Source organism: Burkholderia sp. BCC0097 (assembly GCF_902832985.1).
Classification (GTDB): Bacteria; Pseudomonadota; Gammaproteobacteria; order Burkholderiales; family Burkholderiaceae; genus Burkholderia; species Burkholderia orbicola.
On sequence record NZ_CADFDM010000001.1, the window covers coordinates 672,252 to 727,450 of the forward strand.

Genomic DNA, 55,199 nt, shown 5'->3' on the forward strand with positions numbered 1-55,199 from the left:
GCAGCAGCAGTTCGTCGAGATCGGCAAGGCGCTGTCGCTCGACGCGCGCATCCTGATCCTCGACGAACCGACCGCGACGCTCACGCCGGCCGAGGCGGAGCACCTGTTTGCGATCATGCGCGAATTGAAGCGGCAGGGCGTCGCGATGATCTTCATCTCGCATCACCTCGACGAGATCTTCACGGTGTGCGACCGCATCACGGTGCTGCGCGACGGCCAGTACGTCGCGACCACCGAGGTCGCACGCACCGACGTCGAGCAACTGGTGCGCATGATGGTCGGCCGCCGCATCGAAAGCAGCTTTCCGCCGAAGCCGGTATTGCCGGCCGACGCGCCGGCCGTGCTCGAGGTCGATGCGCTGCAGATCGAGCGCGACGGCCCGGTGAACCGCTTCGCGCTGCATGAAGGCGAGATCCTGGGTTTCGCGGGACTGGTCGGCTCGGGCCGCACCGAAACCGCGCTCGCGGTGATCGGCGCGACGCGCGCGCATCGCAAGGAACTGCGCGTGCGCGGCGCGGCGGCGAAGCTCGCCGATCCGGCCGATGCGCTGCGCGCGGGCATCGGCATCCTGCCGGAAAGCCGCAAGACGGAAGGGCTCGTCACGTCGTTCTCGATTCGCGACAACATCTCGCTGAACAACCTCGGCAAGTACCGGTCGATGCGCTGGCTGATCGACCGGCGCGGCGAGGCGCGCACCACGCACGACGTGATGCGGCGCGTCGGCGTGAAGGCGCCGTCGATCCACACCGAGGTCGCGACGCTGTCCGGCGGCAACCAGCAGAAGGTCGTGATCGCGCGCTGGTTGAACCATCACACGTCGGTGCTGATCTTCGACGAGCCGACGCGCGGCATCGACGTCGGCGCGAAAGCCGAAATCTACGGGCTGATGCGCGAACTCACCGCGCGCGGCTACGCCATCATCATGATCTCGTCCGAATTGCCGGAAATCGTCGGCATGTGCGATCGCGTCGCCGTGTTCCGGCAGGGCCGCATCGAGGCGACGCTCGAAGGCGACGAGATCGATCCCGACACGGTCATGACCTATGCCACGGCCGGCACGCGAGGAGCGACCCATGAACCTGCCTGATTCTTCTTCCACGCGTTCGACGACGCTCGCGGCCGCGGCCGGAAACGGCGACGCGCCGCCGCCCCGCGCGATGTGGGCGCAGTTGCGCCGTTCGACGCTGTTCTATCCGCTCGTCGGCCTGATCGTCGTGTGCATCGCGATGATGATCGCGAGCCCGAGCTTCCTGTCCGCTGCGAACCTGGAAAACGTGCTGCGCCAGGTCTCGATCAACGCGATCATCGCGGTCGGCATGACCTGCGTGATCCTGACCGGCGGGATCGACCTGTCGGTCGGCTCGGTGATGGCGCTGTCGGGCACGCTCGCGGCGGGGCTGATGGTCGCGGGCGTCAACGCGGTCGCCGCGCTGGCGATCGGCATCGCGGTCGGCCTCGGTTTCGGCTTCCTGAACGGCGTGTTTGTCGCGTTCGCCGGGATGCCGCCGATCATCGTCACGCTCGCGACGATGGGCATCGCGCGCGGCCTCGCGCTGATCTACACGGGCGGCTATCCGATCGACGGGCTGCCCGACTGGGTTGCGTTCTTCGGCAGCGGCAAGGTGCTCGGTATCCAGGCGCCGGTGCTGATCATGCTGGTGGTCTATGCGATCGCATGGCTGCTGCTCGACCGGATGCCGTTCGGCCGCTACGTGTATGCGATCGGCGGCAACGAGCAGGCGACGCGGCTCACCGGCGTGCGGGTCGCGCGCGTGAAGCTGATCGTCTACACGCTGGCCGGGCTCACGTCGGCGCTCGCCGCGATCGTGCTGACCGGGCGCCTGATGAGCGGGCAGCCGAACGCGGGCGTGGGCTTCGAACTCGACGCGATCGCGGCCGTCGTGATGGGCGGCACGTCGATCTCCGGCGGGCGCGGGGCGATCCTCGGCACGCTGGTCGGCGCGCTGCTGCTCGGCGTGCTCAACAACGGGCTCAACATGATCGGCGTGAACCCGTATGTGCAGAACGTGATCAAGGGCGGAATCATCTTGCTCGCGATCTACATCAGCCGCGAGCGATCGCGGTAACGACCGATCAATCAGCCATCCGAATCACTCAGGAAAGAGACAACTCATGACGACACCCGAAGCCCAGCCGCGCATGACCGCGGTCGTCTGCCACGGCCCCGAGGACTATCGCGTCGAACAGGTCGCGAAGCCGAATCCCGGCGCGAACGAACTCGTGATCCGCATCGCCGCGTGCGGAATCTGCGCGAGCGACTGCAAGTGCTACACCGGCGCCAAGATGTTCTGGGGCGGCCCCAGCCCGTGGGTGAAGGCGCCGGTCATTCCCGGCCACGAATTCTTCGGCTACGTCGAGGCGCTCGGCGACGGCGCGGCCGAACATTTCGGTGTCGCGCTGGGCGACCGCGTGATCGCCGAGCAGATCGTGCCGTGCGGCAAGTGCCGCTACTGCAAGTCGGGCCAGTACTGGATGTGCGAGGTGCACAACATCTTCGGTTTCCAGCGCGAGGTCGCCGACGGCGGGATGGCCGAGTACATGCGCATTCCACCGACCGCGATCGTTCACAGGATTCCACTCGGCGTATCGCTCGAGGATGCGGCGATCATCGAGCCGCTGTCGTGCGCGATCCATACGGTGAACCGTGGCGACGTTCAGCTCGACGACGTCGTCGTGATTGCGGGCGCGGGCCCGCTCGGGCTGATGATGACGCAGGTCGCGCACCTGAAGACGCCGAAGAAACTCGTCGTGATCGACCTGCTCGACGAACGGCTCGAACTCGCGCGCCAGTACGGTGCCGACGTGACGATCAACCCGCAGCGTGACGACGCGCGCGAGATCGTCCGCGCGCTCACCGACGGCTACGGTTGCGACGTGTACATCGAGACGACCGGCGCGCCGGTCGGCGTGAATCAGGGGCTCGACCTGATCCGCAAGCTCGGTCGCTTCGTCGAGTTCAGCGTGTTCGGCGAGGATGCGACCGTCGACTGGTCGATCATCGGCGACCGCAAGGAGCTCGACGTACGTGGTGCGCACCTCGGGCCATACTGCTATCCGGTCGCGATCGACCTGCTCGCGCGCGGGCTCGTCACGTCGAAGGGCATCGTCACGCACGGTTTCGCGCTGGAAGACTGGGACGATGCGATCCGCGTCGCGAAATCGCCCGAATCGATCAAGGTGCTGCTGAAGCCGGCCCGCTGACGGCCGGCGTGCGCCTCACCGGAGACATCATGGAATACGTCATAGGCGTCGACATCGGTACGCAGAGCACCAAGGCGCTGCTCGTCGACCGGCACGGCACGATCGTCGCGCGGCGCTCGGCCGGCTACCAGCCCGATACGCCGCGCCCGCTGTGGGCCGAGCAGTGGCCGCAGGTATGGTTCGACGCGGTGCGCGACTGCATCGCGGGCTGCGTGAGCGACGCGCGCGCGCAGGGCGTGCCGGCCGACGAGATCCGTGCGGTGTGCGTGAGCAGCCTGTACGGCGGCTCGGGCATCCCGGTCGACATCGACATGCGGCCGCTGCATCCGTGCCTGATCTGGATGGACCGGCGCGCGACCGCCGAAGTCGACTGGGTCAACGAACACGTGAACGTCGAGCGGCTGCGCGTGATCACCGGCAACGGCGTCGACAGCTACTACGGCTTCACCAAGATGCTGTGGCTGCGCGACCAGCGGCCCGACGTGTGGGCGAACGTGCGCTATTTCCTGCCGCCGAACGCGTACGTGATCTACCTGCTGACCGGCGAGGTCGCGGTCGACCACAGTTCGGCCGGCAATATCGGCGGCGTGTACGACGTCGCGCGCCGCGAGTGGTCCGACGACGCGCTCGACATGCTCGGCATTCCGGCGACGATGATGCCCGAGCGGCTGGTCGATTCGACGGACGTCGTCGGCGGCCTGCTGTCGCAATGGACCGCGCAACTCGGGCTGCCGGCCGGCACGCCGGTCGTCGCGGGCGGCGTCGATGCCGCGGTGGCGACCTTCGCGGCCGGCGCGACGCGCACCGGGCAGCACGTCGCGATGATCGGCACCAGCATGTGCTGGGGTTACGTGAACCGGCATGTCGATGCGCGCCATGGCCTCGTCAGCATGCCGCACGTGTTCGACGGGCAGCGCGACCTGTACGTGTTCGGCGGCGCGATCACGGCCGGCGCGTCGGTCGCGTGGTTTCGCGACCAGTTCTGTCACGCGGAAATCGATGCGGCGCGCCTGCTGCCGCACGGCGATCCGCACGTGCTGCTCGAGGAGGCGGCCGAGCGCGTGCCGGCCGGCGCCGACGGCGTGCTGTTCCTGCCGTACCTGATGGGCGAGCGCAGCCCGGTATGGGATGCGAAGGCGAGCGGCGCGTTCGTTGGATTGAGTCTCGCGCATACCCGTGCGCATCTTTATCGCGCGGTGCTCGAAGGCGTCGCGTTCGCGTTGCGCCACAACATCGAGGCCGGCCGCCGCGGCGCGGTGGCGCTGGACGACAGATTGATCGTCGTCGGCGGCGCCGCGCATTCGGCACTGTGGATGCAGATCGTCGCGGACGTGACGGGCTTTCCGGTGTGGACGATCGAGCAGGACGTCGAAGCCGCGATGGGCGCCGCGCTGCTCGCGGGCGTCGGCGCAGGGCTCGTGTCGCGCGATGACGCGCAGGGCGGCTGGGTCACGCTCGTCGAGCGCGCACGGCCCGATGCCGGTCGCGCGAAAACGTACGACGCGCGTTTTGCGCTCTACACGGCGCTCTATCCGGCACTCAAGCCGATCATGCACAAGCTGGGCACCTCATCATGAACACACGATTCGATTTCGGCGGGTCAACGGTGCTCGTCACGGGCGCGTCGAGCGGCATCGGCCGCGCATGCTCGGTGGCGCTGGCGCAAGCCGGCGCGCGCGTCGTCGCGGCGGCGCGAGACATGGCCGCGCTCGACACGCTCGCCGGCGAGATTGCGTGCGATACGTTGCGCCTGGACGTCGGCGGTGACGAGCAAGCGATCGATGCCGCGCTCGCCGCGTACGATGCGTTCGACGGCCTCGTCAATTGCGCGGGGATCGCGTCGCTCGAGCCGGCGCTCGAGGTCGGCGCCGCGCAGTTCGATCGCGTGATGGCCGTCAATGCGCGCGGCGCGGCGCTCGTCGCGCGGGCCGTGGCGCGCAAGATGATCGAACGCGCCGGACGCGGCGCGGCGCAAGCACGGGGCAGCATCGTCAACGTGTCGAGTCAGGCGGCGCTCGTCGGCCTGCCCGCGCATCTGAGCTATTGCGCGTCGAAGGCGGCGATGGACGCGATCACGCGCGTGCTGTGCATCGAACTCGGGCCGCACGGCATTCGTGTGAACAGTGTGAACCCGACCGTCACGCTCACGCCGATGGCGCAGTTCGCATGGAGCGCACCGGAGAAGCGCGCGCCGATGCTCGCTGCGATTCCGCTCGGCCGGTTCGCGGAGCCGGACGAAGTCGTCGAACCGATCCTGTTTTTGCTGAGCGATGCGGCGTCGATGATCAGCGGCGTGTCGCTGCCGATCGACGGCGGATATACCGCGCGCTAGACCGCGTCACGGCAGTAGCGCGCTGCATTCTCGGAGCGGGGCAGTGTGCGGCTAGACCGGATCCTTGCTCGGCGGTCCGTCCGGCTGCTGCGGGTTGTCGTGATGACCGGGCGGCGACGAGAACGGATCGTCTTCCGGATCGCGGTTCGGGTCGGCCGGTGGTTCGGGCGTCGGGGTCGTGTGATCGCTCATGGAGAACTCGTGCAGTGCGTGACGGCGGTGGCGCGGCGGATGCGCCTCGTCTCCGTTATAGGCAATCGGGCGCGCGTTTGCAGCGGGATTGTTGCGGTGGGTGATCGATCGTCGGAGAAATCCGCTTATTGGCGGTGTTCGTGCGGAATCTTGTGGGCCCGTGCAATCGAAGTCAGCGCAAATCCGCCGGGGTATCGACGTCGCGCAGGATGCCGGGATCGTCGACGTCGAGCAGGGTCACCGGCGCGCTGGCGAACAGTGCGCGGGCACCCGTGTCGCCGTCGAGGGCGGCGAGCGCATCGAAGTGGTGCGCGGCGAAACCGACCGGATGGCCGCGCACGCCGCGATGCGCGGGTGCGACGATCGACGCGTCGTCGGCTTCGAGTGCACGTGCGACCGTTTCGTAGGTGGACGCCGCGATCCACGGCATGTCGCCGAGTGCGACCAGCCAGCCGTTCGCATCGGGCGTGGTACGGACGCCGGCCGCGAGGCTCGCGCCCATGCCGCGCAACGCGTCGGGCGCGTACACGACCTGACAGCCGGCTTCGTTCAGCAGAATCGCAAGCTTTTCGGCGCCGGGACGCACGACGGCGATCACATCGGCGGTGGCGGCCGCGAGACGGCGGGCGGCGGCGACTGCGACCGGCGTCCCGTCGGGAAGCCGAGCGAGCAGCTTGCTGTGCAGGCCGCTCGGGTCGAAGCGTTGACCAAGGCCGCCGGCGAGCAGGACGCCGGTGGCGAGTGACGCATAGGACATCGGCGCGGGGGGAGTGAGGCAGGTGCTGCAATTGTGCGGGAGCACACGGGGATCGGCAAGTGAGGATGTTACCGAGTCACGTATGCCGGATCGGGAAAACCGTCATCGCGATGCTTCGTCGAGCATGCTCTCCTCGACAGGACCGTAAATTGCGTGCGATTCGTTCTGCATGACGGCCCAATAGCGGTCGCCGAACGACCAATGCCACCATTCGGACGGGTAATTCGTGAAGCCGGCGCGGGTCAGCGCGTCGATCAGGATCTGGCGGTTTCGCGCGGCCGGGCGGCTGATGAACGCGTTGTTCGTGTAGCACGCGCCGGACGATTCCTGGTCGGTGGCGTTCATGATGGTGCCCATGTCGATCTCGATGCCTTCCGCCGAGATCAGCGTGAGGTCGATGGCGGCGCCCGTCGGATGGGCGGCGACTTCCGGCGGCGCGACGTAGTGGCTGGTCAGGGCGACCAGGGTGTCTTCGTCCGGCCGCGGATTCAGCGTCCGGCGCAGATGCGCGAGATGCTCGGCGAAGTACCGGCGCTGCAGGGCCAGCGGACGGTAGCCTTCCTTGACGTACAGGCGCAGCCCGGCGGGCAACGCATGCGCGGCGGCGATCAGCCGTTCCGCCACGCCGCGACGCACTTTCAGGAAATGAGGGCTCCTGCTTTCGATATCGCGGCGGTCGAGATCGACGGCGATGCGGTCATGGAAGCCTGCGAGATCGACGAACCCTTCGTGTGACTCTCGCAGGGCGATCGAGCGGACGGCGGGATCGGAGAGCGGTATCACGGTAGCGGGCAAGGGGCGCGAGGACGGTTGCGGGCCGCTGGCCGATGTCGAGTGGGGCGGCCGCGGTCGTTTTGGTCAGACGAATCGCCAATATGCCAGAGTCTGGTGTGACCTGCGCGGCAGTTTGCCTCGCGGCGTCAAGACGCTTACCAAAGCGTCTTGACGTGTGCGTACGCGCGGATTTTTTCGTCGCGGGTGACGAGCGGCGCGCCGAGCCGCCGCGCTGTCGCGACGATCATGCGATCGGCCGGATCCTTGTGGAACGTGCCGGGCAGGTCGGTGGATTTCGCGGCGATGTCGGCATCGACGGGCACGAAGCGCATGCCATCGATCTGCGCGACGGTGGCGAGCCACGCGTCGACGTCCATCGTCAGGGCGAGGCGGTCATTGCGCACCAGCATCGCGATTTCCCACGCGGAGATGGCGGATGCGGCGAGTGCGCCTTCGCTCCGCGCGCGATCGATTGCGCTTCTTGCCTTCTTGCTGAGCGCAGGATCGCCCGCCACCCACCACACCAATGCATGCGTATCCAGCACGATCACCGCGACGCCTCCCAATCATCTTCCGCAATCGGATCGAGAGGATTGTCGTAGCGCATGACCGAACCGCGCAATATGTCCAACGGCTGAGCTTCGCGGGAGCGATACGGCCGGATCTCGAGCGTTGGCTTGCCGTGGTCGGTGACGATCAGGCTTTCGCCCGACGCCTCGACGAGCCGGAAGTATTCGAGTGCGCGAGCCTTGAATTCGGATTTCGATACGGGAGCGTGCGGCATCATGATATGTACATGGTCATAAGACTATAGTCATTTTAGACCCGTATTCCGACGAGACGCAAGCACCGGGGCGTGACCGGCTCGCGCTAGGCATCCGCCCACTTCCTCAACAGGTTGTGATAAATCCCCGTCAGTGAAATGACCACCGGATCCTTCGCCCCTTTTTCGGCGGAAAGCGCCTGAATCTGCGTATCGAGCTGAAACAGCAGCGTGCGATCACCGTCGTCGCGCACCATGCTCTGAATCCAGAAGAACGACGCGACGCGCTCGCCGCGCGTCACAGGCGTCACGTGATGCAGGCTCGACGCCGGATACAACACGAGATCACCGGCCGGCAGCTTCGCGCGATGGACACCATACGTATCCTCGACGCACAGCTCGCCGCCGTCGTATGCATCGGGTTCCTCAAGAAAAAGCGTCGCCGACAGGTCGCTGCGCACGCGGAAATCCGTGCCGCGCAGCAGCCGGATCGCGTTGTCGACGTGCGTGCCGAACGTCTCGCCGCCTTCATAACGATTGAATAGCGGTGGAAATACCTTGAGCGGCAGCGCCGCCGAAAAGAACAGCGGATGACGGGCAAGTGCATCCTGGATCGCATCGCCCACCGCACGCGCGGCCGGCGAGCCTTCCGGCAGTTGCCGGTTGCGTTTCGCGAGCGCCGACTGCGCGCCGGACGTCGCGTTGCCGTCGACCCATTCGGCGGCATCGAGCAGGTCGCGGCACTGCGCGACTTGCGCTCGGGTCAGTACACCGGGGATATGAAGCATCATGATGCGGATTCCATGGCGTGCGGCGTCAGCTGCATGGCCGCCGAACGAAAGGCGTCGAGCGGCGACGACACGAGATACGCGCGCATCTTCGCGATGAATGCGGGTGTCGCGGTGGCCGGCACCCGCGCGAGCCACGCGAGCGCTTCGTCGACGCGCCCGCGCTCGGCGAGCAGCCGTGCATAGTTGAACTGGCCGCGGAAGTCGCCGGCAACGGCGGCGCGGCGATAGTGGTCGAACGCGGCGTCGGTGTCGACCGCGACGACCCACCCATCCTCGTAGAACCCACCGATCAGGTTGATCGATTTCGCATGGCCGAGCGCGGCCGCGCGGCGGAACCAGTCGAGCGCGTCGGCGCGGTTCTCGTCGACGCCATTGCCGAGGGCAAGTGCGGTCGCGTAGTTGTACATGCCCCAGTCGAGGCCCGCCTGCGCGGCAAGCCGGTACCAGTACACGGCGACCGGCGCGCAGGCGGCCGTGCCCCAGCCGAACTCATAGCAGCGCCCGAGCATGTTCATCGCCATCGGGTGGCCGGTCCGCGCGGCATGCCGGAACCAGTCGAGCGCGGCGGCCGGATCGCGTGCGACGCCGTGCCCGTCGAGCAGGTATTGCCCGTAGACGGCCTGCGCGTCGACGATGCCGTGGTCGGCCGCTGCCGCGACCCACGCGGCGGCGCGCTCGGGCGGCCCGGCCAGGATGTCGGCGAACTCGCGCGGCGATACCGACGCGAGCGCCTTCAGCGACACGGCTTCCATCGATCAGTAGCGCGCGTTCAGCGTGACGAACGCCGAGCGGCCCGGCGCGATCGACGCATAGTGCGCCGGATACGCCTGATCGAAGTAGGTGCGGTTGAACAGGTTGTTCACGTTCAGTTGCAGGTCGAGCTTCTTGTTGATCCGGTACTGCGCCATCGCGTCGAAGCGCCAGTACGACGGCACGGCGCGCAGGTTCGCGGGATCGCCGAATACTTCCGACATATAGAACGCGCCGCCGCCGACCGTGAACTTCGGCGTGACGTCGTAGTTCGACCACATCGTCAGGCTGTGTTTCGGCGTGTTCGGGAAGCGGTTGCCGTTGTTCGCGGCGTCCTTGCCGTTGTCGCGCAGTTGGCTTTTCATGTACGTGTAGCCGCCGAACACCTGCCATTGCTTCGTGATCTGGCCGGCGAGGCCGAGCTCGAGACCCTGCACGCGCTTGTTGCCGACCATCGCGTACTGGTTGTTCGGCAGCGTCACGCGTGCGTTGGTCGTGTCGATCTGAAACAGCGCGGCCGTCAGCGACAGCTTGTCGTTCAGCACGTTCCACTTCGTGCCGAGCTCGATGCTGCGGTTTTTTTCCGGCGAAAGCTGATCGGCGTTCGGGCCGACGCCGCCGCGGCCCGGCGTGAGCGACTGCGTTTCGCTGCCTTCGCCGAGCATCATGCCGGCGGGCGTCGACGAGGTCGCATACGACGCGTAGATGCTGCCGTTCTGCGCGGGCTTGAACACGAGGCCGGCCTGCCAGTTGAAGAGCGTGTCGTCGCGCGTATAGGTCTTGCCGCCATTCGCCTTGGTATCGGTGAAGCGGGTCGAGTAGTCGTCGACGCGCACGCCGGCGTTGACTTGCCAGCGCGGCGTGATCTCGATCGTGTCGAAGCCGTAGATCGACTTCGTCGTGGTGCGTGCATGCGCGTAGTCATTGTTGCGCGTGATCGAGCCGGCCCATGGATCGTTCGGGTTCGGCGACCACAGGCTCGTGCAGTTGTAGCCCGACGCGGCGCCGATGCCTTTCTGGCAGATCGTGCCCTTGTCGGTCGCGACCGTATACGAATCGCGCTTGCCCCATTCGCGCGACAGCTCGATGCCGGTCGTGAAGCTGTGCTTGAACGGGCCCGTGCGGAATTCGCCGAACAGCTCGGTCAGGTTCGCGAGGCTGTTGATCGAGCTGTTGCGGTTGTTGTTGCGGCGCCAGACCTTGCCGTTCACCACGTTGCCCTGGCTGTCGTCCGGCTGCGTCCAGATGTAGTCCTGCGTCGATTCCGTGTAGCGCGTGGTATTGCGCACCGTGAGGTTCGGCGTGATGTCGTGCTCGATCTTGATCGTGCTGATGTCCGACGTGGTCTTGCGGAAGTCACGGTCGATCAGGCCGTAGAAGTTGTGGCGATCGACGGGCGCCGGATAGATCGTGCCGACGTTCGCGGGCTTGTTCGAGGTCGTGTAGAAGTACGGGATGCCGCCGTCGGGCATGTCGTCCGTCTGCAGGTGGTAGTAGCTCGCGGTCACGCGCGTCGGCGTGCCGAGACCGAACGCGATCGACGGCGCGACGCCCCAGCGCTCGTTGTTGACGGCGTCGCGACCGGCGACGTCGTTGTTGTGGCTCATCAGGTTCAGGCGGAACGCGGCGTGCTCGGCGAACTGCCAGTTGCCGTCGGCGGTGAAGCGGCGATAGCGGTCGGTGCCGAGGCCCGCGCTCGCGGCGGCCGTCGTGCCGAGGTGCGGGGCCTTCGTGATCAGGTTGATGCTGCCACCGGCACCGCCGCGGCCGCCGTACGCGCCGTCGGAACCCTTGGTGATCTCGACGCGTTCGGTATTGAAGATCTCGCGCGTGGTGGCGCCCGTGTCGCGCATGCCGTCGACGAACATGCTGCCCTGCGTGTCGTAGCCGCGGATGAACGGACGGTCGCCGAGCGGGTTGCCGCCTTCGCCGGCGCCGAACGTGATGCCGGGCACGGTGCGCAGCGCTTCGGTCAGCGTCGCCGCGCCGCTGTTCTGGATCAGTTCCTGCGGGATCACGGTGACGGATTTCGGCGTGTCGACGAGCGGCGCGGTGAATTTCGCGGAAGCGGAAAAGTCGGCCTTGTAGCTGTGCTCGGTCTTGCCCTGGATCTCGATCGGCGCGAGGTGGCCTTCGGTGCTGGCGGGCGCCGCGGGCGGCGTACCGTCGGCGAACGCGGGGCTCGCGGCGAGCACGCTGCACAGGGTGGTGAACTTACCGAGCTTCAGCTCGTCCGGACGGGATTTCATGGTGCGCTTCGACCTCGCGATGTGGCCCGGGGCGGTGCGTTACGGAAATGTGTACGCCGCCGGGAATTATTACGATTTGTTTTCAGGCGGCATTCTATGTAATTTTTCTTTAAATGAGAAGCGTTCTTGTTCGCGTTTGCAAGGGAATTGTTGACGAATGTTGCAGAGGGGGCGAAGGCTTGCGGGGCGCGGAAAGATGGCCAATTGGCCGAGTGGGAAGGGTGTGGCGGCGGGGCTAGAGTGATTGCGTCGCGTGGCGCCGAGTGACTGCAAAATGCCAAGATGAATGCATTGAAAGCCTTTTGAAGGATTGGAGCGTGCCCGTCATTACCGTTCGAAACTTGCCTGATGAGGTGCATCGTGCGCTTCGGGTTCGTGCAGCCGGCATGGGCGCAGTACCGAAGCCGAGGTGCGTGACATTCTCGAGCAGGCCGCTCTGCCAGACGGACGACCGAAGCTCGGTACGTTGCTGATGGAAATCGGGCGGGGAGCCGGAGGCGTCGATTTCGACGTCGAGCGCGACAACACGCCAACCCATCCGATGAGCTTCGAATGATCCTTGTTGATACGAACGTCATGACCGAGCCGCTCCGGCGCGAGCCGAACGCGGCGGTGATCGAGTGGCTCGATGCGCAGAACGTCGAGACATTGTTTCTCGCCGCGATCAGTCTCGCCGAAATTCGATTCGGCATTGCGGCGTTGCCGGAAGGGCGACGGCGAGACAGGTTGCATCAGGGCATCGAGCAGCGCGTGCTGTCGCTGTATCGAGGCCGGATCCTGCCGTTCGACGATGCGGCGAGCAAAGCGTATGCGAACTTTCGGGCGCGGGCCCGTGTTGCAGGTAACGCGATCGCGCATCTCGATTGTTTTATCGCCGCCACGGCCGAGGTGAACGGCCTGATCGTGGCCACGCGAGACGTCGCGCCGTTCCAGGCGTTGGGCCTGCGCGTCATCGACCCATGGAGTGAGTAGTCCGCGATCGTCGGTTCTTTCACCGTGCCGAAAATGAAAAACGCGCCGTGTAACACGGCGCGTTTCGAATCGAACAAGCTTGCCCGCTCCCCGAGGCGATGGCGGGCGGGCGCGACACTTCCGGTGCGGCGTCAGTCGATCCCGTGAAACACCGCATCCTCCGGCCCGAGGTACGCCGGCGGTCGCCACGTCGCGTCGCGCATCGAATGCTGGACGAGATTCTCGACACCCAGCAGCACCGCGAAGATCGCCATCCGCACCGGAATGCCGTTGTCGGTCTGCCGGAAGATCGCGAGACGCGGGTCGCGGTTCAGGTCGACCGACAGGTCGTTCGCGCCGGGCCGGCTGTCGCGCGGCAGCGGGTGCATGATCAGCGTGTCGGGCTTGCACACCGAGTCGACGAGCGCCTGGTTGATCTGGAAATCCGGCGTATAGCCTTCGAACGACTCGTCGGTGAAGCGCTCCTTCTGAATTCGCGTCGCGTAGACCACATCCGCGCCGCGCAGCCCGGCCGCGAGGTCGTTCGTCTGCTCGACCACATGGCCGTTCGTCGCGATCTGCTCGACGATGTACGTCGGCATCTCGAGCGTCGGCGGCGACACGAGCGTGAACTTCAGCCCGCGGTACAGCGCGAGCAGCTTGACGAGCGAGTGCACGGTGCGGCCGTATTTCAGGTCGCCGACCAGCGCGATGTGCGCGCCGTCGACGATCTTGCCGAGCCGCGAAAACTCGCGCTGGATCGTGTAGAGGTCGAGCAGCGCCTGGCTCGGGTGCTCGCCGGGGCCGTCACCGCCGTTGATCACCGGCAGGTTGGTCGCGCGCGCGAATTCGGCCACCGAGCCTTTTTCCGGGTGGCGGATCACGAGCGCGTCGACGTAGCCGGCCATCACGCGGCTCGTGTCGTAGATCGATTCGCCCTTGGCCATCGACGAGAACGTGAATCCCGTCGTGTCGCACACCGAGCCGCCGAGCCGGCAGAAGGCCGCGCCGAACGACACGCGCGTGCGCGTGCTGGCTTCGAAGAACAGATTGCCGAGCACCGCGCCTTCGAGCACGCGCGAAATCTTGTGGCGGCGCGCGATCGGCTGCATGACATCGGCCACGCGGAACAGCGCCTCGACCGAATCCCGCGAGAACTGGTCGACCGAGATCAGTTGCGGCTTGCCTTCGAACAGGAACTGCTTCGCGAGCCCTTGTTTATCTACGCTTTGCGTATAGTGCTCGCCGTCCGGCGCCGAGCGCTCGACGATTTCCGACACGAAGCGCTCGACGATCTCGGGCATCCCGCGCGATTCCTGCGAATCGTCCGGAAGCAGCCAGGTATCCAGCGCGCGCCGACTGACGCCGATGCGATTCGCGAATGCCTCGCGGGTCATGTTGAGGCGGCGCATCGCGTCGCGGAGGAAGGCTTGCTGGGGAACGGTCATCGGCGGCTCCTGGGCGGAAAATATACGCGGTGCGTATATTAGTTCCTGGCGCGATGAAGTCAAGAAAAATCTGCGCGCATGCGCGGTGTGGCGCGCATGACACTCGACGGAGCCGTACTGGCGCGCGGCCTGCGTCTCCGTATAATCAGGTCAGGCCCCGTGTCCGGCAGTCTGCCGGGCGCCAGCCGCACACGATTCGCCCGGTCGGGCATGTTGATTCGAAGGAGAATGAGAATGACGCGTACGATTGCTGCAATGCTGCTGGTGGTGACCGCGGCGCTCGCCGGTTGCAATACGGTCGCCGGCGTGGGCCAGGACATTTCGAAGGGCGGCCAGGCGATCAGCGATTCGGCTGAAAAGGCCAAGTAAGCCGACCGGTTCCGGCATGCAGAAGGCGCCGGGCCTTCCCGCGATTGCGGGGAGGCCCGGCGCCTTTTTTACGCCTGGGTCGATGCCGGTGGTGGCGTCAGGCGCGTTCCACGAACGCGTAGCGGCCTTCGACCTTGCGCGGCGTGAACCAGCCGTAGTCGGGGAACAACCGGGTGCGGACGAACCACACGTAACCGACCAGCACGACCGTGATCGCGAGGCTCGGCAGCGCGGCCGCCGGATCGCGCCCGAGATCGGCGACGGCCTTCGGTATCTGTAGCAGCGACAGCACGATGAACGCGTGATATGCGCCCACCCGATGGGTCGCGAAGCCCCAGATGAACAGCAGCGACAGCGGCACGGTCAGAGCAAGGAAGACGGTGACGAGGACGTTGCCGGCACCGGATACGAAGAAGTAATACGCAAGCATCAGGCTGATGACCAGCTGGGCGATGCCGAGCGCGATCAGGATCCGGATGTGCACCTTGTTCTTGCGGCAGCGTTCGGGGTCCGGGCGTGACGCGATCAGGTGCGCGAGCACGCGATCCTTGAGCCCCTGTCCGGACAGCTCGGCCAATGCGTCGGCCTTCCTCGTTCCCGCGGACAGCAGCACCGCGATTCTTGTTTTGGCTTCCTTCCTGTTCATTGCGTGGCGGATTGTTGTTCGATGGTTGTCAAAGGATGTGGCCACGCGAATATTGCATCTTGCGCAGTCGTGCGCAACGGTTTTGCGGTGCGCGGACACATTCCTACAGTCGCCGGCTGTGTTGCGGGAGGGCGGAGGGCGACGGGAAGGCGCCGGGGCCCTTTCCGTCGCGAGGCAATGAACGCGCGAGTCAGTCGATGGTGGTCCGCGCGGTGAGCGTGGTGCGTGATGCGGCCGATGGCTCGCGCCGTCGCGTCGCGCCGACGAGCATGCCCGCGACGACGAGTGCAATGCCGGCGACACGCGTGTCGGTCAGCGGTTCGCCGAACAGCGCGACCGCGAACAGCACCGCCGAAACCGGCGCGATCGCCGTGAACAGGGCCGCCTCGGTGCCGCTCGTGCGCGCCGAGCCCGCATACCAGCACAGGTAGCCGAGCACGGTCGGGATCAACGCGTAGTAGACGATCGCCGACACGGCGCCGACGGTCGAGCCGCTCGCCACCGCTTGCCATTCGAACGCGGCCGGCACGAGTGCGAGCATGAAGCCGAGGCCCGACATCGCGGTGGAGAGCGCGAGCGGCGGTAACGGCGCGGCAAGCCGCCGGTTGAGCAGGATGAAGACCGCTTCGCATGCGACGGCCGCCAGCACCAGCGCATCGCCGGCAAGTGTTTGCAGCGACGGCATCGCGTGGCCCGGCGCGAATGTGACGAACAGCACGCCGGCCGTGGCGAGCACGGCGGCCAGCCAGTCGCGCGGCGTCTGCCGCTCGCGCAGTACGACGGCCGCGATCAATGTCGACATGGCCGGCAGCGTGCCGAGCATCACGCCCGCATCGAGCGGCGACGACAGTTTCGTCCCGCTGATCAGCAGCACCGTATAGCCGACGCCGCCCGCCGCCGCCTGGATGACGAGCAGCACGGCGTCGCGTGCGGAAATGCGCGGCCAGCGCATACGCTGCGCGCGCATCAGCGCGAACAGCAGCGGGGTCGCGATCAGGAAGCGCAGCGCGGTGGCGGCGAACGGCGGGAGGCCGCCGGCCGCGAGACGGCTCGCGATGACGGTGCTGCCGACGCCCGCCATCGCGGCGGCGAGATAGAGATAGCCAATCAGTCGTGTCTTCATGCGCCGCATCGTCGCGTACGGCGGTGGGGTGCGTCTTGAACGAAATTGCAGCTGGGGCGCGCGGTGAATGCGGTGCGCCGTCGACATGCACCGACGCAATCGGTCGCGGCTGCCGTCGAGAGGTGGCGACCGCCTTTGAATGCAGTGCGCCCGGTAGCGCCGCACTGCGTGGGCGATGCCTTGATTAACCCGCCTGCGTGAACCGCCCCGGCGTGATCCCGAACTGGCGTGCGAACGCACGCGTCAGGTGGCTCTGATCGGCGAAGCCGGCTTCGGCCGCGGCATCGGCGATCGGCAGGCCGCTGGCCAGCAGCGTGCGCGCCAGCCGCGTGCGCGACTGAACCAGATAGGCGTGCGGCGTGATGCCGAGCTCGCGCGCGAAGCCGCGCAGCAACTGGAAGCGGCTGACGCCGCTCAGGTCGGCCAGCTCGGCGAGCGACACGGGAGCAGCTGGCGCTGCATCGAGCCGCTCCCGCGCGACGCGGACGGCCGGCGCGACGCCGGCCGCCGGCAGCGTGCGGTTCGCGTGCCGGGCGAGCAAACCGGCGACGAGCATCACGAGCGCTTCGTCGCGGGCCAGCGGCGGGGTTTCGCCTGCGACGATGCGCGCATGCAGCCGGCCGACGGCGGCCGTGAGCCGCGCGTCGCGCACGGCCGGGTGGGCAAGCTCGACGCCGCCGAGGCCTTCTTCCGCGGCGACGCCCGCGACCAGCGCGGGCGCGAGGTACAGCATCCGCCAGCGTCGGCCGGTGTCGGCCTCGAGCGGCGAGCCGTCGTGCATCTCGCCGGGGTTGACCATGATCGCGTCACCCGCCAGCGCGTCGACCTGCCCGCGACCGCTCCACGACCGGTGCGCACCGCTGACGATCACGCCCACCCCGAATTCGTCGTGCGCGTGGCGCGGAAATGCGCGGTCGGATTCGAGGCTGATCGCCTCGATGCCTTCACCGGTGCGTCGGTAGTGGGTGACACGATGCATGTGCGCTCCTCGCGCCGGTCGCGGCGCGGATCACGTGCACTTTAGCGCGTTCCGGCGTCGCGCGCCCTTCATCCTTTTGGCGGATATCGCGCGGCGCGTGCAGCCGGCACCATGTGTACATCGGCAGCGTACACGGCCCGCCGGGCCTGAAGCTGCATGGGAGACGGCAGGTGGAACGACAGGACCCGGTATTCATTCAGGTTGGCGCGCTCGCGGACGGCTTCGCGCCGGAGGCGAACATCCTCGCCCCCGTCGACGCACTCGTCGGGCGGACGCTGGCGCTTGGCGACGCATCGGGCGCGTGGCGCGTCTATACGTTCGAGCCGGATGCGCTGCAGTGGCGCGATGCGGCGAGCGATACGGGCGGCCGCACGCCGTGCCGCGTGACGCGGCTGCGCGACGGACTGTACTTCGTCGACTACATCGATGCCACCGCCCGGGCGACGTCGGTCAGCCTCGTGATCGATCTGGACACCGGCGTGTGGACGTCGGTCGTCGGTACGCTGCCGACGGAAGCCGACACGCGCATCGATGCGTTCACGCGCGTCGCGCGCGGGCTGCCGCTGACGGCCGTCGACGCGCAATTCCGGCACGGCACGCTCGGTGGCCACGCGCGGCCGGGGCCGCTGCATGCGCCCACGCGCGAGCTGATCGGCAAGCGGACGATGTACCGCTACAGCCCGACCGAATGCTACGAGCACATCTACCTGAACGAGAATTTCTACGCGTGGCAGTGCCTGCAAGGCGTGGAAGGAGGGCTGGCCGATGTCGACCGCTGCCATTACTTCAAGATGGCGGACGAGCTGTATCTGTTCGTGTGGCGCGAGAAAGTGGTGCCGACGCTCGGCGTCGTGCTGATCGACCTCGCGCAGCGCAAGACCGACGGCAAGATCTTCGGCTATCAGGGCGGCGATTTCGGCACGCTGTCGAATTTCCAGATCGGCGCTTACGCGCAAGTGCTGAACGAAACCGTGTATCCGTCCGGCGGCGAGGCGCAGCGATGACTGCCGTGCCGGGCAGCGGCCGCCTGCGCGCGGATTTCGGCGGCCGTGTCGTGCTCGTCACGGGCGCCGCGCAAGGGATCGGCGCGGCGATCGCGCGCCGTTTCGCGGAATCCGACGCGTTCGTCGCCGTGGCCGATCTGAACGGCGACGCGGCAGCCGCGCAGGCCGACGCGCTGGCCGGCGCGGGCGGCGACGCACGCGCGTATCGGGTCGATGCCGCGAGCCGGGGTGAACTGGATGCGCTCGTCGCGGCGGTCGAACGCGACGGCGGCCGGCTCGATGTCGTCATCCACAATGCCGCGTATTTTCCGTTGACGCCGTTCATGCAGATCGACGAGCCGACGCTCGACCGCACGCTGTCGGTCAACCTGTCGGCGCTGTTCTGGCTCGCGCAGGCCGCGTTGCCGGCATTCGAGCGGGCGGGGGCCGGCAGGCTGCTCGTCACGTCGTCGGTGACGGGGCCGCGCGTCGTCTATCCGGGGCTTGCGCATTACGCGGCGTCGAAGGCCGGCGTGAACGGCTTTATCCGGGCGGCGGCGCTGGAGCTGGCGCGCCGCAACGTGACGGTCAACGGCGTCGAGCCGGGGATGATTCGCACGCCGGCGGCCGGCAATCTCGGCGACGCGTCGGTTGCGGCGCAGATCGCGCGCGACATTCCGCTCGCGCGGATGGGCGAACCGGAGGACATCGCGAACGCGATGCTGTTTCTCGCGTCGGCCGACGCGGCGTACATCACCGGGCAGACGATCGTCGTCGATGGCGGGGCGACCTTGCCGGAGAGCGGGGCGGTGCTGGGGGATCGATAGCGAGCGGCTGCTCGAAGGGCTGCGGCGAGGCGGTGGCGGCATAGGCGCGCGTACCGGGCCGCCGCGGGCCGTGCCGCATGCCGCCGCCGTGACTACAGCCAGCCGTTGCGGATGAATTCGACGATCGAATAGCGGCGATGCTCGAGATCGTGCTGCCGGACGGCCTCGACGATGCGCGAGACGCCGTCCGCATAAGGCGTCTCGCCGGATACGCGCGATTCGAACTGCAGGCTGCATGCGCCGTCGTCGATGCGTATCCGGTGAACCGCATGGCGGCCGAGCTGATCGTCGGGGATGCCGAATTCGCTGCGCTGCACGGCCGGGTCGCGCACGGAGCGGATGTCTGCCGGCTGCACGCCGAGCGACGCGGCGATGCCGACGGCCGTGCCGGGGACGGACGTCTTGCCGGCCTGATGCGACTCGGTCACGCTGATCTCGCAGTCGCGAAACAGGTGGCCGCTGGTTTCCAGCATGCTCATGAACTTGAGCATCAGGATGTTCGTGTTCGGACACAGCACGACCGGAAAGCCGGACGTCCCGGTTTCGAGGACGGAGCCGGTCGACAACTCGACGAGCGGCGACGCGGTGGCCTGGCAGAACGCGATCGCGGCGGCGAGTTCGCGGCCGGAACCGGCATGGACGACGATCGACCGGGCGTCGGTTCGCGCGGTGTCCGACCAAGGCATCACGCGGCAGGTGGCCGGGTCGAGCTTGTGCGAGCCGAGCAACTCGTTGGCGAGTTTGCCGGTTCCGATGACGAGTACTTGCATGGGATTGACGGGTTGAGGTTCGGGTGGCGAGTGGGCGGCGGCGATGCAGGCTGTCGAGCAAGCCAGCTGCCGTGCCGCTTGCCGCGCCGGGCGGGCATCGCGCATTATGCCCGTCCGTCGGTTGGCGCGCTTGTCGGTCCGGGCATGTGGTGTCGCGGCGCATCGGCTCGCCGACGCCCTCGGCAGCCCACCTCGCCCGCGACGTTGCGATGGCCCGCGGCGCGTGCGTGTGGACCGCGATCCGCTTCGTGGCGCAGCCGCCGGGCTGGCGCCCGGGCAACCGAAGCGAAACGACGGAGGAGCCGCGCTGCCGCACCTTGATCCCGTGCGCACGAACGCGTGAACGGCGCTACGCTGTCGGCATTTCATCCCATCACCCTCGATCCAGGAGAACACATCGATGGAACACGACCTGAAAGGCAAGGCAGTCGCGATCACCGGCGGCTTCGGTCATCTGGGCGTCGCGACGGCCGCGTGGCTCGGCGAGCGCGGCGCACGCGTCGCGCTGATCGGCCGCGGCGCGGCGCCGGCGGCGCAGGCGCTGCCCGGCGTGCCGGCCGATGCGCTGCGCATCGGCGGCATCGATCTCGTCGATCCGCAGGCCGCCGTGCAGGCGCTCGACACGGTCAACCGCGAATTCGGCCGGGTCGACGCGCTGCTGAACATCGCCGGCGCATTCGTGTGGCAGACGATCGCCGACGGCGATGCCGCCACGTGGGACCGCATGTACGAACTGAACGTGAAGACGGCGCTGAACGCGTCGAAAGCCGCGCTGCCGTACCTGGTGGCGAGTCAGGCGGGCCGCATCGTCAACATCGGCGCGGGCGCGGCATTCAAGGCCGGCGCCGGAATGGGCGCGTATGCGGCCGCGAAGGCGGGTGTCGCGCGGCTCACCGAGGCACTGGCGGCGGAACTGCTCGATCGCGGCGTGACCGTGAACGCGCTGCTGCCGAGCATCATCGACACGCCGCCGAACCGCAAGGACATGCCCGACGCCGACTTCTCGCGCTGGGTCCGGCCCGAGCAGCTCGCGGCGACGATCGGATTCCTGCTGTCGGCCGACGCGCAGGCGATCACCGGTGCGTCGATTCCGGTGAGTGGCCGCGTCGCGTAGTACGCCGGAGGAGGGCTCGCCGGGTTCGGCCGTGCGTACAATGTCGCACCGGCTTGCACGGCCGGAACCCGAGACCCGAACCTGAGACCATGACTCAGCCCATCATCCTGATCGTCGAAGACGAACAGGCGATCGCGGACACGATCGTCTATGCCCTCGGCACCGACGGCATGCAGACCGTCCACTGCACGCTCGGGCAGGCGGCGCTCGACCGCCTGCGCGACACGCAGGTCGATCTCGTGGTGCTCGATGTCGGCCTGCCGGACCTCAGCGGTTTCGAGGTATGCCGGCGGCTGCGCACGTTCACCGATATTCCGGTGATCTTCCTGACCGCGCGGCACGACGAGATCGACCGGATCGTCGGGCTCGAGATCGGCGCCGACGATTACGTCGTCAAGCCGTTCTCGCCGCGCGAGCTGGCCGCGCGGGTGCGCGTGATCCTGCGTCGCCTCCACCGGACGGCCGCACCGGAACCGGCGCCTGCACCCACGCCCGCTTCGGCCGACGCGCCGGCACCGATCGCCTCCGGCTTCACGCTCGACACCGACGGCGCGCGCGTGTCGTGGCTAGGTCACGCGCTGGACCTCACGCGCTACGAATTCGGGCTGATGGCGCTGCTGGTCCGGCATCCGGGGCGCATCTACTCGCGCGAACAATTGATGGATCTCGTGTGGCACGAGGCGCTCGATTCGGCCGACCGCACGGTCGACACGCACATCAAGACGCTGCGCGCCAAGCTGCGCGCGATCGATCCCGAGCGCGACCCGATCCGCACGCATCGCGGCATGGGTTATTCGCTGCAACCGTAACGAGCGGCACCGTCCATGCATATCGGCCTGCGCATCTTCTTCGGCTTTTTCCTGATCGTCGGCCTGGCCGCGCTGATCACGCTGCGCGTGTTCGTGCAGGAGGTGAAGCCCGGCGTGCGCGAAGCGATGGAGGACACGCTCGTCGATACCGCGCAGGTGCTGGCGGCACTGGCGGCCGACGACATGGCGAACGGACATATCGCCGACGGCGCGTTCGCGCGGCAGCTCGGGAAACTGCACGAGCGCCCGGTCAGCGCGAACGTGTGGGGTATCCAGAAGAACGCGATCGGCTACCGGCTCTACATCACCGACGCGCACGGCATCGTGCGCTACGACTCGTCCGGCAGTGCGGTCGGGCAGGACTATTCGCGCTGGAACGACGTGTACCGGACGCTGCGCGGCGAATACGGCGCGCGCAGCACGCGCAGCGATCCGAACGACGACGGCAGCACCGTGATGCACGTGGCGGCGCCGATCCGGCGCGGCAACGAGATCATCGGTGTGCTGACGATCGCGAAACCGAACCAGACGGTCGCGCCGTTCATCGCGCGCAGCCAGCGCAAGATCATGCTGTACGGCGCGTTGCTGATGGGCGGCGCGATCCTGATCGGCGTCGCGTGCACGTGGTGGCTGGTGCTCGGTCTGCGGCGCCTGCAACGCTATGCGCGTGCGATCGCGGCCGGCGAGCGCGCGTCGATGCCGCTGCAGGGCGCGAACGAACTGGCCGAACTGGGGCGCGCGGTGGAAAGCATGCATCAGCGGCTGGAAGACCGCCAGTACGTCGAAACCTACATCCACACGCTCACGCACGAGATGAAAAGCCCGCTGGCCGCGATCAGCGGCGCGGCCGAGCTGTTGCAGGAAGACATGCCGGTCGCCAACCGCCGGCGCTTCACCGAGAACATCCGCCGCCAGGCCGGCCGCCTCGAACAGATGATCCGCAAGCTGCTCGCGCTGGCCGAGGTCGAGCAGAAGCAGCGCCTGTCGGTGCACGAGCCGGTCGCGCTGCGGCCGGTGCTCGAACAGCTCGTCGACGATCTCGAGCCGCGCGCGCGGCAGCGCGGCGTGAGCCTGCGGATCGATGCGAGCGATGCGGCCGATCCCGCGGTCGTCGACGGCGATCCGTTCCTGCTGCGGCAGGCGCTCGGCAACCTGCTCGACAACGCGCTGGATTTCGCGCCGCCAGGCAGCACGATCCGGATCGCGCTCGAGCGGCGGGCGCACGTGGCGGTCGTGCGCGTCGACGACGACGGCCCCGGTGTGCCCGACTATGCGCTGTCGCGCGTCTTTGAACGCTTCTATTCGCTGCCGCGGCCCGACGGACAGGATCGCAGCACGGGCCTCGGGCTGTGTTTCGTCCGCGAAGTCGCGATGCTGCATCGCGGCCAGATCGCACTCGCGAACCGCGCGGAAGGCGGGGCGTGCGCGACGCTCACGCTGCCGTCGGCGGGCTGACCGCGCTTCACGCTCGCCACACGTTCGCTTCACGCCGGCTTCAATCGCCCTTCACCGGGGCCGCTCATGCTGACCGTACCTCCACTCCGGTACCTGCCAGCAATGAATCGAGTCCTGTTGTTCAAGTCCATGATCACCGCGTTTCTCGCGCTGGCGATCCTGATCCCGCTGCAGATGGTCCAGAGCATCGTGCGGGAACGCGCCGATTACCGGCAGAGTGCGCTGCAGAGTATCTGGGCGAGCTACGCGGGGCCGCAGACGGTGACGGGGCCGGTGCTCGTCGTCCGTTACACGGAAGTCACGCGCGTGAGCGACGACGCGCGGGCCGGCGGCAAGGCGAAAACCGGCCTGAAAAGCGAGGCGAAGCGGCTGCTCGTGTTCCCGAAGACGCTGAAGGTCGACGGCACGCTGTCGGTCAGCGTGCGCTATCGCGGTATCCATAAAGCGCTCGTGTACGGGCTCGACAGCCGGATCACGGGCACGCTGCCGCTGCCGGACCTGAAGAAGCTGCCGCAGGCCGACGGCCACGTGAGCTTCAAGATCGACGGCGCATACGTGGCGCTCGGCATCGGCGACCTGCGGGGGCTGAAGGCGCAGCCCGACCTGCGCATCGGCGGCAATCGGATCGACGTGGAGCAGGGCACGCGGCTCGACAGCCTGCGCCAGGGCGTGCATGCGAACGTCGATCTCGCGGCGCTGGCGGCGGCAAACGCCGGGGCGACGGTCGTGCCGTTCAGCATTGGCCTGCCGCTGGCGGGCGCCGAATCGGTCGCGTTCGCGCCGGTGGGTGACCAGAACGACTTCTCGCTGAAATCGACGTGGCCGCATCCGAGCTTCGGTGGCGAGTTCCTGCCGGCGGAGCGCACGATCGATGCGCGCGGCTTCGTCAGCAACTGGCACGTGACGTCATTCAACACGAAGGCGCGCGAGCAAGTGGCATCCGGCAACGGCGGGGGCGAGATCGAGATGGCGTCGGTATCGGTGATCGAACCCGTGAACGTCTATCTGCAGGCCGAACGCGCGACGAAATATGGTGCGCTGTTCGTGATGCTCACGTTCGCGAGCTTCTTCATGTACGAGCTCGTGAAGCGGCTGCGCATTCACCCGATCCAGTACACGCTGGTCGGCCTGTCGCTCGCGCTGTTCTTCCTGCTGCTGCTGAGCCTGTCCGAGCACATTGCGTTCGGCTATGCGTATCTCGCGGCGAGCGGCGCATGCATCGGGCTGCTCGGCTTCTACCTGTCGTTCGTGCTGCACAGCGTGAAGCGCGGCGCGACGTTCACCGCGCTGCTCGCGATGCTGTACGCGGCGCTCTACGGGCTGCTGCTGTCGGAAGACAACGCGCTGATGCTCGGTTCGCTGCTGCTGTTCGCGATCCTTGCCGGCATCATGACGCTCACGCGCCGCGTCGACTGGTATTCGCTCGGCGCCGCGTGGCAGCCGCTGGCCGACAGGCCGGCAACGGTGAAGCCGAGTGCGCCGGCGAAGTAGCGAGCGGGTCGAGAGCACGCGCGCGCCGGTCGGGCATACAGCGGCCGGCGCGCGTTTGCACACAGGCCGATGTCTTTCACGCGGCCGTCGCCGGCCGACGAAACCGCGCCAGCGGAATCTCGGCGATGGCCGCGATCTCGATCAGCAGGTCGGGATGGTAGAGACGTTCGACCTGGACAGTCGTCGTCACCGGATAGGGTTCGGCGAAGTAGGTCTTGCGGATGTCGCCGGCCTGCATGAACGCATCGATGTCGGTGGCGTAATGGACGAGCGAGATCACGTCGCGCATCTGCCCGCCCAGCGCGGCCAGCACGTCACGGATGTTGTCGAGCGTTTGCCGGACCTGGGCGCGCATGTCGCCGGCGCCGACTGGCTGCCCGTCGCGGTCGAGCGCGACCTGGCCCTTCAGATGCACGATCCGGCCGTCGCCCTGGATCACGGCCATCGAGAATGCGCCGAACGGCGCCCAGACTTCCGGTGGATTCACGGCTTCGGCCATCGTGCGGCTCCTGTGGGGTCGAAATGGGCGAGCACAGCGGCGTGCCGCATGCGGCGATTGCGCCATGACGGATGCGTTCATCGTCGACCCGCCCGGCCTGCCGAATGCGGCGGCGGCCCGGATCGCCCTATACTGACCGCTCCACATTACCGGACCATGCCGTGCCGAACCAAGCCTCCGGAGATTCGTCCGTCGACGATCCTCGCCCGACCCCGCCTGTCCAACCCGAACTGGAAGACTGCTGCAACAGCGGCTGCTCGCCGTGCGTCTTCGACCTTTACGACGAGGCGCTCGCGCGCTATCGCGTCGAACTGGCCGAATGGGAGGTGCGGCACGCACAGCGCGCGCCGCACCGATGAACCGGATGCCGGCGAGCCGCCACGCCGCGCCTGTGCCGTGCCTGTTTGCGGGCCTGGACCGATGCGACGTGTTTCCGTTCGTGTCGACCGTCACGCATCCGGATGCAGCCGCCGATGCAGCGGCCCGAGCGCCATCGACAGCGCGATGCAGCCCACCAACACGATCGTCAGCGTGAACATCGACGCCCTGAACCCGTGCACGTAATCGAGCGCGGCCGGATGCGCGCCGAGCCGCGCGAAGAACACGCCGCCGATCGTCGCGGCGCCGACCGCCGCGCCGATCTGCAGCATCGCGCTGACCATTCCCGACGCGACTCCCGCGCGGGCCGCATCGACTTCCGCGAGCACGATCCGCACGACCGACGGCAGCACGAGCCCCTGCCCGATGCCGATCGCCGCGATGCCCGCATAGAAGCCGGGCCCCGGCGCGCCGTCGCGGGCGAGCGCGGCGGCGATCGCGACGCCGGCCGCGAGCATCGCGAAGCCGAGCGTGAGCACGCGATACCCGCCGAACCGCGCGACGAGGCGCGGCATCAGTAGCGGGCTCGCGAGGAAGCCGAGCCCGAGCGGCAGGATCGCGAAGCCGGACGCGAGCGGCGACCAGTTCAGGCAGCCCTGCAGATAGATCCCGTAACTCAGGAAGAACGCGCTCAGCGTGTAGAACAGGAACGCGAGCAGGAGCCCGAGCGCGACGACCGGGTTGCGGAACAGCCGCACGTCGAGCAGCGGATCGTGGCCGCGCGCGAGCCGGCGCGCTTCGACCGTCAGCAGCGCGCCGAGCATCGGCAGCGCGCCGACGCCGCACGCGATCATCCACAGCGGCCAGCCGGCTTCCCGACCATGCGTGAGCGGGTACACGAGCATCAGCAGGAACAGCGACATCAGCACCGTGCCCGGCACGTCGATGCGCTGGCCGCGCGGCGCGCGGTTTTCCGGGATGAAGCGCCAGCTGCCGATCAGCGCCAGGATGCCGATCGGCAGATTGACGAGGAAGATCGCGCGCCAGCCGAGCCCGAACGGATGCAGGCTGATCAGCGCGCCGCCGCCGAGCTGGCCGATCACGGCCGCGAGGCCGAACGCGAACCCGTAGAAGCCCATCACGCGCACCTGTTCCTGCGGGCTGAACACGCTGCGGATCGTCGCGAGCACCTGCGGCGCGAGGATCGCGGCGAACAGGCCCTGCAGCACGCGGCCGCCGACGAGCACCGTGCCGTTGCCGGCGAGCCCGCACAGCGTCGACGCGAGCACGAAGCCGGCCATGCCGACCATGAACATGCGCTTGCGGCCGTACAGGTCGCCGAGACGCCCGCCGGTGATCTGGACGACCGCGTTCGCGCACGCATAGGCCGACACGACGAGCTGCAACTCGGCCTGGCGCGCGCCGATGCCGTCGCGAATGGCCGGCAGCGCGAGATTCACGATGAAGTAGTCGAGCGGCGGCAGAATGGCGCCGACCAGCAGGACCACGAGCGCCCAGCCGTGATGGCTGCGCGGCGTCGCCGCGGCGGCCGAGCAGGCCGGCGCGCAGGGGGCGAGGGTGTTGTTCGTCATGATGAAAGCAGATCCAAAGAATGAGGGCCCGATAGACGATCGACGCAAGCAGGCCGTTGACCCCTTATTCTGGGCATCGCCCATGGTTCGGAAAAGCGGGAAAGAGTGGTAGCATCCATCGGGTTAGTCGATGGATAAGGAACGACGATGCGCGGTTTCGACCTGGACCAGTTGCGGACTTTCGCGGCGGTCGCGGATGCCGGCAGCCTGACGGCCGCCGCGCCGCTGTTGCACCTGTCGCAATCGACGGTCAGCGAGCAGGTGCGCAAGCTCGAATCGCGCGCCGGCGTGCCGTTGTTCGTGCGCAGCAAGCGCGGCGTCGAGCCGACGCCGGCCGGCTCGCGGCTGCTGCAGCACGCGCGGCGCATCGTCGCGCTGAACGAGGCCGCGTTCGACGAGCTGCGCGGGCAGGCGATCAAGGGCGAACTGCGCGTCGCGATCACCGATTACTACCGCACGAATGAAGTGGCGGGCATGCTGGCGCGGTTGCGGGAGTGCTACCCGCAGTTGAGCCTGCACGTGAGCGCGATGAAGAGCGCGGAGATCGAAGCGGCGCACGCGCGCGGGCAGATCGATCTCGGCGTCGTGATGAACATGTCGAGCGGGCCGTTCCGGCCGGTGTCGGCCGACACGCGCTGGGTGCTGCGGCGCGAGCCGCTGTCGTGGGTCGCGTCGCCCGCGCTTGCCGAGCAGTTGCCCGAGCCGCTGCCGCTCGTGCTGCTGCCGGACGACTGCATGATGCATCAGGTCGCGGTGCGCTCGCTCGACGAGCAACACACGCCGTACGTGCTCGTGCACAGCGCGTCGGGCGTCGCGGGGTTGCAGTCGATGCTCGCGGCGGGGCTCGGCGTCGGCTGCCTGTGCGCATCGGCGATCGGCGACGGCCTGATGCGGCTCGGCCCGAAATACCGGCTGCCGCCGCTGCCGGACGCGGTGTTTTCGCTGACGCCGCCGTTGCCGGGCGAACGCGAGACCGTCACCCAGGCGCGCGAGGTGCTGTCGCGTCAACTGCTGATGTAAAACCATGCCGCGCGACACCGAGCGGCGCGTCGGGGGCCACGGGCATGAACGACGAACTGAAGAATCAGATGGCCGCGAAGCTGCAGCATGCGCTGGAGCGCGTGGTCGACGAGCGTTCGCTGATCCACTTCCTGCGCGTGCTCGGCCATGACTGGCACACGGAGCGGCAGCTCGAGGCCGACGCGCCGCTGTCGCCGTATGCGCACGCCGCGCTCGGCTGGGAAAACCGGTCGATCGGCGAATACCTGGAAGCGATGATCGACTGGGCCGAGGCGTCGGAAGAGGGGCTGCGCTTCTACGACGTGCCCGATAACCCGTGGCGGCGCATCGCGGACATCCTGTTCGCCGGGAAAATCTACGAATAGCGCGACCCGCGCGATTCACGCCCACCGCTTTCTACTCGGCGACCTCACCGTCCGCATACGCCCGCAGCCCGTTGGCCAGCGTATCGAACACGGCCCGGCAGCGCGGGCTGGTCCGCAGGTCTTCGTGCATCACGACCCAGGTGTCCAGCCGCATCCCGAGTGCGTCCGGCAGCACGCGCACGAGCCGCGCGTCACGTTTCGCGAGCGCCGACTGGCAGAAACCGATCCCGTAGCCGGCGCGGATCATCGCGAGCTGCGCGAGATTGCTGTCGGTGCGCAGCGCGAACGCGTCGCGCTTCCACAGCGGCATGCCGCGCCCCGCCGAGCGGATGAACGGCGTGACGGTATCGAAGCCGATCAGCGCGTGATGCGCGAGCGCGTCGATCGTCGCGGGCGCGCCGTGGTGCGCCAGGTAATCGTCGCGCGCATACAGCCCGACCTCGATTTCGCCGACGCGCCGCGCGACGAGTGCGTCCTGCGCGGGCGGCGCCATCCGGACCGCGATGTCGGCCTCGCGCTTCAGCACGTCCTGGATGCGGTCGGTCGGCACCAGTTCGATCACGAGCCCCGGATGATCGCGCCGCAACTGCGTGAGCATCGGCGGCAGCACCTCGACGGCGATCACGTCGCTGGCCGAGATCCGCACGATGCCGCGCACGCCGGCGCCGTGGCTGGCCGCCGCGCGCTCGAACGCGGCCGCCGCGCTGCGCAGCGCCTCCGCGTGACCGCGCAGCGCGAGCGCGGCCTCGGTCGGCAGCAGGCCCGACGGCGAGCGGGTGAACAGCGTCTGGCCGAACGCGGCTTCGAGCGCCGCGACATGGCGGCCGGCCGTCGGCTGCGTGATGCCGAGCGCGCGCGCCGCGCCGGACAGCGAGCCTTCCGTCAAGACCGCGAGGAAGGTGCGGTAGCGTTCCCAGTTCAGATCGATGGTCATACATAAATGTATAGCTGATCTGCCAGGTTCGGCAATTCCTTGATAGTCATCGGCGCGCCAGAATGCGTGTCGTGATGGTTCCATTCAAGGAGAGCGGCAATGATGGCAAACGCAGGCGGGACGCAACGGCAGGCCCTCGTGCTCGGCGCGAGCGGCGGGATCGGCGGGGAAGTCGCGCGGCAGTTGCGCGATGCAGGCTGGCAGGTGCGTGCGCTCAAGCGCGGGCTCGATGCCGAGGTCGTGGAGCGCGACGGTATCGCATGGGTGCGCGGCGACGCGCTGGATCGTGATGCGGTGGTGCGCGCCGCCCGCGGCTGCCATGTGATCGTGCATGCGGTGAACCCGCCCGGATACCGGAACTGGGCCACGCAGGTGCTGCCGATGATCGACAACACGATCGCGGCGGCCCGGGCCGCGCAGGCGACCGTCGTGCTGCCGGGGACGGTCTACAACTTCGGCGCCGATGCGTTTCCGGTGCTGCGGGAAGACGCGCCGCAGCATCCGGCGACCCGCAAGGGCGCGATCCGCGTCGAACTGGAGCGGCGGCTGCAGGACGCCAGCGCGCACGGCGTGCCGGCGATCGTCGTGCGCGCCGGCGATTTCTTCGGGCCGCAACTCGGCAACAGCTGGTTCTCGCAGGGGCTGATCAAGGCGGGGCGGCCGGTCGCCGCCATCAGCGTGCCGAGCCGCGGCGTCGGCCATCAATGGTCGTATGTGCCGGACGTGGCCCGCGTGATGGTCGAGCTGATCGAGCGGCGCGAGACGCTGGAGCCGTTCGCGCGTTTTCATCTGGGCGGACATTGGGATGAAGACGGCATGCAGATGGCGCTGGCCGTGCAACGCGTCGCGCAGCGGCACGGCATGCGGCCGGCGCTGCGCGATTTCCCGTGGTGGCTCGTGTACGTGGCTGCGCCGTTCGTCACGACGATGCGCGAATTGCTCGAGATGCGCTACCTGTGGCGCGAACCGATCCGGATGGACAACGCGCGCGTGACCGCGGTGCTCGGCCGCGAGCCGGTGACGCCGCTCGATACGGCGGTGGAGGCGACGCTGGCGGGGCTCGGGTGTCTCGGGTGAGCAACGGCGGGTAGCCCAGTTGCACCGAGGCACGGAAACGCATCACGGCGAACCGAAGAAGCCCCGGGGTCACAATTCTCCACATACCCGCGTGCGCCCGATGCGCATCATGTCGGTCGGCACCGATAAGGTGAAAACGGGGGCGAGATGTTGCATTTCGGCTGGAAAGCGTCGGTTGCGGGGGCGATCATGTTCACATTGAGCGGGTGTACCAACCTGGCAGGTGTGCTGTACTGCGGCAACTCGCAGTTCAACTTCCCGGACTACCACTGCTTTGAGTCGTACCGGTAGGAACAGGCGCGACGACTGACAGCCGCCGTGCCCGCGTCCTTGCGGTTTTCCGCTCGCGGTCAAGCCACGACCGGCAATACCTCGACTGCATAGCGATGCGTGAGGCTGCGTCCGAGTACCGGATCGTGCAGTTCCATCTCGAACGCATCGCCGTCGCCCATCGAGGCAATCGCGCCATGCACGGCGACGGTCCCGCCATACATCGCGCAGCGCGCGGGCATCGTGCGGCGATCGTCGAACCGATGCCACAGCGCGTCGGGCGCGAGCAGGCCGCTGACCGCGCCGTGCTGGTATGCGCGCCGCTCGCCGTTGTGCGCGATCAGCCACGAACGCAGCTCGAGCGCATCCCAGTGATCGGCGACATCCGCATGGCGCCACGCGTCGCGGCCGAGCGGCTTCGCGCACACCTGCTTCGACACGGCGACGCCGTACGCTTCGACTTCGCGATCCGTGTGATCGGAGCCGATCGTGACCAGCGTGCCGGCCGGGCTGTCGACCAGCACGCATTCGATCTCGCCGCCCGAGCGCGCGCCGAGCACGCCGATCGACGGCGCCTGCGTGAGCAGTGCGGACGACACGCGATAGAAGCACGGCGTGGTCGACGGCGGCGCGACGCCGAGCGCCGCGAGTTCGTCGATGTGCGCGCGGATCGCGGCCGGGTCGCGGCCGGCCCAGCCGGCGATCACGACGCGTTCGACGTCGACGTCGACGTCGGCCGGCGCACCTTGCAGGGAAATCACGTTGAACGACAGGGTTGGCATGCGGTTATCCGTTTGAAGTGCGAATGAATGATGGGGCTGGCGGCGGCGCTCAATCCTCGAGCGGCCGGTGCGCGGTCTCGCGCGCGGCGACGAGCGCGATCGACGTGACGACGAGCGCGGCGGTGACGTACAGCGACACGGCCGTCGTCGTGCCCGTCTGCCGGAACAGCGCGGCGATCACGAGCGGCGCGAAACCGCCGCCGACGATGCCGGCGAGCGTGTACGCGAGCGACGAGCCCGCATAGCGCACGCGCGTCGGGAATTGTTCGGTCACGAACGCGCCCTGCGGGCCGTACATCACCGCGTGGATCACGAGGCCGATCGCGACGGCCGCGACGATCGCCACGGGGCGCGCGGAATCGAGCAGCGCGAAGAACACGAACGCCCACACGATGCCGGCGATTGCGCCGGCGAGATACACGGGCCGGCGGCCGAAGCGGTCCGACAGCGCGCCGAAGAACGGCACCGCGAGTGCATTGCAGGCCGTGCCGATCATCACGGCCGTCAGCGCGACGGGGCGCGACAGGTGCAGCACGGTCGTCACGTAGGTCAGCGTGAACACGACGATCAGCGCGTACAGCACGTCAGAACCGATCCGCGAGCCGCCCGCGATCAGCAGGCGCTTCCAGTGGTATTTCAGCACGTCGGCGACGGGCACTTCGGCGGTTGCGTGCGATTCGGCGAGCTGCTCGAACTGCGGCGTTTCGTCGACGCCGCGTCGCACCCAGAAGCCGAACACGACGAGCAGCGCGCTGGCCGCGAACGGCACGCGCCAGCCCCACGACAGGAAAGCATCGGACGTGGTCGACAGCGTGACGAGCGCGATGCAGCCGGTGCCGAGCAGCGTGCCGAACGACGGGCCGATCTGCGTCCACGACGCGGACAGCCCGCGCCGTTTCTGGTCGCCGTGCTCGACCGACAGCAGGACCGCGCCGGCCCATTCGCCGCCGAGCGCGACGCCCTGCACGAAGCGCAGTGCGACGAGCAGGATCGGGCTCAGGATGCCGGCCTGCGCATAGGTCGGCAGCGCGCCCATCAGCGCGGTCGTCACGCCCATCAGCACGAGCGTGAGCATCAGCACCGCGCGGCGGCCGATGCGGTCGCCGAGGTTGCCGAACACGAAGCCGCCGAGCGGGCGCGACACGTAGCCGACCGCATAGGTCGAGAACGCGAGGATCGTGCCGGCCAGCGGATCGACCGACGGGAAGAACAGATGGTTGAAAACGAGCGCGGCGAGCGTGTTGTAGATCGTGAAGTCGTACCACTCGAGCGACGTGCCGATCATGCTCGCGGTCGCGAGTCGGCTGTTGCGGACACGGCGGGGCGCGTGGGCGGCGGGCTGGGCGAGAGTGCTCATGGTTTCGGGCAGGTCGTGACGGATGACGGGATGGAGCGCGGGGCCGGCGTGGGCGTCGGCGTCGGGCGTTCAGGCAGGCAGTGCGGCGGCGACGGCGGCGACGGCGGCCGGTTCGGCCGCGGCCTGGGCGTCGCGATGCGCAGTCGGTAGCGGTGCGGCGGCGCGCCACAGCAGATCGAAGGTGCGCACGTCGTCGTGCCCGGCGAGCGTGGCGGCTACGCGCCGCGTGGCCGCTGCGTCGCTGCCTTCGATCAGCACGAGCGCATCGGCGGCCGGGCTGGGCGCCGCGGCGGCGCCGATCGGCGCGGACAGGTCCGGCGACGTACGGAAGAGCCGCGCGGCGTGGATGCCCGGCTCTTGCAGCACGACGTCGAAGCGCGCGCGCAGGTGCGGCACGTCGATGCGGTCCGGCGGCAGCACGAACAGCGCGAGATGGGCGCCTTCGCCGTCGCCGGCCTCGATCGTCAGCTCGCCGACGCGCCGTTGCGTGCCCGTCATGCGCTCGAAGTTCGCGAGCGACCACGCGGTCTGCTGCGTGAACGCACGCCGGTACGCGTCGCCGCGGAATACGTCGAGCGTGTCCGTCACGTACAGCGCGAGGTATCGGCGCGGGCCGCCATCGGTCGCGCGAAAGCGCCGTGCATGCGTGAAGCCGGGAATCGCGACACGTTCCTGCATGTGCTCGCGGTCGTACCACGCGTTGAAATCGGCTTCGTGCGCGGGGTCGATATCCGTCCAGACGCAAAGCTGGCCGTGCGGAAGGGAAAGGCGGGTCATCGCGGGGTTCCTCGTGACGGGTATGTCAGGAACCCCAGTGTCCCGAAGACGGTCCGCGCCCGTCCAACAAGAAAACAAATTCGCGGTGAACAGGTTTTCTTATGAGCGGCGTGGACGGCGTTTCGCGGCGGGCGCGGCAGGCGAGGCGGCTTTCGGCGTGCGCTTCGCTTTCGCCGACGCGTTCGTCTTTGTCCCGGCTGCCTTGCGCGCAGGCGTTGCGTCGACGCGATCGGCGACGGCCGGGTTCGCGAGGTTCGCGGCGGCCGCCATCGCGCGTGCCACTTCGCTCGCGAGTTCCGCGATACGCGCGGTGACCGGCAGCCCCTGGCTGCGGTACGTCGCGACGAGCGGCAGCGCGGGGAATTCGGGCTCGACGTCGAGCAGTTCGAGCGCGCCTTCTTGCAGCTCCCGCCCGATGATCGCAGGCGGCAGCGCGGCCACGCCGAAGCCGTCGGCGACGAGTCGGATCATCGCGGCAACCGACGTGATGCAGTTGATGCTGGCCGGCCGTTCGACGGCCGCGAACAGCCGCTCGATCGTCGCGTGCGGCCCCGAGTGGCGCGAGAAACTGATGATCGGAAACCCGGCCAGTCGCACGACGTCGAGCGGCTGGCCCCCGAGCCCGAGGCGCGGGCTCGCGGCCCAGCGCACCGGGAATTCGCACAGCGGCAGGTTCGTGAAGTCCGGGCCCGGCACCGGCTCGGTTTGCAGGATCAGGTCGACGCCGTCGGTGCTGAGCAGGCGAATCAGATGCAGCGTCGTGTCGCTCGTGATCTCGACGTCGAGGCGCGGATAGCGCTCGCGCAGTTGCGCCATCAGCGCGGGAAACCAGCTGTGCACGATCGATTCGATCACGCCGATCCGGATCAGGCCCGCGTCGCTCGCCGCGTCGATGTCGCGCCGCATTTCGCCGTCGAGCCGCACGATCCGCTCCGCGTAGGCCAGCATGCGCCGGCCCGCGGGCGTGAGCGTGGCCGAGCGCGTGTTGCGGTCGAACAGGCGCACGTCGAACGCTTCCTCGAGCGACGCGATGCGGCTCGACACGGCGGCCTGCGTCGTGTGCAGTTTCTCGGCCGTGAGCCGGAAGTTTTCCAGCTTCGCGAGCCAGACGAAGGTTTCCAGAAACCGGATGTTCATCGAATTCCGAACGGTGAGGCGGTGCCGGGCGAAGCGGCGGGATCGGTCGATGGTAGCGGATTTCCGGGCGGAAAACGGCCAGGCGGCGCCGTGCGTGTCGTGGGCGGGTACCGGTAGTCGCCCACGACACGCTGCCCGCTCGATGTCTCCCGCGCGCGGCGTGCCTGCTGGCGTCAAAGCCGGTCGAACGCGAGCGTCGGCACGTCGACGACCATCGCGCCACCGTCCGCGACGAGCGTCGCGCCGGTCACGAACGATGCGTCCGGCGACGCCAGGAACGCGCAGACGGCCGCGATCTCGTCGGGATCGGCCGCGCGCCGCAGCGGCACGTCGGCGCTCACGCGGGCGTACGCGCCGTCGAGCGAATCGCCGTGCGCGGCCATCAGCGGGGCCATTTCCGCATCGGCCATCGGCGTGCGGACCCAGCCCGGGCAGACGGCGTTCGCCCGTACGCCGTGCGGGCCGTAGTCGCGCGCGAGCGATCGCGCCAGCCCGAGCAGCGCGTGCTTGCCGACGGTGTAGCCGCATACGCCGGGCCCGGCCGCGAGTGCCGCGATCGACGCGACCAGCACGATATTGCCGCGCTGCGCGATCAGGTCGGGCAGGCACGCACGCGTGCTGACGAACGCGGTGTCGAGGTTCGCGTGCATCGCGTCGCGCCATTGCGCGTCGTCGGTTTCGTCCGCGCGGCCGATGCCGTGGCCGCCCGCGCACGCGACGAGCGCGTCGACGCGGCCGAAGCGTTCGGCGATGCGCGGCAGGAAGCCGGCCCAGTCGGCGGGGCTGGCCGCGTCGCCGGCCAGCGCGAGGCCGCCCGTTTCGGCAGCCAGCGCGTCGAGCGGCGCCTGGCGGCGCCCGATCAGCACGACGCGGTCGCCGCGACGGGCGAAGCGGCGTGCGCATGCGGCGCCGATGCCGGTGCCTGCGCCGGTGATCGCGATCGTGCGGGGTGGCGGGTGCGTCATGTCGTTCTCCGGAAAGGGGGCGTTCCGGCCACTTTAGGCCGCGCCGGCGCGCGCCGGTATCCGCCGAAAGGATGAACGCGTGCTGTCCGGATGGACGGGTGCGGCGGCCGTGGCCCATTTTGCAAAGGCTGACGATGTCTGACGCCGAATCGCTCTATCCTCCACATTTTTGGGATAAGCCGCGAAAGCCCGGCAAAATAGTGCGAGCGGGCGCTTGCAACGACGCGCGGCGCGTCGGCCAGCCGATTCCGGTCGTAAGAATGGCGCGGCCGGCAAAGGCGCGGCCGGCAATGGCGCGCCCAGCAAAGGCGCGGCAGGCCGGATCGGCGCGAGCGGGCGTCCGACACACAGGTAGCGCATCCGCCGACGGCTCGTGTCGCCACGGCGTATCGCCCGGTTGCGCGCTGGCGCGGCCGGACCATCGACAAAAGAACAGGGAGGGGCCGGCAATGAGGCTGGACGACGAAAGAGAAAGCGCCAACGTCGAGGATCGACGCGGCGGCGGCGGATTCGGCGGTGGGCGCGCGACGATCGGCATCGGCACGATCGTGGTCGCGCTGGCCGCGTCGTATTTCTTCGGGATCGACCCGCGCGTCGTGCTCGAAGGCGCGTCGGCGCTGCAGGGCCGGCAACAGCAGGCGCAGCCCGCGCCGACCCAGCACCAGGGCGCGCCGGCGAACGATCCCGGCGCGGTGTTCACGCGCAAGGTGCTCGGCAATATCGAACGCACGTGGACGGGCGTGTTCAACACGCAGCTGCACGCGCAGTACGAACCGCCGAAGCTCGTGATGTTCACGAACTCGACGCCGACCGCATGCGGCACCGGCCAGACCGCGATGGGGCCATTCTACTGCCCGGGCGACCGCAACGTGTATATCGATCTCGGCTTCTACGACGAGCTGCGCAAGCGTTTCGGCGCGGGCGGCGATTTCGCGCAGGCCTACGTGATCGCGCACGAAGTCGGCCATCACGTGCAGAACCTGCTCGGCATCGCCGACAAGGTCGACGCCGCGCGCCGGCGCTCGAGCCAGGCGCGCGCGAATGCGCTGTCGGTGCGGATGGAGCTGCAGGCCGACTGCTTCGCAGGTGTGTGGGCGAACAACGCGCAGCGCGCGAACCAGCGGCTGATGGAGCCCGGCGATTTCGAGCAGGGGTTGAAGGCGGCTGCCGCGATCGGCGACGACCGGCTGCAGCAGCAAGGGCAGGGCTACGTCGTGCCCGAAAGCTTCACGCACGGCACCAGCGAGCAGCGCGTGTACTGGCTGCGGCGCGGGATGGAGTCGGGCGAGGTGAGCGCCTGCGACACGTTCGCCGCGAACGCCCGCTGAAACGAGGCGCGCGCACCGCCGCGCGCCGGCATCGTCCCGCCTGAACCGGCCGCCCTGGTCGGCCCGGGACGATTTGCCGATTCGTGCTCACCGGCGTTTTTCGGCGCCGGTAGGCTGGCCCGGACGTCGAGATTCGATGCGTCCATCCGCCAGCCGATTTCCCATGCCGACCTTGTCCGTTTCCGCCGACCACGCTCCCGCCGACTGGCAGCGCGCGCTGCATGCGTGCGTGGATGCATTCGACGCGTTCGCGAGCCCGTCCGCGATCGTGTTCTACCGGCTCGACCAGAGCGGCGAGCCGGCCGATTTCGAGCTGTTCGGGATGCCGGAATCGATGCACCGCACCTATGTCGCCCGCTACCGGATGCTCGATCCGCTGCATCCGTCGCGCTGCGCGGCGGGCGACCGCGCGGTCGTCACGCTCGCGTCGCAACTGCCTGACGAACGACGCGCGGCATCCGCGTACTGGACCCGTTTTCTGCGGCGGCACGACGTGGCGGACGTCGTCGAGATCTGGCTGCGCGACGACGCGGGTCGCACGGTCGGCGCGTTCTCGCTGCTGCGCTTCGGCATCGGCGACGCGAACGGCAACGGCACCGCAGGGCGGTTCGCCCCCGGCGAGATCGACGCGCTCGCGCGGCTGCAGCCGGTCGCCGAAGCGGCGCTGAGCCCGCTGCTGCGCGCGCGGCGCGGCATCCACCGGATCGGTTGCGAGGAACGGCTGACCTACCGCGAGGAGCAGATCGCGCGGCTCGTGCGCGACGGCCGCTCGAACAAGGAGATCGCGCGCGACCTCGCGCTCGGGCCACCGACGATCAAGACGCACCTGATGCGCATGTACCGCAAGCTCGGCGTGTCGAACCGCACGGAGTTGGTCGGCGCGCTGTTCCTGTAAGTTTTTTCCCTGTCCGCAATCCCGCCGTGCCGTTCGTCGGACGATAACGCGGCGTTCGTCCGTCGCGACGCCACGCTTGTGCGCGTCCGGCTCACCCGCCTCTGATTCCCCCACGCGCTGCCAATTTGCGCTCACCGCGCGTGATTCCTCGTCGATACAGTGGTTCGACGCCCGCGTGCCTCGGCGGCACGCGGTCCAGCCACGACAATCAGCGAGACGCCCATGAGCAACACGAACTTCGTCGCCGTCAGCGACACCGTGCGCACCTTCGTTGCGCGCGACTTCGGCCTCTTCATCGACGGCGCCATGCAGCCCGCGCACGCGGCAGCGCGCGTCGACGTGCACGACCCCGCCACGGGCGAGCGGCTCGCGAGCGTCGCCGATGCCGATGCGCACGACGTCGACCGCGCCGTCGCCAGCGCGAAACACGCGTTCGACACGCGCGTCTGGAGCGGGCTGCGGCCGGCCGACCGCGAACGCATCCTGCTGAAACTCGCCGACCTGATCGAAGCCGATGCCGAAACGCTCGCGCAGCTCGAAACGCTGAACCAGGGCAAGTCGATTCACGTGTCGCGCGCGGTCGAAGTCGGCGCGAGCGTCGAATACGTGCGCTACATGGCCGGCTGGGCGACCAAGATCACCGGCCAGACGCTCGACGTGTCGATCCCGTTCCCGCCGGGCGCGCGTTACACGGCCTATACGCGCAAGGAGCCCGTCGGCGTGGTCGCCGCGATCGTGCCGTGGAATTTCCCGCTGATGATCGCCGTGTGGAAGCTGATTCCCGCGCTCGCGGCCGGTTGCACGATCGTGCTGAAGCCGTCGCCGGAAACCCCGCTCACCGCGTTGCGCCTCGCCGAGCTGGCACGCGAAGCCGGCGTGCCGCCCGGCGTGTTCAACGTCGTCACGGGCGGGCGCGTCTGCGGCGCGGCGCTCGCGAGCCACCGGTCGATCGCGAAGATCTCGTTCACGGGCTCGACCGCGACCGGCAAACTGGTCGGCGCGGCGGCCGTGCAGAACATGACGCGCTTCTCGCTCGAACTCGGCGGCAAGAACCCGATCGTGATGCTCGACGACGTTGACGTCGCGCAGGCGCTCGACGGCGTCGCCGCCGGCGCGTTCTTCAACCAGGGACAGGTGTGCGCGGCCGCGTCGCGCATCTATGTGCATCGCAGCAAGTTCGCGCAGTTGGCCGACGGCCTCGCGGGCGTCGCGCGGTCGATGAAGCTCGGCGCGGGCCTCGACACCACCGCGCAGATCAACCCGCTCGTGTCCGCGCAGCATCGCGACAAGGTGCTCCAGCACATCGAAGGCGCGCGCCGCGCGGGCCTCACGTTCCTCGCGGGCGGCACGCCGGCCGACGATCTGCCCGGCTATTACGTGAAGCCGGCCGTGATCGCCGATCCGCATCCGGACAGCGCGATCGTGCGCGACGAGGTGTTCGGCCCGGTGATCGTCGTCGTGCCGTTCGACGACGCGGCCGACGCGGTGCGCCTCGCGAACGCGTCGCCGTACGGCCTCGCCGCGAGCATCTGGAGCAACGACCTGAAACGCGTGATGAACCTCGTGCCGCGGATCGAGGCCGGCACAGTGTGGGTGAACTGCCATATCCCGCTCGATCCGTCGATGCCGTTCGGCGGCTACAAGCAATCGGGCATCGGCCGCGAATTCGGCCAGTACGCGATCGAAGGCTTCACCGAAACCAAATCCGTCTGCATCGCGCATTGACGCGCGGGCCGATCCCAAAACCGCAAAAAACCGATCCGAAACTGGAGATTGCAATGAGCTACAACGAAGCGAAGTTCTGGCACCCGATGCTGCACCCGAACGAAATGAAACAGCGCAAGCCGATCCGCATCGTGCGCGGCGACGGCTGCTACGTGTTCGACGAACAAGGGCGCAAGCTCGTCGACGGCGTCGCGGGCCTGTGGAACGTGAACGTCGGCCACAACCGCCAGGAAGTGAAGGACGCGATCGTGCGCCAGCTCGACGAGCTCGAATACTTCCAGTTGTTCGACGGCATTTCGCATCCGCGCGCCGAAGAGTTGTCGAAGAAGGTGATCGACATGCTCGAGCCGGAAGGGATGCGCCGCGTGCTGTACAGCTCGGGCGGGTCGGACTCGGTCGAGACCGCGCTGAAGATCGCGCGTCAGTACTGGAAAGTGCGCGGCCAGGCTGATCGCACGAAGTTCATCTCGCTGAAGCAGGGGTATCACGGCACGCACTTCGGCGGCGCGTCGGTGAACGGCAATACGGTGTTCCGCCGCAACTACGAACCGAACCTGCCCGGCTGCTTCCACGTCGAGACGCCGTGGCTGTACCGCAACCCGTTCACGCAGGACCCGGAGGAACTCGGCCGGATCTGCGCGGAAATGCTCGAGCGAGAGATTCAGTTCCAGAGCCCCGATACGGTTGCCGCGTTCATCGCGGAGCCGATCCAGGGTGCGGGCGGCGTCATCGTGCCGCCGGCCAACTACTGGCCGCTGGTGCGTGAAGTGTGCGACCGCTACGGCGTGCTGCTGATCGCCGACGAAGTCGTGACGGGCTTCGGCCGCAGCGGCAGCCTGTTCGGCAGCCGCGGCTGGGGCGTGCGCCCGGACATCATGTGTCTCGCGAAGGGGATTTCGTCGGGCTACGTGCCGCTCGGCGCGACGGTCGTGAACGCGCGGATCGAGGACGCGTTCGCCGCGAATGCCGATTTCGGCGGGGCGATCATGCACGGCTACACGTACGCCGGGCACCCGGTGGCATGCGCGGCCGCGATCGCGAGCCTCGACATCGTCGTGAAGGAGGATCTCCCGGCGAATGCGGCGAAGCAGGGCGCGTATCTGCTCGAAGCGCTGCAGCCGTTCGCGGAACGCTTCGCGGCGGTCGGCGAGGTGCGCGGCAAGGGGCTGATGCTCGCGCTCGACCTCGTCGCGAACAAGGACACGCGCGAGCCGATCGATCCGCTGTCGGGCTATGCGAACGCCGTCGCGGAAGTCGCCCGCGAAAACGGCGTGCTGGTGCGCCCGGTCGGCACGAAGATCATCCTGTCGCCGCCGCTCGTGATCCAGCGCGAACAGCTCGACCGGATCGTCGACGCGCTCGCGGCCGGCTTCGAGGCCGTCCCGTTCGCGTGACGGCGAAGCCGCGACGGAGGGTAAACGCCGTCGCGGATTTGCCGATTTGCGCTATGACCGGATTATTTTGCCTGCGTATTTTTTCGACATCGGATCACGCCGTGATCGACAGGGGCCCGGGCATCGACGCGCTGAAGCATCGCCCGGGGCCGACCGCATAGCATCTGGCCCCGGCCGCCGACGAAGCGCCGGTTCGGGCCAACCTACGAAGGAGACAACGATGTCGGGATGGTCGGGAATGACCGGCGCCGCGGGCGATACGCCCGCCGGCTCGCCGGCTGAAGCGGGCGGCGGCACCGCCTTGAAGGCGGGGGCGGTCGGTTTTCCGACCGCGCTGGCGAGCGCCGTCGGCCTCATCATGGCGAGCCCGGTGATCCTCACCGCGACGTCGGGCTTCGGGATGGGCGGCTGGGCGTTCGCGGTCGCGATGATCATCGCGTTCGTGATGATGCAGGCGCAGGCCACCACGTTCTCCGAAGCCGCCGCGATGCTGCCGACGGCCGGCTCGGTTTACGATTACCTGTCGTGCGGGCTCGGCCGCTTCTGGGCGATCACCGGCACGATTTCCGCCTATTTCCTCGTGCACGTGTTCGCCGGCACCGCGGAGACGATCCTGAGCGGCATCATGGCGCTCGTGAACTTCGAATCGCTGAACGCCGCGTTCGAGAAGCACAACAGCTCGTGGCTGGTCGGCGTCGGCCTCGTGGTGACGTTCGCGATCACCAACATCATCGGCATCAAGGTATTCAGCAAGCTCGAGATCGTGCTGACGGCCGGCATGTGGCTGTCGCTGATGATCTTCGGCATCCTCGGGCTCGCGGCCGCGCCGGCCGTGCATCTCGACGGCTGGTTCGGCGGCTCGGAAGTCGGCACGTCGATCCCGGCCGTGCTGTCGCTGGTCGGGATGGCGATGTTCATGTTCGTCGGCTGCGAGTTCGTCACGCCGCTCGCGCCGGAAATGAAGGCGCCGGGCCGCACGATCCCGCGCGCGATGGCGCTCGGCCTCGTCGGCGTCGCGATCTGCATGTTCCTGTACGGCGCGGCGATCCGCCGCCAGGTCGCGAACGTGCCGGTGAGCCCCGACGGCCTCACGCACCTGCTCGACACGCCGGGCGCGATTCCCGCGTTCGCGCTGCAGGTGCTCGGGCCGTTCGGACGCGTGTGGTTCGGCATCGCGTTCCTGTGCGCGGGCGCCGCGACGATCAACACGCTGATGGCCGGGCTGCCGCGCATCCTGTACGGGATGGCGATCGACGGCGCGCTGCCGCGCTGCTTCGCGTACCTGCATCCGCGGTTCAAGACGCCGGTGGTCGGCATCGTCGCGTCGGCGATCGTGCCGATCTTCCATGCGTGGCTGATCAACGGCAATCTCGACAGCATCCTGCACCTCGTGCTCGCCGCGACCTGCGCATGGGGCACCGCGTACCTGCTCGTCACCGCGTCGGTCGTGATGCTGCGCATCCGCCGCCCCGACTTGCCGCGGCCGTACCGTTCGCCGCTGTTCCCGCTGCCGCAGATCGTGTCGAGCGTCGGCATCGTGCTCGCGATCTGGTACATCACGCCGCCCGGCATGAACCCGCGCGACATCTACGTGCCGTTCGGCGCGATGCTCGGGCTCACCGCGCTGTACGCGCTGTTCTGGACGCTGGTCGTGCAGCGCCGGCATCCGTTCAGGCCGGTGCCGGTCGAGGACGTGCTGCGCAACGAGCACGTCGCATCGTGAAGGCCGCGCTCGCCCGCTGGCGCGTGGCGCCCGATGCGCCGCCGCCCGGCCATCGGCCCGGCGCGATCGCCGCGCGCGTGCTCGCCGACTTGCGGGCCGTGCGCGATGACGACGGTGCTGGCGGCGTTGGCGGTGCCACGGCGCGGTTGCCGAATGGCGTGCGCGTGCGCGTCGACGAGTGCGTCGAGCGTCAGTTCCTGATGCATACGGTCAGCGTGAGGGTGACGGTGGCCGCGAACGGGCCGGCCGCGCAGGGCAGTGCGCGCGTGCGGCAGGCCGGCTGGCTGCGCCGTACCGGCATCGCTGCGGTGCTCGCGCCCGGATGCGCCCCCGCCTTCATCGACACGCTGGCCGCGCTGCTTGCCGACCCGGCGCTGGCCGACGCGCTGCGGCCGCTGCACCTGACCGACTGCGTGATCGACGCGCACGACGGCCGCTGGATGCTCGCGATCGTGCCGTTCGGCGGCAGCGAGGTCGTCAACCGGATGCCGTCGTTTCGCCGCTATGTCCGGCTGATCGACGAGCAGGCCGCGGCGCTGTCGGCGGCCTGTCTTGCGTTCGAAACCGCACTACGCGGGATTTTGCGAGGGTAAGCTGTGGCGATGCGTGCCGCGCAAACCCGGCGGCCGCATCCAGGAATCAGGGTTTTACCGGAGATGCCGATGCTGTTCCAGTCACGCTCACACGAAGACGTGCACGATCACGGGCTCGCGATCGCGGGCTGGCATCAGGTGTACCGTCAGATGACGCCGGGCCGCTTCAAGGGCACCGTCACGCAGGTGTTGTACGACGATTTCCACTTCTTCCGCGAGACGACCAACCGGCGTGTCGCGCAAACCGGCCTCGCGCCGGCCGGGCGCACCTCGCTCGCGGTACCGTTGTCCGTGCCCCTCGCGGGCACGTTCCAGGGCCAGCCGGTCGACGGCTATGCGCTGCTCGCGCTGCGCGCCGGCGAGGATTTCGAATTCCACACGCCGGAAGGGATGGGGCTCGTCGGGATCAGCGCGTCGTCCGACATGGTCGACGAGCTGTGCGAGGCCGAATTCGGCGCGGCCGGCGCGCGCAGGCTGCGGCACGTGACGCGGCTGTCCGACGCGCAGGGCGTCGCGCTGGGCGTGCGGCTGTCGGCCCTGATCGACGATGCCCAGCGCAACCCGGGCTGCCTCGAATACGCGGCGACCCGCAAGATGTTTCGCGACGCGATGCTCGGCATGTTCCTCGATGCGCTCGAACAGGGTATCGGCGTCGAGCGCCGCGACATCACGCACGCGACCTACAGCGATATCGTGAGCCGTTGCGAGAAGCATCTGCGCGACCGGCCCGAAGAACCCGTCACCGTGCTCGAACTGTGCCGCGCGCTGCGCTGCAGCCGCCGCACGCTGCAAACGAGCTTTCAACGCGTGGCCGACGTCACGCCGGTCGGCTACCTGCGCACGATCCGGCTGAACGCGGTGCGTCGCCTGCTGCGCACGACGTCGGCGCAGCAACTCGGCGTCGGCGAAGCCGCCGCGAGCTGGGGCTTCACGCATCTCGGCTATTTCGCGCGCGAGTATCGCGACCTGTTCGGCGAACTGCCTTCCCAGACGACGCGTCCCGAATGACGCATCCGCACCGCGACGGCGCCGCCGGGCACCGTCGCGGGCCGCACCCCTCACCGTTTGCCGATTTGCGATAGAGGTCCGGAATTTTCGCTGGATAAAGTCCTGTCACCCATATCGACAACACATTCGGTTTGCACTGCGAATCGATGATCACAGAGGGGCGGGACATGAAAAACGGACGACGACTGACCGCGGCCGCGGCCATGCTGGCTTGCACGCATGCGGCGCACGCGCAGACTTCGGGGAGCGTGACGCTGTACGGTACCGTGGATACCGGCATCATCTATTCGACGAACCAGCAGTTCACGCGCGCCGACGGCAGCACGGGCGGCGGCCATGCGTGGCAGATGGGCGGCGGCAACCTGGTGCCGTCCCGCTTCGGCTTCCAGGGCGCCGAGCCGCTCGGCGGCGGCCTGGATGCGGTGTTTACGCTCGAGCAGCAGTTCCTGTCCGCGAACGGGCAGGCGCTGCAAGGCGGCACCGCATTCAGCCGGCAGGCATGGGTCGGGCTGCGTCAGGAGGGGATCGGCACGCTCGGCCTCGGCCGCCAGTACGACTCGTACACCGACATGCTCGGCGCGTACGTGTCGAGCAACAACTGGGCGACGCCGTACGGCTCGCATCTCGGCGACGTCGACAACCTGAATGCCGCGTTCAACTTCAACAACGCGGTGAAGTTCACCAGCGCCGATTTCAACGGGCTCACGTTCGGCGGCACGTTCAGCTTCGGCGGGCAGGCCGGCGATTTTTCCGCGAAGCGCGGCTATGCGGTGGCCGCGACGTACACGCGCGCGCCGGTGGCGTTCTCGGTCGGCTACCTCGACCTGCACCAGCCGCTCGACGCGGCGCTCGGCGGCGCGAGCGGCTATATCGGCGATTTCGCGTGCAGCAACCCGGGCGCGATGTACTGCCTGCTGCAGGATGCCGGCTCGATGCGCGCATTCGGCGCGGGCGGGTCGGTCACGCTCGGCGCGGCGACGGTCGCGCTGACCTACACGCACACGCGGCTCGGCGACAGCCGCTATTTCTCGACCGCCGCGCAGCCGCGCACGCAGGCGTTCACGTTCGACATCGGCGAGCTGAACGTCACATACATGTTCACGCCGGCGCTGCAAGGCGGTGTAGCGTACATCTTCAACGCCGCGCATACGGACGGACGCGGCACGACGCGCTTCCACCAGGTGAACGTCGGCGCGAACTACAGCCTGTCGAAGCGCACCGCGCTGTATGCGGTCGCGATCGGCCAGGTCGCGAGCGGCACGGGGCTCGGCACCGATGCGGACGGCAACGCGGCGAACTATGCGCAGATTCCGGTGCTCGCGAACAGCAATTCGAGCCGGCAACTGGCGGTGATGGCGGGGATTCGTGTGAACTTTTGACTCGGATCGCGGGCAGCGGCGGCACGTCGGTGGCGTGCCGCCGCGCGGTCCTCATGCGCATGGCCGGCGCCGGTCGATTGCTGGAAAGCGATGCTTGAAAAAAGCCGCCCGTATGCTTGACTGAATGGACCCGGATTGACGGAACCCGCGCGTCGAATCGCCCGGCTTGCGGCTTGCCACAATACCTTCACGATCTGCGTGAACAATGGCGACGCTTCAGGCGACCCGACGTGTCGCCGGCGTTGCACACGTGTGCAACACACGAATGTTCCGCTCCACCGCCGATCGAGAGAGACCACATGACCTTGCTGAGCCGCCTGCGCGCGCTGTCCGCCGCCGTTGCGCTATCCGTTGCCGCCACGCACGCTTTCGCGGCGGATCTCGTCATCGCCGGCCGCGACGACATCTACGGCAAGGGGCTGGCCGATGCCGTCGCCGGCTTCAACAAGCTGCATCCGGGCACCGAGATCGAGCTGCTCAAGCTGCCGAACGCGAACCTGTACCAGAAGCTCAAGCTGTCGATGCGCGAAGGCACCGGCGCGTACGACCTCGTGATGATGGACGACACGTGGGCGCCCGAATTCATCGGCAACGGCTGGCTGAAGCCGCTGCCCGCGTCGCTCGCGGATGCCGATCTCGTCCCGTCCGCCGTCGCGCTCGGCCGTAACGCGGCGGGCGCGCTGTACGCGCTGCCGATCGTCGGCAACGTCGAGATGTTCGCGTACCGCAAGGACCTGCTCGCGAAGTACAAGCTGCAACCGCCGCGCAACTGGGACGATGTGCTGAAGATCGCGCAGACCGTCGGCGGTGCGGACAAGAGCGTGTCGGGCGTCGTGTTCCGCGGCACGAAGGGCAACCCGGTCGTGACGGGCTTCCTGCCGATCCTGTGGGCATACGGCGGCGACGTGTTCGACCGTGCCGGCAACGTGACGATCGATTCGCGCGAAGCGCAGGCCGCGCTGAAGACGTTTCTCGCGCTGAAGGCGTTCGCGCCGAAGGACGTCGACGTGTACGGCGCGGCCGAAGTGCGCGACGCGCTGCAACGCGGCACGGCCGCGCAGTCGATCGAGGTGTGGCCAGCCTGGGTGCCGGCGCTCGACGACGCGAAGCAGTCGCGCGTGGTCGGGCAGATCGCGCTGCAGCCGCCGCCGGGGCAGACCGCAGGCCCGGCGCCGATGCTCGGCATCTGGCAGATGGGCATTCCGAAGGACGCGCCGCACGCGAAGCTCGCGCAGGACTTCCTCGCTTACCTGACCGCACGCGATACGCAGACGCGCCTCGCCGGCATCGGCATTCCGCCGACTCGCCGCAGCGTGTTCAACGATCCGGCGCTGGTGCGCCAGTACCGCTGGTATCCCGATCAGCTGAAGGCGCTCGAGGCCGGCCGTGCGCGGCCGCGCGTGACGGACTGGCAGCAGGTCGAGAGCATTCTCGGCGATCAGCTTCAACTCGCGCTGACGGGGCAGGCCGCGCCCGACGCCGCGCTGCGCCAGGCGCAGCAGAAGATCGCGCAGGCGACGGCCGCCGCCGCGGCCGGCAAGTGACCGCGTGCTTCAACGTCAACCCGGTGGCCGGAGTCCGCGCATGAAGGTGTTCGGCCGCAGCCTGCCGTTCGTCGCGCTGCTCGGGCCCGCGCTGCTGGTGCTCGCCGCGCTCGCGCTGTATCCGGTCGCGCAGGTGCTGATCGACTCGTTCTGCCGGGTCGACTACTCGGCCGGCCGCCGCGCGTTCGTGGGGCTCGCGAACTATCGCGCGGTGCTGGGCGACGACGCGTTCGCGGCCGGCTTCGGCAACACGCTGCGCTTCACGATCGTCGCGTCGCTCGCCGAAGTCGCGCTCGGCTTCGGCCTCGCGCTGCTGTTCGTGCGCGCGTTTCCGGGCCGGCGCATCGCGCTGCCGCTCGCGATCCTGCCGATGATGCTGTCCACGCTCGTATGCTCGGCGATCTGGCGCAACTGGCTGAACTTCGACGGCTTCCTGAACGCGCTGCTCGCGGCGTTCGGCATCGAAGGCGTGCGCTGGCTGTCCGATCCGCATCTCGCGCTGTGGTCGCTCGCACTCGTCGACGTCTGGCAGTGGACGCCGATGGCGTTCCTGATCGTGCTGGCCGGGCTGCAATCGATCCCGCAGGAGCTGTACGAAGCCGCGCGCACCGACGGCGCGAGCGAATGGCAATGCCTGCGCGACATCACGCTGCCGCTCGCGGCGCCGCAGATCGGCCTCGCGCTGCTGCTGCGCTCGATCGACACGTTCAAGCTATTCGACAAGGTCTATGCGCTGACGGGCGGCGGTCCCGGCAACGCGACGCAGACACTGTCGACCTATATCTACGACACGGGCTTCCGCTTCTTCAACGTCGGGCCGGCGAGCGCCGCGTCGGTGCTGATGCTCGCGGCGTCCGCGCTGCTGGTCTCGGGATACGTATGGCAGACGGTTCGCAAGCGGCGCGCATGACGACGCGATCGGCGGGCATCCCGCGCGCACGAACGGGCGCTGCATTCGGTCACGCGATGCCGTGGGCGCTGCGCATCGCCGCGCTCGCACTGTTGCTGCTGCCGTGCCTGTGGATGGCCGGCGCGGCCTTCATGCCGACGCTCGAGCGCCTCGATCATCCATTGCGGATCTGGCCGGCCGCGCCGACCGTCGAGCATTTCGCGTCGGTGTGGGCGAACGGGATCGGCGCACCGTTGTTCAATTCGCTGCTGGTCGGCTTCGGCACGACGCTGCTCGCGCTGGCGCTCGCGTTTCCGGCCGCGTATGCGCTCGTGCGGTTGCGGTTTCCGGCGCGGCTCGACCTGCTGTTCCTGGTGCTCGTGCTGGCACTGAAGCTGATGCCGCCGATCACGATCGCGGTGCCGCTGTTCGCGCTCGCGAAGCGGCTGCACCTGCTCGATTCGACGCTCGGCCTGATGCTCGCGTATCAGATCTACGCATTGCCGATGGCGATCTGGATGCTGCTCGCGTTCGTGCGCGACGTCCCGATCGAATACGAGGAAGCGGCGTGCATCGACGGCGCGGGGCTCGCACGGAGGCTCGTGCAGATCGTGCTGCCGCTGTGCGTGCCGGGGCTGATCGCGACCGCGATCTTCGTGTTCATCGCCGCATGGAACGAATTCCTGATCGCGCTGCTGTTCGTGTCGACGCCGAGCCGCTTCACGCTGCCGCTCGCGATCGCCGGCTACGTGACGGAGAACGGCATCGACTGGGGCGACCTGATGAGCGCGGGGCTGATGGCGTCGCTGCCGACGCTGGCCGTGGCCGGCTATGTGCAGCGCTATCTGTTGCGCGGGTTCGCCGGCGGGCTGAAGTGACGCGCGGCTTGGCCGCGCCCGGTCCTGCGTCGTCACAAGCAACTGTCCCGCACCACCTGCGTGACCGGCACGACGCGCGTGCGCGACGGGCCGTCGAACGTCTGCATCCGGTCGGCGAGCAGGTCGATCGCCGCCAGCGCGAGGCCGCGCGTGTCCTGCCGCAGCGTCGTGAGCCGATACGCATCGTATTCGGCGGCGGGGATGTCGTCGAAGCCGATCACGCGCAGGTCGTCCGGCACGCGCAAGCCGAATTCGCCACGCGCGACGTCGATCACGCCGAGCGCGAGCAGGTCGGACGAGCAGAACACGCCGTCGGGCCGCTCGCTCGCCGCGAACAGCTGCCGTGCTGCGTCGATTCCGCTGGCATGGGTGTCGGACGGTGTGTCGATCACCTGCGCGAGCATCGCGTCGAATGCGTCGCCTTGCCCGATCGCCTGCTCGAATGCCGCGGCGCGCGACCGTGCGCTGTAGCTCGTGCGGTGTGGCCCGATGAACGCGAGCCGGCGCGCGCCGGCCCGCACCAGCCGCTGCGCGGCGTGGGCGGCGCCCGCCGCGTTGTCGCTGACGACCACGTCGGCGCCCGGCAGGTTCGCCTCGCGGTTGATCATCACGACCGGAATCCGGTGTTCGAGATACCGCTGCGCGACCGACAGCGGCGGCGACGCGGACGTCATCACGAGGCCCGCGATCCGGTAGCTGAGCAGTTGTTCGAGCGATTGCCGGACCTGGCGCGGATCTTCCGCATTGGTCACGAGCGGCGTGAGCGCGCGCTGCCCGAGCGCGGCCATCAGGTCCGACAGCAGCCGCGCACGGAACGGGTTCTCGAACCCGGCCGTCACGACGCCGATCATGCTGCTGCGCTGCGTGATCATGTCGCGCGCGATCAGGTTGACCTGGTAGCCCAGCGCACGCGCGGCGACCATCACGCGCTCACGAGTTTGCGGTGCGATGCTTGCCGTCGGCGAGAACGCGCGCGACACTGCCGAGCGCGAGACGCCGGCCCGCGCCGCGACATCCGACGCCGTCACCCACGGTTTTCTTTCCTTGTCATTCATCGATTCATGATCCCTTCGCGCCACGATACGGGCATGCCGCCTGCCGACTGGATGTCGGCGCTCGACGACGCGCGGCCGCTGCATACGCTGACCCTACCGGGCAGCCATGACACCTGTGCGTATACGGTCGACGATTCGCTCGTGCGCACGCAGCGTGCGCCGCTCGACGCGCAGCTCGCGCATGGCGTGCGGCTGCTCGACGTCCGCTGCCGGCACGTGCGCGACGGGTTCGACATCCATCACGGCGGCATCGCGCTCGGCATGACGTTCGACGACGTGCTGGCAACGTGTACGCAGTTTCTCGACGCGCATCCGCGCGAATGCATCGTGATGTCGGTGAAGGACGAGTGGCCGGCGCACGCGTGCACGCGCGGTTTCGATGCGACGTTCGACGCGCATCGCGCGCGGCATCCGCGGCTGCGCTGGCATGCCGGCGGCCCGCTGCCGACGCTCGGCGACGTGCGCGGCGCGGTCGTGCTGCTGCGGCGCTTTCGCAGCGGCCGGCCGCTCGGCATCGACCTGACCGCGTGGCCCGACAACGCGACGTTTACGATCGACCATCCGGACGGCGCGTTCGTGATCCAGGACGAATATCGCGTGCCGGTGGCCGCGTCGATCGCGTGGAAGTGGCGCGCGATCGATGCGCTGCTGACGCATCTGCCGCTGCCGGACAGCGGCCGCTGGGCGCTCAATTTTTGCAGCGGCACGGGGATGGGCGCGAATCCGTCGGTGGTCGCACACGGCGATGGCCGCGTGCCGGGCATTCATGCGCGTCTGGCCGAGCGCTTGCGCGAACAGCCCGGCCCGTACGGCGCGATGCTGCTCGATTTCTGCGATGACGACGACTGGGCACTCGTGCGCGCGCTGATCGAATGCAACGATTACACGCCGGAGCAGGGCGTTTGGCGCAAGGCGTTTCGCTGTTAGTCAGCGAAGATTCGCGTTGAAGAACGCGAGTGCTTTGGCGTCGAGCGATGCATGGAACGCGGTGCGATCGAATCCCTTTGCGTCCGTGCAGATGTCGGGTGCGTGGTGAGCCAGTTGCTCGGGACACGGCGCGAGAAACGCGAAATGCGCGGAATTCGGCACGACGTGGAATTCGGGCCGTTGCGGCAGCAGCGCGGCCAGCGCGGGCGCCGTATCCGGCGTCACGCCGTCGCCGCCTGCCTCGGATGCCCAGAGCTGGATCGGCGCGCGGACGTTCTTCAGCGTGTCGGCGGTCGGGAATTCGTCGAGTGGATCGGCCAGCACGTAGGCCTTGATGCGTGGGTCGTGCGTGAGCGGCGCCTTCGGCAGGTCGCCGGCCCGGATTTGCTTGCAGATCGGCCAGGCCGGGTCGGGGCAGGCGACCGGCGCGTGCGCGAAATCCGGATTGCCGCCGGCCAGCACGAGGCCCGTATAGCCGCCGCGCGAAAAGCCGAAGAAGCCGATGCGTGCCGGGTCGATGTGCGCGGCATCCGGCGCGTGATCCAGCATGTAGTCGACCAGGCGCTTGATGTCGGCCGGGCGCTCGACGAATTCCTGCAGATCGGCCGCGCGGCTCATGTCGGAGAACGTGTCGCCCGGATGGTTGATCGCCGCGACGACGTACCCCGCATCGGCGAGCGTTTCGGCCAGGTCGTGGTGGCCGAGGAACGAACCGCCATGGCCGTGCGAGATCACGACGAGCGGCAGCTTGCCACCGGCGGTCGGGCAGTCGCGGCGTCCTTTCAGTGTGTAAGGGCCGACCGTGAGTGTCTGCATGGCGTCCGCGCAGGGCGTCCAGACCATCGCGCGCAACTCCGGGCCGGCCGCGTCGGCAGGAATCCGAAGAAACTTGACGCCGGCCGCGTGCGCGACGGTGGCGCACAGGCAGAGCAGGGCAGCCAGTAGCCAGTGTTTCATGTCGATTCCCGGAGCAAGGGGGCGCGGCAGGCCGCCGTCGCAATTCGCCGTATCGTGACGAAAATCGGCGGCGATGTACAGCGGCGTCGATCGGCAATCGTTCGTGCATGCGCCACCGCGTCGCCGGACGAACGGCTCGCGGAACGGTTTCCTCGTTGCGACGCTCGACGCGCTGACTGCGTTGCCCGCCGACACGCTCACGGATGTAATGTTTTCCGCAGGCCAGCCGTATGTTGCAGGAGCGCGAGAGAGCGTTCTGATACCGCGTCAGCGTGTCGCGATCGCCACTGCCGCACCGGCCATCGCGGTCGCGCTCGTGCGGTTCGCGATCCGTTTCGCACGTGCCGACGTCAGGAAGGCGCGAGCGCGCGACGCGAGCAGCGACCAGAAGCAGTCGGCCAGGATCAACACCGCGAGCATCGTGCCGACCAGTTCGGCCCACGCGGCGACGCCGACGTGCGTGAGGTCGACGATGGTCGGCAGCAGCGCGAGATAGAAGATCATGATTTTCGGATTGCCGAGCGTGACCAGCATCCCCGCGACGAACATGCGCCACGGCGACTGGCCGCGCGGCAGGTTGTCCGCATCCGTGCCGGTCGGCGCGGTCCACATCTTCCACGCGAGGAACAGCAGGTACGCGACACCGAGCAGCTTCAGCACGATCAGGCCGGTCGCGAACGTGTGCGCGAACGCGGACAGCCCCGCGACCGCGAGCGTGAGCCACAGCGCTTCGCCGAGCCACATGGCCGCGAGGAACGGCAGCACGTCGCGCACGCCGTTCGTCAGCACGCGCGCGACGAGCGCGGCGACGCTCGGGCCGGGCGTGCCGGCGGTGACGAGCAGGGCGAAGGCAAAGACGACGAGTGCGGACAATGTCATGACGGACCTCGTGGATCGGGCGTTCGAAACGAAACGTATGAAGTTTCGATTATAGTGACCGCCGTTCCAGACTGTCTTCCTGAATTGCCGTCATGCCTGCACCGATCCGGATTCGCCCCGCCACGCGGGAAGACGCGGCCGCGATGGCCGCCGTGGAAGTCGCCGCCGCGCAGCGGTTTCGCGAGATCGGCATGGCCGACATCGCCGACGGCGAGCCGACCGATGCGGCTGCCGTGCTCGTGCGAATCGACGACGGTCGCGCCTATGTGGCGGTCGATCCGCAACGCACGTGCGTGGGGTTCGCGTTCTACCGGCTGCTCGATGCGCGGCGGCTGTATCTGGAGGAACTGGATGTCGCGCCGTCGCATGCCGGACAGCGGATCGGCGCGCGCCTGATCGAGCAGGTAATGGCGTGCGCGGCGCGGGAGCACGTCGAGCAGGTCCTGCTGTCGACGTTCCGCGACGCGCCGTGGAATGCGCCGTACTACACGCGCCTCGGCTTCCGGATCATCGACGATGCGGCGCTCGACGACACGCTGCGCGCGATTCGCGCGCACCACGTCGCGCTCGGTCTCGACGAAACGCGGCGCGTGTTCATGCGACGCGCCGTGGCGGCCTGATGCACGGTGCGGACCGATTCCGGCGTCGTCAGCGCCGCCTGTCGCTTCCGAACGAACGCGACGCGAACGCGGCTTCGATGTACGCGAGAAAATCCGTCGCGGGGCGCGTCAACTGCAGGCCGGGCGGCGTGAGCCGATAGAGCTGCAGCGGTGGCGGCGACAGCGGCAGCGGGAGCGGCGTGAGCGCCTGGCCGAACACGGTTTCCGACAGCGAGTGCCGGGTCCACGAGAAGATCGCATCCGTCGTGAGCAGCAGGCTGTAGAACAGCGCATACGACGTGCAGCGCGTGATGCAGCGCGGCGCCGGCAGGCCCGCGTGCGCATGGAGGGCGCGAATGTGCGCCGGAAAATTGTCGCTCGGATCGGTGTGGATCCATTCGGCCTCGCGTAGCGCGTCCAGCGATGTCGCGCCGGCGAAACGCCCGTTCTCGCGGGTGACGAATGCGGTGTCGAAGGTGCGGATCGGCTTCACGTCGGCGGACTCGGTGACCTCGCCGGTGATGGCCGCGAACGCGAGATCGAGGGTCCGGCTATGCAATTGCTCGGTCAACTGGCTGAACGACAGTTCGCGCAGTTCGCACTCGACATGCGGCCAGTGGCGTCGAAATTCGGCATAGGCGTGCGCGAACCCCGTGACCGCGACGATTGGGGTGAAGCCGAGCACCAGCCTGCCTTCACGCAGCCCTTTCAGATGTGCGATGTCGTCGCGCGCGCGCTCGAGTTCCCGCACGACCGCATGCGCGCGGCCGAGCAACACGTCGCCTTCCGGCGTCGGCACGACACCCCACGGCTTGCGTTCGAGCAGCGCCACGCCGAATTCGCCTTCCAGTTCCTGAATCGCCTTGCTGACGGCCGGCTGGCTGACGTGCAGCGTTTTCGCGGCAGCCTTGATGCTGCCCGCCGTGGCCACTGCGACCAGCGCGCGTAATTGGTGGGTTTTCATGATGCGGAGGATATAACCAAATCTTATTCGTATCAAAATTGATGTGTTTTTTGACCCGATGCGTCTCTCCATACTGGCCTGCAACGGTTGCGATGCAGCCGATCCAATGGAGCCAGACAACATGACGCAGGACCTTGCCGCGACGCTCGCGGCGATCCGTGAAGCGGCCCCCCGCTTCGTCGCGATTCGACGCGACATCCACGCCCACCCGGAACTCGGTTTTGCCGAAACCCGCACCGCGCGGCTCGTCGCCGCGCAACTGGCCGAGTGGGGCTACGACGTGACGACCGGCATCGGCGGCACCGGCGTGGTCGGCCGGTTGCGGCGCGGTACGTCGTCGCGCACGCTCGGCTTGCGCGCCGACATGGACGCGTTGCCGATCCGGGAAGAAACGGGCCTCCCCCATGCGAGCACCGTCGCCGGGACGATGCACGCCTGCGGTCATGACGGCCATACCGCGATCCTGCTGGCGGCCGCCCACCATCTGGCCGTACAGGGGCGCTTCGACGGCACGCTGAACGTGATCTTTCAGCCCGCGGAGGAAGGACTCGGCGGCGCGAGGCGAATGATCGAC

At 68.4% G+C, this 55,199-nt stretch carries 56 protein-coding genes and 1 pseudogene (2 of these 57 cut by a window edge); 32 read left to right on the plus strand and 25 right to left on the minus strand.

Translation table 11 applies throughout. The annotated features are described in order from the left end of the window. The 5 genes in view from HWX07_RS02920 to HWX07_RS02940 are tightly spaced (at most 46 nt apart) and all read left to right on the plus strand, a layout consistent with a single transcriptional unit that may run on beyond the window. Positions 1-1,087, plus strand: partial view of a sugar ABC transporter ATP-binding protein gene (locus tag HWX07_RS02920; protein ID WP_175875111.1) — the 3' portion only. The gene continues 434 nt to the left of window position 1, outside the view; the window shows 1,087 of its 1,521 coding nt (coding positions 435-1,521); its start codon lies off the left edge, out of view; it ends in the stop codon at positions 1,085-1,087. Continuing rightward, a complete protein-coding gene (locus HWX07_RS02925) occupies positions 1,074-2,087 on the plus strand; it encodes an ABC transporter permease (RefSeq protein ID WP_175875112.1) in 1,014 nt (337 codons plus the stop codon). The genes HWX07_RS02920 and HWX07_RS02925 overlap by 14 nt, the downstream gene beginning before the upstream one ends. A gap of 46 nt (positions 2,088-2,133) precedes the next feature. Continuing rightward, positions 2,134-3,222, plus strand: a complete 1,089-nt coding sequence (locus HWX07_RS02930) for an alcohol dehydrogenase catalytic domain-containing protein (RefSeq protein WP_175875113.1) — start codon at positions 2,134-2,136, stop codon at positions 3,220-3,222. A gap of 29 nt (positions 3,223-3,251) precedes the next feature. Next, positions 3,252-4,799, plus strand: a complete 1,548-nt coding sequence (locus HWX07_RS02935; protein WP_175875114.1) for an FGGY-family carbohydrate kinase — start codon at positions 3,252-3,254, stop codon at positions 4,797-4,799. Continuing rightward, entirely contained in the window at positions 4,796-5,554 is a 759-nt protein-coding gene (locus tag HWX07_RS02940; protein ID WP_175875115.1) for an SDR family oxidoreductase, read from the plus strand. Before HWX07_RS02935 ends, HWX07_RS02940 begins: the two co-directional genes overlap by 4 nt. 51 nt (positions 5,555-5,605) lie before the next feature. On the opposite strand, the gene HWX07_RS02945 is transcribed toward HWX07_RS02940, so the two are convergent. The 8 genes from HWX07_RS02945 to HWX07_RS02980 form a co-directional block, all read right to left on the minus strand. Next, positions 5,606-5,746 carry a hypothetical protein gene (locus HWX07_RS02945; protein WP_012339712.1) on the minus strand — a complete coding sequence of 47 codons (141 nt, stop codon included), beginning with the start codon at positions 5,744-5,746 and terminating at the stop codon, positions 5,606-5,608. 172 nt (positions 5,747-5,918) lie between these two features. After that, positions 5,919-6,503, minus strand: a complete 585-nt coding sequence (locus tag HWX07_RS02950; RefSeq protein ID WP_053523967.1) for a nucleotidyltransferase family protein — start codon at positions 6,501-6,503, stop codon at positions 5,919-5,921. A 102-nt stretch (positions 6,504-6,605) separates the two neighbouring features. Further along, positions 6,606-7,298: a M15 family metallopeptidase gene (locus HWX07_RS02955; protein ID WP_175875116.1), complete on the minus strand. Its 693-nt coding sequence runs from the start codon at positions 7,296-7,298 to the stop codon at positions 6,606-6,608. 134 nt (positions 7,299-7,432) lie between these two features. Further along, a complete protein-coding gene (locus tag HWX07_RS02960) occupies positions 7,433-7,828 on the minus strand; it encodes a type II toxin-antitoxin system VapC family toxin (RefSeq protein WP_059585115.1) in 396 nt (131 codons plus the stop codon). Further along, positions 7,825-8,064 (minus strand): type II toxin-antitoxin system Phd/YefM family antitoxin, encoded by a 240-nt coding sequence (locus HWX07_RS02965; protein WP_021158157.1) that lies wholly within the window; start codon positions 8,062-8,064, stop codon positions 7,825-7,827. The genes HWX07_RS02960 and HWX07_RS02965 overlap by 4 nt, the downstream gene beginning before the upstream one ends. Before the next feature lie 83 nt (positions 8,065-8,147). Continuing rightward, complete coding sequence (locus HWX07_RS02970) at positions 8,148-8,831, minus strand: Fe2+-dependent dioxygenase (protein ID WP_023477480.1); 684 nt, start codon at positions 8,829-8,831, stop codon at positions 8,148-8,150. Next, a complete protein-coding gene (locus tag HWX07_RS02975) occupies positions 8,828-9,583 on the minus strand; it encodes a tetratricopeptide repeat protein (RefSeq protein ID WP_175875117.1) in 756 nt (251 codons plus the stop codon). The genes HWX07_RS02970 and HWX07_RS02975 overlap by 4 nt, the downstream gene beginning before the upstream one ends. Before the next feature lie 3 nt (positions 9,584-9,586). Next, complete coding sequence (locus HWX07_RS02980) at positions 9,587-11,830, minus strand: TonB-dependent siderophore receptor (protein WP_175875118.1); 2,244 nt, start codon at positions 11,828-11,830, stop codon at positions 9,587-9,589. A 317-nt stretch (positions 11,831-12,147) separates the two neighbouring features. Here HWX07_RS02980 and HWX07_RS02985 point away from each other — a divergent pair. Together HWX07_RS02985 and HWX07_RS02990 are read left to right on the plus strand one after the other, a co-directional pair. Beyond that, positions 12,148-12,386, plus strand: a pseudogene (locus tag HWX07_RS02985) (Arc family DNA-binding protein). Then, on the plus strand, positions 12,383-12,802 hold the full coding sequence (locus tag HWX07_RS02990; RefSeq protein WP_175875119.1) for a type II toxin-antitoxin system VapC family toxin: 420 nt from the start codon (positions 12,383-12,385) through the stop codon (positions 12,800-12,802). Before HWX07_RS02985 ends, HWX07_RS02990 begins: the two are co-directional and overlap by 4 nt. Positions 12,803-12,933: 131 nt before the next feature. Here HWX07_RS02990 and HWX07_RS02995 read toward each other — a convergent pair whose 3' ends face one another. Next, a complete protein-coding gene (locus HWX07_RS02995; protein ID WP_175875120.1) occupies positions 12,934-14,229 on the minus strand; it encodes an aspartate carbamoyltransferase in 1,296 nt (431 codons plus the stop codon). A 234-nt stretch (positions 14,230-14,463) separates the two neighbouring features. Here HWX07_RS02995 and HWX07_RS03000 point away from each other — a divergent pair, with 234 nt between their 5' ends. Beyond that, the gene (locus tag HWX07_RS03000; RefSeq protein ID WP_006485835.1) at positions 14,464-14,598 is read left to right on the plus strand and encodes an entericidin A/B family lipoprotein; all 135 of its coding nucleotides are present in this window, start codon (positions 14,464-14,466) and stop codon (positions 14,596-14,598) included. Positions 14,599-14,695: 97 nt separating this feature from the next. On the opposite strand, the gene HWX07_RS03005 is transcribed toward HWX07_RS03000, so the two are convergent. From HWX07_RS03005 to HWX07_RS03015, 3 genes are all read right to left on the minus strand, one after another. Beyond that, positions 14,696-15,244 (minus strand): permease, encoded by a 549-nt coding sequence (locus HWX07_RS03005; RefSeq protein ID WP_124701296.1) that lies wholly within the window; start codon positions 15,242-15,244, stop codon positions 14,696-14,698. A gap of 190 nt (positions 15,245-15,434) precedes the next feature. Then, positions 15,435-16,367 carry a DMT family transporter gene (locus HWX07_RS03010; protein WP_175875121.1) on the minus strand — a complete coding sequence of 311 codons (933 nt, stop codon included), beginning with the start codon at positions 16,365-16,367 and terminating at the stop codon, positions 15,435-15,437. Positions 16,368-16,551: 184 nt separating this feature from the next. Continuing rightward, positions 16,552-17,346: an AraC family transcriptional regulator gene (locus HWX07_RS03015; protein WP_175875122.1), complete on the minus strand. Its 795-nt coding sequence runs from the start codon at positions 17,344-17,346 to the stop codon at positions 16,552-16,554. A 170-nt stretch (positions 17,347-17,516) separates the two neighbouring features. Here HWX07_RS03015 and HWX07_RS03020 point away from each other — a divergent pair, with 170 nt between their 5' ends. Continuing rightward, the gene (locus HWX07_RS03020) at positions 17,517-18,350 is read left to right on the plus strand and encodes a molybdenum cofactor biosynthesis F family protein (RefSeq protein WP_175875123.1); all 834 of its coding nucleotides are present in this window, start codon (positions 17,517-17,519) and stop codon (positions 18,348-18,350) included. Next, positions 18,347-19,156: an SDR family oxidoreductase gene (locus tag HWX07_RS03025; protein ID WP_175875124.1), complete on the plus strand. Its 810-nt coding sequence runs from the start codon at positions 18,347-18,349 to the stop codon at positions 19,154-19,156. The genes HWX07_RS03020 and HWX07_RS03025 overlap by 4 nt, the downstream gene beginning before the upstream one ends. Before the next feature lie 92 nt (positions 19,157-19,248). Here HWX07_RS03025 and HWX07_RS03030 read toward each other — a convergent pair whose 3' ends face one another. After that, positions 19,249-19,926 carry a dihydrodipicolinate reductase C-terminal domain-containing protein gene (locus HWX07_RS03030; protein ID WP_175875125.1) on the minus strand — a complete coding sequence of 226 codons (678 nt, stop codon included), beginning with the start codon at positions 19,924-19,926 and terminating at the stop codon, positions 19,249-19,251. 400 nt (positions 19,927-20,326) lie between these two features. Between HWX07_RS03030 and HWX07_RS03035 the strand changes: the two genes are divergently transcribed. The 4 genes from HWX07_RS03035 (at position 20,327) to creD (ending at position 24,795) form a co-directional block, all read left to right on the plus strand. Further along, positions 20,327-21,040: an SDR family NAD(P)-dependent oxidoreductase gene (locus tag HWX07_RS03035; RefSeq protein ID WP_175785007.1), complete on the plus strand. Its 714-nt coding sequence runs from the start codon at positions 20,327-20,329 to the stop codon at positions 21,038-21,040. 89 nt (positions 21,041-21,129) lie between these two features. Continuing rightward, positions 21,130-21,849, plus strand: coding sequence for a two-component system response regulator CreB (gene creB / locus HWX07_RS03040; protein ID WP_175875126.1), 720 nt, complete (start codon positions 21,130-21,132; stop codon positions 21,847-21,849). Positions 21,850-21,864: 15 nt separating this feature from the next. Next, complete coding sequence (creC, locus tag HWX07_RS03045) at positions 21,865-23,304, plus strand: two-component system sensor histidine kinase CreC (RefSeq protein WP_175875127.1); 1,440 nt, start codon at positions 21,865-21,867, stop codon at positions 23,302-23,304. A 102-nt stretch (positions 23,305-23,406) separates the two neighbouring features. Then, on the plus strand, positions 23,407-24,795 hold the full coding sequence (gene creD / locus HWX07_RS03050; protein ID WP_175875128.1) for a cell envelope integrity protein CreD: 1,389 nt from the start codon (positions 23,407-23,409) through the stop codon (positions 24,793-24,795). Positions 24,796-24,871: 76 nt separating this feature from the next. Here creD and HWX07_RS03055 read toward each other — a convergent pair whose 3' ends face one another. Continuing rightward, positions 24,872-25,294, minus strand: coding sequence for a RidA family protein (locus HWX07_RS03055; RefSeq protein WP_175875129.1), 423 nt, complete (start codon positions 25,292-25,294; stop codon positions 24,872-24,874). Between the two features lie 161 nt (positions 25,295-25,455). On the opposite strand from HWX07_RS03055, the gene HWX07_RS03060 reads away from it, so the two are divergent. After that, positions 25,456-25,653, plus strand: a complete 198-nt coding sequence (locus HWX07_RS03060; RefSeq protein WP_175767613.1) for an oxidoreductase-like domain-containing protein — start codon at positions 25,456-25,458, stop codon at positions 25,651-25,653. Positions 25,654-25,743: 90 nt separating this feature from the next. Here the strand turns inward: HWX07_RS03060 and HWX07_RS03065 are convergent, their stop codons facing one another. Further along, positions 25,744-27,204: an MFS transporter gene (locus HWX07_RS03065; protein ID WP_175875130.1), complete on the minus strand. Its 1,461-nt coding sequence runs from the start codon at positions 27,202-27,204 to the stop codon at positions 25,744-25,746. Between the two features lie 147 nt (positions 27,205-27,351). Here HWX07_RS03065 and HWX07_RS03070 point away from each other — a divergent pair, with 147 nt between their 5' ends. Together HWX07_RS03070 and HWX07_RS03075 are read left to right on the plus strand one after the other, a co-directional pair. Beyond that, a complete protein-coding gene (locus HWX07_RS03070) occupies positions 27,352-28,224 on the plus strand; it encodes a LysR family transcriptional regulator (RefSeq protein ID WP_089470607.1) in 873 nt (290 codons plus the stop codon). 44 nt (positions 28,225-28,268) lie between these two features. Next, positions 28,269-28,589, plus strand: coding sequence for a hypothetical protein (locus HWX07_RS03075; RefSeq protein ID WP_006480908.1), 321 nt, complete (start codon positions 28,269-28,271; stop codon positions 28,587-28,589). Positions 28,590-28,620: 31 nt separating this feature from the next. Here HWX07_RS03075 and HWX07_RS03080 read toward each other — a convergent pair whose 3' ends face one another. After that, positions 28,621-29,523 carry a LysR family transcriptional regulator gene (locus HWX07_RS03080; RefSeq protein ID WP_175875131.1) on the minus strand — a complete coding sequence of 301 codons (903 nt, stop codon included), beginning with the start codon at positions 29,521-29,523 and terminating at the stop codon, positions 28,621-28,623. A gap of 99 nt (positions 29,524-29,622) precedes the next feature. Here HWX07_RS03080 and HWX07_RS03085 point away from each other — a divergent pair, with 99 nt between their 5' ends. Then, a complete protein-coding gene (locus HWX07_RS03085; RefSeq protein WP_175875132.1) occupies positions 29,623-30,600 on the plus strand; it encodes an NAD-dependent epimerase/dehydratase family protein in 978 nt (325 codons plus the stop codon). Positions 30,601-30,950: 350 nt separating this feature from the next. Here the strand turns inward: HWX07_RS03085 and HWX07_RS03090 are convergent, their stop codons facing one another. The 5 genes from HWX07_RS03090 to HWX07_RS03110 all read right to left on the minus strand — a co-directional run bounded on the left by HWX07_RS03090 (position 30,951) and on the right by HWX07_RS03110 (position 35,888). Further along, entirely contained in the window at positions 30,951-31,652 is a 702-nt protein-coding gene (locus HWX07_RS03090) for a DUF2848 domain-containing protein (RefSeq protein WP_175875133.1), read from the minus strand. A gap of 49 nt (positions 31,653-31,701) precedes the next feature. After that, complete coding sequence (locus HWX07_RS03095; RefSeq protein WP_175875468.1) at positions 31,702-33,021, minus strand: MFS transporter; 1,320 nt, start codon at positions 33,019-33,021, stop codon at positions 31,702-31,704. 57 nt (positions 33,022-33,078) lie between these two features. Continuing rightward, complete coding sequence (locus tag HWX07_RS03100) at positions 33,079-33,786, minus strand: DUF4286 family protein (RefSeq protein ID WP_175875134.1); 708 nt, start codon at positions 33,784-33,786, stop codon at positions 33,079-33,081. 99 nt (positions 33,787-33,885) lie between these two features. Then, positions 33,886-34,923, minus strand: a complete 1,038-nt coding sequence (locus HWX07_RS03105) for a LysR family transcriptional regulator (protein ID WP_175875135.1) — start codon at positions 34,921-34,923, stop codon at positions 33,886-33,888. Between the two features lie 173 nt (positions 34,924-35,096). Then, the gene (locus HWX07_RS03110; RefSeq protein ID WP_175875136.1) at positions 35,097-35,888 is read right to left on the minus strand and encodes an SDR family oxidoreductase; all 792 of its coding nucleotides are present in this window, start codon (positions 35,886-35,888) and stop codon (positions 35,097-35,099) included. A 449-nt stretch (positions 35,889-36,337) separates the two neighbouring features. Here HWX07_RS03110 and HWX07_RS03115 point away from each other — a divergent pair, with 449 nt between their 5' ends. From HWX07_RS03115 to HWX07_RS03165, 11 genes are all read left to right on the plus strand, one after another. Next, positions 36,338-37,216 carry a neutral zinc metallopeptidase gene (locus tag HWX07_RS03115; protein ID WP_011547358.1) on the plus strand — a complete coding sequence of 293 codons (879 nt, stop codon included), beginning with the start codon at positions 36,338-36,340 and terminating at the stop codon, positions 37,214-37,216. A 163-nt stretch (positions 37,217-37,379) separates the two neighbouring features. Beyond that, on the plus strand, positions 37,380-38,111 hold the full coding sequence (locus tag HWX07_RS03120; protein WP_175767621.1) for a LuxR C-terminal-related transcriptional regulator: 732 nt from the start codon (positions 37,380-37,382) through the stop codon (positions 38,109-38,111). 222 nt (positions 38,112-38,333) lie between these two features. Continuing rightward, positions 38,334-39,836, plus strand: a complete 1,503-nt coding sequence (locus HWX07_RS03125) for an aldehyde dehydrogenase family protein (RefSeq protein WP_175875137.1) — start codon at positions 38,334-38,336, stop codon at positions 39,834-39,836. Positions 39,837-39,889: 53 nt separating this feature from the next. Next, positions 39,890-41,230, plus strand: a complete 1,341-nt coding sequence (locus tag HWX07_RS03130; RefSeq protein ID WP_175875138.1) for an aspartate aminotransferase family protein — start codon at positions 39,890-39,892, stop codon at positions 41,228-41,230. Positions 41,231-41,450: 220 nt separating this feature from the next. After that, entirely contained in the window at positions 41,451-42,953 is a 1,503-nt protein-coding gene (locus HWX07_RS03135) for an APC family permease (protein WP_077178813.1), read from the plus strand. Continuing rightward, a complete protein-coding gene (locus tag HWX07_RS03140) occupies positions 42,950-43,546 on the plus strand; it encodes a DUF3156 family protein (RefSeq protein WP_175767624.1) in 597 nt (198 codons plus the stop codon). Before HWX07_RS03135 ends, HWX07_RS03140 begins: the two co-directional genes overlap by 4 nt. 69 nt (positions 43,547-43,615) lie before the next feature. Then, entirely contained in the window at positions 43,616-44,554 is a 939-nt protein-coding gene (locus HWX07_RS03145; protein ID WP_012339722.1) for a helix-turn-helix domain-containing protein, read from the plus strand. Between the two features lie 167 nt (positions 44,555-44,721). After that, complete coding sequence (locus HWX07_RS03150; RefSeq protein ID WP_175875139.1) at positions 44,722-45,933, plus strand: porin; 1,212 nt, start codon at positions 44,722-44,724, stop codon at positions 45,931-45,933. 299 nt (positions 45,934-46,232) lie between these two features. Then, positions 46,233-47,477 carry an ABC transporter substrate-binding protein gene (locus tag HWX07_RS03155; RefSeq protein WP_175682399.1) on the plus strand — a complete coding sequence of 415 codons (1,245 nt, stop codon included), beginning with the start codon at positions 46,233-46,235 and terminating at the stop codon, positions 47,475-47,477. A 40-nt stretch (positions 47,478-47,517) separates the two neighbouring features. Next, positions 47,518-48,387 carry a sugar ABC transporter permease gene (locus HWX07_RS03160; RefSeq protein ID WP_175875140.1) on the plus strand — a complete coding sequence of 290 codons (870 nt, stop codon included), beginning with the start codon at positions 47,518-47,520 and terminating at the stop codon, positions 48,385-48,387. After that, positions 48,384-49,244 carry a carbohydrate ABC transporter permease gene (locus tag HWX07_RS03165; RefSeq protein WP_175875141.1) on the plus strand — a complete coding sequence of 287 codons (861 nt, stop codon included), beginning with the start codon at positions 48,384-48,386 and terminating at the stop codon, positions 49,242-49,244. The genes HWX07_RS03160 and HWX07_RS03165 overlap by 4 nt, the downstream gene beginning before the upstream one ends. A gap of 32 nt (positions 49,245-49,276) precedes the next feature. On the opposite strand, the gene HWX07_RS03170 is transcribed toward HWX07_RS03165, so the two are convergent. Next, complete coding sequence (locus HWX07_RS03170; RefSeq protein WP_175875142.1) at positions 49,277-50,299, minus strand: LacI family DNA-binding transcriptional regulator; 1,023 nt, start codon at positions 50,297-50,299, stop codon at positions 49,277-49,279. A 6-nt stretch (positions 50,300-50,305) separates the two neighbouring features. Between HWX07_RS03170 and HWX07_RS03175 the strand changes: the two genes are divergently transcribed. Further along, positions 50,306-51,226: a phosphatidylinositol-specific phospholipase C gene (locus HWX07_RS03175; protein WP_175875143.1), complete on the plus strand. Its 921-nt coding sequence runs from the start codon at positions 50,306-50,308 to the stop codon at positions 51,224-51,226. Here HWX07_RS03175 and HWX07_RS03180 read toward each other — a convergent pair whose 3' ends face one another. Both HWX07_RS03180 and HWX07_RS03185 read right to left on the minus strand, forming a co-directional pair. Continuing rightward, complete coding sequence (locus HWX07_RS03180) at positions 51,227-52,183, minus strand: alpha/beta fold hydrolase (RefSeq protein ID WP_175875144.1); 957 nt, start codon at positions 52,181-52,183, stop codon at positions 51,227-51,229. A gap of 267 nt (positions 52,184-52,450) precedes the next feature. Further along, a complete protein-coding gene (locus HWX07_RS03185) occupies positions 52,451-53,062 on the minus strand; it encodes a LysE family translocator (protein WP_175875145.1) in 612 nt (203 codons plus the stop codon). A 92-nt stretch (positions 53,063-53,154) separates the two neighbouring features. On the opposite strand from HWX07_RS03185, the gene HWX07_RS03190 reads away from it, so the two are divergent. Beyond that, a complete protein-coding gene (locus HWX07_RS03190) occupies positions 53,155-53,682 on the plus strand; it encodes a GNAT family N-acetyltransferase (RefSeq protein ID WP_175875146.1) in 528 nt (175 codons plus the stop codon). Positions 53,683-53,710: 28 nt separating this feature from the next. Here the strand turns inward: HWX07_RS03190 and HWX07_RS03195 are convergent, their stop codons facing one another. Further along, positions 53,711-54,697 (minus strand): LysR family transcriptional regulator, encoded by a 987-nt coding sequence (locus HWX07_RS03195; RefSeq protein ID WP_244129912.1) that lies wholly within the window; start codon positions 54,695-54,697, stop codon positions 53,711-53,713. A gap of 49 nt (positions 54,698-54,746) precedes the next feature. Between HWX07_RS03195 and HWX07_RS03200 the strand changes: the two genes are divergently transcribed. After that, a protein-coding gene (locus HWX07_RS03200) for a M20 aminoacylase family protein (RefSeq protein ID WP_175875147.1) crosses the window boundary here: on the plus strand, positions 54,747-55,199 show its 5' portion. 735 nt of this gene lie beyond the right edge of the window; 453 of the gene's 1,188 nt are visible here — the first part of the coding sequence; the start codon lies at positions 54,747-54,749; the stop codon falls past the right edge of the window.

What these genes read in the sequence shown, in the direction of transcription:
- HWX07_RS02925 (WP_175875112.1), top strand. Translation starts at nt 1,074, where the DNA reads ATGAACCTGCCTGATTCTTCTTCCACGCGTTCGACGACGCTCGCGGCC.
- HWX07_RS02930 (WP_175875113.1), top strand. Translation starts at nt 2,134, where the DNA reads ATGACGACACCCGAAGCCCAGCCGCGCATGACCGCGGTCGTCTGCCAC.
- HWX07_RS02935 (WP_175875114.1), top strand. Translation starts at nt 3,252, where the DNA reads ATGGAATACGTCATAGGCGTCGACATCGGTACGCAGAGCACCAAGGCG.
- HWX07_RS02940 (WP_175875115.1), top strand. Translation starts at nt 4,796, where the DNA reads ATGAACACACGATTCGATTTCGGCGGGTCAACGGTGCTCGTCACGGGC.
- HWX07_RS02945 (WP_012339712.1), bottom strand. Translation starts at nt 5,746, where the DNA reads ATGAGCGATCACACGACCCCGACGCCCGAACCACCGGCCGACCCGAAC.
- HWX07_RS02950 (WP_053523967.1), bottom strand. Translation starts at nt 6,503, where the DNA reads ATGTCCTATGCGTCACTCGCCACCGGCGTCCTGCTCGCCGGCGGCCTT.
- HWX07_RS02965 (WP_021158157.1), bottom strand. Translation starts at nt 8,064, where the DNA reads ATGATGCCGCACGCTCCCGTATCGAAATCCGAATTCAAGGCTCGCGCA.
- HWX07_RS02970 (WP_023477480.1), bottom strand. Translation starts at nt 8,831, where the DNA reads ATGATGCTTCATATCCCCGGTGTACTGACCCGAGCGCAAGTCGCGCAG.
- HWX07_RS02975 (WP_175875117.1), bottom strand. Translation starts at nt 9,583, where the DNA reads ATGGAAGCCGTGTCGCTGAAGGCGCTCGCGTCGGTATCGCCGCGCGAG.
- HWX07_RS02980 (WP_175875118.1), bottom strand. Translation starts at nt 11,830, where the DNA reads ATGAAATCCCGTCCGGACGAGCTGAAGCTCGGTAAGTTCACCACCCTG.
- HWX07_RS02990 (WP_175875119.1), top strand. Translation starts at nt 12,383, where the DNA reads ATGATCCTTGTTGATACGAACGTCATGACCGAGCCGCTCCGGCGCGAG.
- HWX07_RS02995 (WP_175875120.1), bottom strand. Translation starts at nt 14,229, where the DNA reads ATGACCGTTCCCCAGCAAGCCTTCCTCCGCGACGCGATGCGCCGCCTC.
- HWX07_RS03000 (WP_006485835.1), top strand. Translation starts at nt 14,464, where the DNA reads ATGACGCGTACGATTGCTGCAATGCTGCTGGTGGTGACCGCGGCGCTC.
- HWX07_RS03005 (WP_124701296.1), bottom strand. Translation starts at nt 15,244, where the DNA reads ATGAACAGGAAGGAAGCCAAAACAAGAATCGCGGTGCTGCTGTCCGCG.
- HWX07_RS03010 (WP_175875121.1), bottom strand. Translation starts at nt 16,367, where the DNA reads ATGAAGACACGACTGATTGGCTATCTCTATCTCGCCGCCGCGATGGCG.
- HWX07_RS03015 (WP_175875122.1), bottom strand. Translation starts at nt 17,346, where the DNA reads ATGCATCGTGTCACCCACTACCGACGCACCGGTGAAGGCATCGAGGCG.
- HWX07_RS03025 (WP_175875124.1), top strand. Translation starts at nt 18,347, where the DNA reads ATGACTGCCGTGCCGGGCAGCGGCCGCCTGCGCGCGGATTTCGGCGGC.
- HWX07_RS03030 (WP_175875125.1), bottom strand. Translation starts at nt 19,926, where the DNA reads ATGCAAGTACTCGTCATCGGAACCGGCAAACTCGCCAACGAGTTGCTC.
- HWX07_RS03035 (WP_175785007.1), top strand. Translation starts at nt 20,327, where the DNA reads ATGGAACACGACCTGAAAGGCAAGGCAGTCGCGATCACCGGCGGCTTC.
- creB (WP_175875126.1), top strand. Translation starts at nt 21,130, where the DNA reads ATGACTCAGCCCATCATCCTGATCGTCGAAGACGAACAGGCGATCGCG.
- creC (WP_175875127.1), top strand. Translation starts at nt 21,865, where the DNA reads ATGCATATCGGCCTGCGCATCTTCTTCGGCTTTTTCCTGATCGTCGGC.
- creD (WP_175875128.1), top strand. Translation starts at nt 23,407, where the DNA reads ATGAATCGAGTCCTGTTGTTCAAGTCCATGATCACCGCGTTTCTCGCG.
- HWX07_RS03055 (WP_175875129.1), bottom strand. Translation starts at nt 25,294, where the DNA reads ATGGCCGAAGCCGTGAATCCACCGGAAGTCTGGGCGCCGTTCGGCGCA.
- HWX07_RS03065 (WP_175875130.1), bottom strand. Translation starts at nt 27,204, where the DNA reads ATGACGAACAACACCCTCGCCCCCTGCGCGCCGGCCTGCTCGGCCGCC.
- HWX07_RS03070 (WP_089470607.1), top strand. Translation starts at nt 27,352, where the DNA reads ATGCGCGGTTTCGACCTGGACCAGTTGCGGACTTTCGCGGCGGTCGCG.
- HWX07_RS03075 (WP_006480908.1), top strand. Translation starts at nt 28,269, where the DNA reads ATGAACGACGAACTGAAGAATCAGATGGCCGCGAAGCTGCAGCATGCG.
- HWX07_RS03080 (WP_175875131.1), bottom strand. Translation starts at nt 29,523, where the DNA reads ATGACCATCGATCTGAACTGGGAACGCTACCGCACCTTCCTCGCGGTC.
- HWX07_RS03085 (WP_175875132.1), top strand. Translation starts at nt 29,623, where the DNA reads ATGATGGCAAACGCAGGCGGGACGCAACGGCAGGCCCTCGTGCTCGGC.
- HWX07_RS03090 (WP_175875133.1), bottom strand. Translation starts at nt 31,652, where the DNA reads ATGCCAACCCTGTCGTTCAACGTGATTTCCCTGCAAGGTGCGCCGGCC.
- HWX07_RS03100 (WP_175875134.1), bottom strand. Translation starts at nt 33,786, where the DNA reads ATGACCCGCCTTTCCCTTCCGCACGGCCAGCTTTGCGTCTGGACGGAT.
- HWX07_RS03105 (WP_175875135.1), bottom strand. Translation starts at nt 34,923, where the DNA reads ATGAACATCCGGTTTCTGGAAACCTTCGTCTGGCTCGCGAAGCTGGAA.
- HWX07_RS03110 (WP_175875136.1), bottom strand. Translation starts at nt 35,888, where the DNA reads ATGACGCACCCGCCACCCCGCACGATCGCGATCACCGGCGCAGGCACC.
- HWX07_RS03115 (WP_011547358.1), top strand. Translation starts at nt 36,338, where the DNA reads ATGAGGCTGGACGACGAAAGAGAAAGCGCCAACGTCGAGGATCGACGC.
- HWX07_RS03120 (WP_175767621.1), top strand. Translation starts at nt 37,380, where the DNA reads ATGCCGACCTTGTCCGTTTCCGCCGACCACGCTCCCGCCGACTGGCAG.
- HWX07_RS03125 (WP_175875137.1), top strand. Translation starts at nt 38,334, where the DNA reads ATGAGCAACACGAACTTCGTCGCCGTCAGCGACACCGTGCGCACCTTC.
- HWX07_RS03130 (WP_175875138.1), top strand. Translation starts at nt 39,890, where the DNA reads ATGAGCTACAACGAAGCGAAGTTCTGGCACCCGATGCTGCACCCGAAC.
- HWX07_RS03135 (WP_077178813.1), top strand. Translation starts at nt 41,451, where the DNA reads ATGTCGGGATGGTCGGGAATGACCGGCGCCGCGGGCGATACGCCCGCC.
- HWX07_RS03145 (WP_012339722.1), top strand. Translation starts at nt 43,616, where the DNA reads ATGCTGTTCCAGTCACGCTCACACGAAGACGTGCACGATCACGGGCTC.
- HWX07_RS03150 (WP_175875139.1), top strand. Translation starts at nt 44,722, where the DNA reads ATGAAAAACGGACGACGACTGACCGCGGCCGCGGCCATGCTGGCTTGC.
- HWX07_RS03155 (WP_175682399.1), top strand. Translation starts at nt 46,233, where the DNA reads ATGACCTTGCTGAGCCGCCTGCGCGCGCTGTCCGCCGCCGTTGCGCTA.
- HWX07_RS03160 (WP_175875140.1), top strand. Translation starts at nt 47,518, where the DNA reads ATGAAGGTGTTCGGCCGCAGCCTGCCGTTCGTCGCGCTGCTCGGGCCC.
- HWX07_RS03165 (WP_175875141.1), top strand. Translation starts at nt 48,384, where the DNA reads ATGACGACGCGATCGGCGGGCATCCCGCGCGCACGAACGGGCGCTGCA.
- HWX07_RS03170 (WP_175875142.1), bottom strand. Translation starts at nt 50,299, where the DNA reads ATGAATGACAAGGAAAGAAAACCGTGGGTGACGGCGTCGGATGTCGCG.
- HWX07_RS03175 (WP_175875143.1), top strand. Translation starts at nt 50,306, where the DNA reads ATGATCCCTTCGCGCCACGATACGGGCATGCCGCCTGCCGACTGGATG.
- HWX07_RS03180 (WP_175875144.1), bottom strand. Translation starts at nt 52,183, where the DNA reads ATGAAACACTGGCTACTGGCTGCCCTGCTCTGCCTGTGCGCCACCGTC.
- HWX07_RS03185 (WP_175875145.1), bottom strand. Translation starts at nt 53,062, where the DNA reads ATGACATTGTCCGCACTCGTCGTCTTTGCCTTCGCCCTGCTCGTCACC.
- HWX07_RS03190 (WP_175875146.1), top strand. Translation starts at nt 53,155, where the DNA reads ATGCCTGCACCGATCCGGATTCGCCCCGCCACGCGGGAAGACGCGGCC.
- HWX07_RS03195 (WP_244129912.1), bottom strand. Translation starts at nt 54,697, where the DNA reads ATGGAGAGACGCATCGGGTCAAAAAACACATCAATTTTGATACGAATA.